Origin of the sequence: Streptomyces fragilis, assembly GCF_003112515.1 — a bacterium.
GTDB classification, from domain to species: Bacteria; Actinomycetota; Actinomycetes; order Streptomycetales; family Streptomycetaceae; genus Streptomyces; species Streptomyces fragilis.
Genome location: NZ_BEVZ01000014.1, coordinates 1 through 56,822 on the forward strand (window position 1 = coordinate 1; position 56,822 = coordinate 56,822).

Sequence of the window (56,822 nt, forward strand, 5' to 3'; positions counted from 1 at the left end):
AGTTCTGAGGCAACGAACAGTTGCCGGCTCAGAGCAGAACTCTCAAACTGAAAAGTGTGCTTGTTCGCTCGAAACCAATAGGGTTTCGGTGGTCATAGCGTGAGGGAAACGCCCGGTTACATTCCGAACCCGGAAGCTAAGCCTCACAGCGCCGATGGTACTGCAGGGGGGACCCTGTGGGAGAGTAGGACGCCGCCGAACAATTTTTTGGAGGACCCTCGGTCCCAGCGTTCAGCTGGGGCTGGGGGTCCTTTTTGTTTTTCCCTTTTTGCTTTGCCGCAGTGCGGGAACCCGACTGCGCGACGATGGTTAGCCGTACCGAAGACTAGGAGTCACCGATGTCCACCAACTCTCCCGACGAGCGCCCCGAGCGCGAGCCACGCCGCCGGGACGGTGGTGACCGCGGAGACCGCGGCGGCTTCCGCAGGGACGACCGAGGCCCGCGCCAGGGGGGCGGCGACCGCGGTGGCTTCGGCCGGCGTGACGACCGCGGCGGCGATCGGGGCGGCTTCCGCCGTGACGACCGTGGTGACCGTGGTGGGTTCGAGCGACGTGACGACCGTGGCCCGCGCCGGGACGACGACCGCGGCGGTTTCCGCGGCCGCGACGACCGCGGCGGAGACCGCGGTGGTTTCCGCCGTGACGACCGCGGTGACCGCGGTGACCGCGGAGGCGAACGCGGCGGGTTCCGTCGCGAGGGTGGTGATCGGCCCGGGTTCCGCCGGGACAGCGGCGACCGTCCGGGCTTCCGCCGCGATGACCGCGGCGGCGACCGTCCGGGCTTCCGCCGCGATGACCGTGGTCCGCGCCGGGACGACGACCGTGGGGGCTTCCGTCGCGACGACCGCGGTGGCGAGCGCCGCGAGTTCGACCGCGGGGGAGACCGTGGCGGCTTCCGTCGTGACGACCGTGGTCCGCGGCGGGACGACGACCGCGGCGGCTTCCGCGGCCGCGACGATCGCGGCGGGGACCGTGGCGGCTTCGGCCGGCGTGACGACCGCGGCGGCGATCGGGGCGGCTTCCGCCGTGACGACCGTGGTGGGTTCGAGCGTCGTGACGACCGTGGTCCGCGCCGGGACGACGACCGGGGCGGCTTCCGCCGCGACGACCGCGGCGGCGAGCGCCGTGAGTTCGACCGCGGGGGAGACCGTGGCGGCTTCCGGCGGGACGACAACCGCGGTGAGCGGCCGCAGCGGAGCGACTTCCGCGGCCGTGACGACCGCGGTGGGGACCGTGGCGGTTTCCGCCGTGACGACCGTGGTGACCGTGGTGGGTTCGAGCGTCGTGACGACCGTGGCCCGCGCCGGGACGACGACCGCGGCGGTTTCCGCGGCCGCGACGACCGCGGCGGCGAGCGCCGCGAGTTCGACCGCGGGGGAGACCGTGGTGGCTTCCGTCGGGATGACCGTCGCGACGATCGCGGTGGGGACCGTGGCGGTTTCCGTCGGGACGACCGTGGTGACCGTGGTGGGTTCGAGCGTCGTGACGACCGTGGCCCGCGCCGGGACGACGACCGCGGCGGCTTCCGCGGCCGCGACGACCGCGGCGGGGACCGTGGTGGCTTCCGTCGGGACGACCGTCGCGACGATCGCGGTGGGGACCGTGGCGGTTTCCGCCGTGACGACCGCGGGGACCGTGGCGGCGACCGCGGCGGGTTCCGTGGTGGGCGCCGGGACGACGACCGCGGTGGGTACCGCGGCCGGGACGACCGTCGCGGTGGCGGCGGCGGTGGCGGGCGTTTCCGCGAGGAGCGGGAGCGTGAGCGGGATCGCGAGCCGATCAAGCGGCTGCCGATCCCCGAGGAGGTCACCGGTGACGAGCTGGACAAGGACGTCAAGCAGGAACTCCAGAGCCTGCCGAAGACGCTCGCCGAGGACGTCGCGCGCAACCTGGTGATGGTCGCCCGGCTGATCGACGAGGACCCCGAGGGCGCCTACGGCTACTCCCGGGTGGCGCTGCGGCTCGCGTCGCGTGTCGCCGCGGTGCGTGAGGCCGCCGGCTTCGCCGCCTACGCGAACCAGAAGTACTCCGAGGCACTGGCCGAGTTCCGTGCCGCCCGCCGGATGACCGGCAACGTGGAACTGTGGCCCGTGATGGCCGACTGCGAGCGCGGCATGGGCCGGCCCGAGAAGGCCCTCGACATGGCCGGTGCCCCCGACGTGCAGAAGCTGGACAAGGCCGGCCAGGTCGAGATGCGTCTGGTCGCCGCCGGCGCCCGCCGTGACATGGGTCAGCTGGACGCGGCGATCGTGACGCTGCAGAGCCCGGAGCTGGCCTCCAGCGCCGTGCACCCGTGGACCGCGCGGCTGCGGTACGCCTACGCGGACGCGCTGCTCGAGGCCGGACGCGAGTCGGAGGCGCGTGAGTGGTTCGCCAAGGCGGTCGAGTCCGACCGTGACGGCAGCACCGACGCCTCGGACCGGCTGGCCGAGCTGGACGGCGTGGAGTTCGTGGACGCGCTGGACGAGGACGCCGCCGACGAGGGCGAGCAGGCGCTCGGTTCCGTCACCGGGGTGCCCGTCGCCGCGGAGGACACGGAGGACGCCGAGGAGCGGGACGAGCGGCGCACCGAGGGTGACCACGAGGAGCGGGACCAGGACGACGACGTCGCGGACGACTTCGGGCTCGAAGAGCACGAGGGCCACGAGGACGACGAGATCGACGAGGACGACGCCGACCACGCGGACCGCGAGGACGTCGACCGGAAGAAGTCCGGGGACGACGACCAGGTCTGACGGCGGGTGACCCTCGGGTCCCCCGGCGCGTGAGGCGGTGAGTGGGAAAGGGCGGGGCCGGAAGGCCCCGCCCTTTCTCGTTTCCCGCTCCGTGTCATTCGCCGACCAGGCGGAGGACCAGCCCCGAGGCCGGCTTCGGCCCGAAGGACGTGGACTTGCGGGGCACGGTGACGCCCTGCTGGGCCAGCTCGCGGACCACGTCCTCGCGCACCGGGTGCAGCAGGACGGCCGTGCCGCCCTCCCGTTGGGCCTTCCGGACGGTGGCCTCCGCGTCGTGGATGTAGGTGATCTGCTCCGGCGAGTCCTCGGGGACCTGCCAGACGTGCTCGAGCAACGCGCAGTGCAGCACGGTGGCGTCCAGCGAGCGCCAGGCGTCGGGCCGCCCGGACGGCACCGTGCGGGCGAGCAGCGCGGCATCGGGGCGGTCGGCCAGGTGGAAGGCGCCGTCGCCGGCGAGCAGGAAGGCGTTGCCTTCGGCGGACGCCGCCGCGAGGTGGTCCAAGGCCTCCGTCAGGGTGACGTCCAGGCGGCGGACGCGGAACAGGCCGGTCAGGGCGGCCAGAGCGTCGGCGACCGGCAGCCGGCGCAGCAGGCGGTGGATGGCGCGGACCCGCAGCGGATAGCGGGCGGTGTCGACCAGGAGCACCAGACCGTGGTCCCACGGGCCGGGGGAGGGCTGCTGGGAGTCACGGAGCCTGAGGTAGGTGGCCCAGCGGTGGTGACCGTCGGCGATGAGGGCCTGCCGGCCGCGCAGGTCGTCCTGGGCCGTTGCCTGCTCGGCGGGGTCGGTGACGGCCCACAGGCGGTGGGCGACCCCGTCCTCGGTCACGGTGGACAGCAGCGGTTCACGGGCCGCGGCCGCCTCGACGACGGCTGCGGCGCCGGACGCCTCGCCGTCGCTCCGGTAGGAGAGCAGCAGCGGTTCGAGGTTGGCGGAGGTCGCCCGCATCAGGGCGGCCCGGTCGGCCACCACATGGGGCATCACGTCCTCGTGGGGGAGGACCACACCTTCGTCGGGGTCGGAGAGGCGGAGGGCGCCGATCAGGCCGCGTTGCAGCGTGCCGTCGACGGCACGCTGCTCGTACACGTAGAGCGCGGGCCGCTCCTCGACGGTCAGCACGCCGTCGTCGAGCCAGCGGCGCAGTGTCGCGGCGGCGCGCGCGTTGCGCTCGTCGGGGTCGAGGGCCTGCGGGAGGATCAGCCGGACGATGTTGTGCGGGTCCAGCGCCTCCAGGTGGTGGAGCCCGTCGGGGCGGACCACCACGTCGTAGGGCGGAGAGGTGACGGCGGCCAGGGAGCGAACCCGGTCGGCGGCGTAGCGCAGGCCGCGGAACGGGCCGAGTTCGAGTCCGCTCTGCCGCCCCTGTTCCCCGTGGTGACCTGCTGTGCTCATTGGAGCATCGTATGTGCGCACCTGGCGTGAGGGATCATCGGGGGAAGAGGGCTGGAGACCCCCAGCGGCGCAGAAGGAGCGATGGACATGAGCCAGACCGTCAGGACCCGGCCCGAGGGCAGCGGCGGGCAGGTGCTGCGCGAGGCCTACGACACGGCCCTGCTCGACCTGGACGGCGTGGTGTACGCGGGCGGGGAGGCCATCGTGCACGCGGTGGACTCGCTGGCCGTCGCGCGGGACGCGGGCATGCGGCTCGCCTACGTCACCAACAACGCGCTGCGGACGCCCGACACGGTGGCCGGGCACCTGACGGAGCTGGGCATACCGACCGAGGCCGGTGAGGTGATCACCTCGGCGCAGGCGGTGTCCCGGCTGGTCGCCGAGGCGCTGCCGCAGGGCTCGCGGGTGCTGGTGGTCGGCGGCGAGGGTCTGCGGGTGGCGCTGCGGGAACGCGGCCTGGTGCCGGTCGAGTCGGCGGACGACGACCCGGCCGCCGTGGTCCAGGGCTACGGCGGACCCGAGATGGCCTGGGGGCGGTTCGCGGAGGCCTGTTACGCCATCGCGCGCGGTCTGCCGTGGTTCGCGTCCAACACCGATCTGACGGTGCCGACGGCGCGGGGCATCGCGCCCGGGAACGGGGCGGCGGTCGAGGTGGTGCGGCTGGCCACGGGCGCCGAGCCGAGGGTGGCGGGCAAGCCGCTGCCGCCGATGCACCGGGAGACCGTGCTGCGGACCGGCGCGCGGCGGCCGCTGGTCGTCGGGGACCGTCTGGACACCGACATCGAGGGCGCCTTCAACGGAGACGTGGACTCGCTGCTGGTGCTCACCGGGGTCACCGACGGGGCCCGGCTGCTGGCGGCGGTGCCGGAGCACCGGCCCACCTACGTCGACGCCGACCTGCGGGGGCTGCTGGCGCCGCAGCCGGAGGTGACGCCCGAGGGCGACGGTTTCCGGTGCGGCGGCTGGACGGCGACGGCCGGTCCGCGGGAGCTGTCGCTGGACGGGGACGGCGAACCGCTGGACGGGCTGCGGGCGCTGTGCGCGGCGGCCTGGACGGCCGGCGGGGCGGACGCCTGCCTTCTCGACACGGGGAAGGCGCTGGCCCGGCTGGGGCTCTGACCGCGGAGGGCGGCCGCCAGGACTCACCGGCCGCGGGCGCGGGGCCACTCGCCGCGGGTGAGGGACCGCGTATGTGGCGACCGCACATACGGGACCGCGGGTGCGGCGACCGCACGTGCCGGACCGCGGGTGCGGGGCCCCTCGCACGGGACCGCTGGTACGGGACCGCGTGTACGGCTGGAGAACGGGGGAGCGGGGCCGCGGGTTGGTTAGGTTAACCTAACCGGGTGTTCACAGACGCTCCCTCCGAGCAGCGCGTCGCGCAGCCGGCCGCCGAGGCCGCACGGCCGCCCCGGCGGCGGCGCTCCGCCGCCAAGGCCGTCGGCCTGGTGGCGGCCCTCGCGCTGCTGGTCGTCGTCGCGATGACGAGCATCGCGGTCGGCGCCAAGCCCTTGGCCATGGGCCAGGTCTGGCACGGCCTCTTCGCGGACACCGGAACCTACGGCGACGTCGTCGTCGGGGAGCGGCTGTCGCGGACCGTGCTGGGGCTGCTGGCGGGCGCCGCGCTGGGCCTGGCCGGAGCGGTGCTCCAGGCGCTCACCCGCAACCCGCTCGCCGATCCCGGCCTGCTCGGCATCAACGCGGGCGCCTCGGCGGCGGTCGTCACGGCCATCACCTTCTTCGGCGTCACCTCGCTCGGCGGCTACGTGTGGTTCGCCTTCGCGGGCGCCATGGTGGTGGGCGCGCTGGTGTGGTTCCTCGGCGGGAGCCGGGGCGCGACGCCGGTCAGGCTGGCGCTGGCGGGCATGGCGATCGCCGCCGCCCTCCAGGGCTACCTGCAGGCGCTGATGATCCTCGACGAGGCGGCGCTGGGCCGGATGCGGTTCTGGACCGTCGGCTCGCTGGGCGCCGCGTCCTGGCAGAGCATCGGGCAGGTGCTGCCGTTCATCGCCGTCGGCACGGTGCTGGCGCTGGCGCTGGCCCGGCCGCTGAACGCGATGGAGATGGGCGACGACACCGCCCGGGCGCTCGGCGCCCACCTCAACCGGACCCGGGCGCTGTCCATGCTGGCGGCCACCCTGCTGTGCGGGGCGGCCACCGCGGCCTGCGGACCGATCGTCTTCGTCGGCCTGATGGTGCCGCACGTGGTGCGCTCCTTCACCGGGCCGGACCTGCGCTGGATCCTGCCCTACGCCACCGTGCTCTCCCCGGTGCTGCTGCTGGGCGCCGACGTGATCGGGCGGGTCGTGGTGCGGCCGTCCGAGCTGCAGGTCGGCATCGTCACGGCGGTCATCGGCGGGCCGCTCTTCATCTTCCTGGTCCGACGGCGGAGGACGGCGCAGCTGTGACAACCCCGAAGGCCTCCTCACGCCCGGCCGCCCCGGCCGGGACCTCGCCGCGCCGCTCCTCGCCCCAGGCGGTGCTGCGGATCGGCGGGCGCGTCTCGCTGCGGATCCGGGTGCGCGCGGTGGCCGTGGTCGCGGTGCTGGCCCTCGTCGCCCTCGCCACGGCGGTGGTGCTGATCGGCACCGGTGACTTCCCGATGTCCTTCACGGACGTGCTGACCGTGCTGTTCGGCTCGGGGCACCCGGCGGACGAGCTGATCGTGCGGGAGCTGCGGCTGCCGCGCGTGCTGGTGGGGCTGCTGGTCGGCGCCGCGCTGGGACTGGCGGGCGCGCTGTTCCAGGCCGTCTCGCGCAACCCGCTGGGCAGCCCGGACATCCTCGGCCTCGGCCAGGGCGCGACGGCGGGCGCGCTGACCATGATCGTGCTGTTCTCCGGCAGCGCCGCCGCGGTGACGGCGGGCGCGCTGGTCGGCGGACTGGTCACCGGCACGGCGATCTACCTGCTCGCCTGGAAGCGCGGCGTGCACGGTTACCGGCTGGTGCTGGTCGGCATCGGCGTCAGCGCGGTGATGACCGCGGTCAACAGCTACCTGATCACCAAGGCCGACATGGTCGACGCCGCGCGGGCGGTGGTGTGGATGACCGGCTCGCTGTCCGGCCGGGACTGGGCCCAGGTGTGGCCGCTGCTGGCGCTGTGCCTGGTGCTGGTGCCGCTGGTGCTGGCCAACGAGCGGGGCCTGCGGATGACGGAGATGGGCGACGACGCGGCCTACGCGCTGGGCGTGCGCGTCGAGCGGGTGCGGCTGGTCCTGCTGGGCTGCGCGGTGCTGCTGGCGTCGGCCGCGACGGCGGCGGCCGGGCCGGTGGCGTTCGTGGCGCTCACCGCGCCGCAGCTCGCGCGGCGGCTGACCCGGACGCCGGGGCCGAACCTGGTGCCCTCCATGACCATGGGCGCGGCGCTGCTGATCGTCGCGGACCTGCTGTCGCAGCGGGCCTTCGGTTCCGACCAGCTGCCGGTCGGCGTGGTCACCGGCGCGCTGGGCGGCCTCTACCTGCTGTGGCTGCTGGTCTCCGAGCGGAAGGCCGGGCGGGTATGAGCGCGCGACCCGACGGCGCCGACGGCGCCGCAACGACGGGCATCGAGGACATGTTGAAGAGGAGCACCGGCGCCGTGGGCAACCGACTGTCGGCCGAGAACGTCACCCTCGCCTACGAGCAGCGGGTCATCGCGCGGGAGCTGTCGGTGGAGATCCCCGACAACTCCTTCACGGTGATCGTCGGCCCCAACGCCTGCGGGAAGTCGACGCTGCTGCGGGCGCTGTCGCGGATGCTGCGGCCGAGCGAGGGGCGGGTGCTGCTGGACGGGCAGGTCATCCAGTCGCTGCCGGCGAAGAAGGTGGCGCGGACACTGGGGCTGCTGCCGCAGTCGTCGGTCGCCCCGGACGGCATCACGGTCGCCGACCTGGTGGCCCGCGGCCGCTACCCGCACCAGGGGCTGCTGCGGCAGTGGTCCCCCGAGGACGAGCGGGTCGTCCGGGAGTCCATGGAGCGCACCGGCGTCGCCGAGCTGGGGGACCGGTACGTCGACGAGCTGTCCGGGGGACAGCGGCAGCGGGTGTGGATCGCGATGGCGCTCGCCCAGGAGACGCCGCTGCTGCTGCTGGACGAGCCGACGACGTACCTGGACATCCAGCACCAGCTCGACGTGCTGGACCTGTGCGCGGAGCTGCACGAGGAGCACGGGCGGACGCTGGTGGCCGTCCTGCACGACCTCAACCACGCGGCGCGGTACGCGACCCACCTGATCGCGCTGCGGGACGGCGAAGTGGTGGCCGAGGGCGCGCCGGGGGACGTGGTGACGGCGGAGCTGGTGGAGCGGGTCTTCGGGATCCGGTGCCAGGTGATCCCGGACCCGGAGACGGGCACCCCCCTGGTCGTCCCCGCGGCACGCAAGGCCCGGGCGGCGTCCCTCTAGAGGAGGGTGCGCAGGTGCAGCAGGTCGCGGAGGGGGGCTTCGAGCGTGAGGCGGCCGGTGGCCCAGGCGCGGGGGAAGGGGAGGGCGCCGGCGACCAGGGCGAGGAGGTCGTCGCCGGTGGTGGACAGACGGATGCGGGCCGGCTCCGGCGGCCGCCCCCGCACGGTGTCCAGCACCTCGAGCCGTCCCCCCGTCAGCCGCCCGGTGAAGGTGACGTCCAGATCGGTGACCCGGCAGCTCACGCTCCGCTCGGCCGTCGCCGCCTCCCGCACCCGGTCCGGCGCGGACGCCAGGCGCCCGGCGAGCTCCTCCAGTGCCGCACGGCACTCCTCGATCGTGGCCATCGCGACAGACGGTACCCCCGCTCCACGCGGTAGCGTCGTGCCATGAGCGACACACCACCCGAACCGGCGGCCGAGGAGGCCGAAGGGGCGCGGGAGCAGGCCGACGACCCGGCCGCCCCCGCCCCGCTCGGGGTGCCCCGCACGCCCACCGGCGACGCCCGGGTCGACACCGCGCTGGAGCGGCTCGCCGACGCCGACCACCTCGCCGCCGACGGCCACCTCGAGGTGTACGAGGATGTACACCGGGCGCTGCGCGAGGCGCTCACCGCGCTGGACAACCCCATCGCGTCGATGCCGCACGACAACAGGAGCTGAACCGAACGTGGCAGGAGTGGCACGCCGCCGTCTCGACGCCGAGCTGGTGCGCAGGAAGCTGGCCCGCTCGCGGGAGCACGCGAGCCAGCTGATCGCCGCCGGGCGGGTCACCGTCGGCAAGGCCGTGGCGACCAAGCCCGCCACCCAGGTGGAGACCGCGGCGGCGATCGTGGTCGCGCAGGACGACAGCGACCCCGAGTACGTCTCGCGGGGCGGCCACAAACTGGCCGGCGCGCTGGAGGCGTTCGTGCCGAAGGGCCTGAAGGTCGAGGGGCGGCGGGCGCTGGACGCCGGCGCCTCCACCGGCGGGTTCACCGACGTGCTGCTGCGCGCCGGCGCGGCCCACGTGGTGGCCGTCGACGTCGGCTACGGGCAGCTCGCCTGGTCGCTGCAGAGCGACGACCGGGTGACGGTGAAGGACCGCACCAACGTCCGGGAGCTGACCCTGGAACAGATCGACGGCGTACCCGTCGACCTGGTCGTCGGCGACCTGTCGTTCATCCCGCTCGGCCTGGTGCTGCCCGCCCTGGTGCGGTGCACGGCGCCCGGCGCGGATCTGGTGCTGATGGTCAAGCCGCAGTTCGAGGTGGGCAAGGACCGCCTCGGCAGCGGAGGCGTGGTGCGCAGCCCGGAGCTGCGCGCCGAGGCGGTGCGGGAGGTCGCGCGGAGGGCGGGCGAGCTGGGGCTCGGCGTCCTGGGCGTGACCGCCAGCCCGCTGCCCGGACCGTCCGGGAACGTCGAGTACTTCCTGTGGCTGCGTGCCGGGGCTCCCGCCCTGGACCCGGCCGACGTCGAACGCGCAGTGGCGGAGGGGCCGCGTTGAGCGAATGCAGAACGGACGGGCAGGACCGCACGGTCTTCCTGCTCGCCCACACGGGGCGTCCCGCGGCCATCCGCAGCGCCGAACTGGTGGTGCGCGGACTGCTCGACGCCGGGCTCGGCGTGCGGGTGCTGGAGTCCGAGGCGCACGACCTGCCGCTGCCGGACAGCGTGCAGCTGGTCGCCGAGGCCACGCCCGACTGCCTGGACGGGTGCGAACTGCTGGTCGTCCTCGGCGGCGACGGCACCCTGCTGCGCGGCGCGGAGTTCGCCCGCGCCTCCGGGGTGCCGATGCTGGGCGTCAACCTGGGCCGGGTCGGCTTCCTCGCCGAGGCCGAGCGGGACGCGCTTGACCAGGTCGTGGAGCGGGTGGTCGCCCGCGACTACGAGGTCGAGGAGCGGATGACGGTCGACGTGGAGGTGCACCGCAACGGCAGCGTCGTCCACACCGACTGGGCGCTCAACGAGGCCGCCGTGCAGAAGGTCTCCGCGGAGAAGCTCCTCGAGGTCGTCCTGGAGATCGACGGACGGCCGGTGACCGGCTTCGGCTGCGACGGCATCATCTGCGCCACGCCCACCGGATCGACCGCCTACGCCTTCTCGGCCGGCGGGCCGGTGGTGTGGCCCGAGGTCGAGGCGCTGCTGATGGTGCCGATCAGCGCGCACGCGCTGTTCGCCAAGCCGCTGGTCACCTCGCCGGACTCGGTGCTGGTGGTGGAGGTGCTGCCGCACATCCCGCCCGGCGTGCTGTGGTGCGACGGGCGGCGCACGGTCGAACTGCCGCCCGGGGCACGGGTGGAGGTCCGCCGGGGTGCCGTGCCGGTGCGGCTGGCGCGGCTGCACCACGCCTCGTTCACCGACCGGCTGGTCGCCAAGTTCGCCCTCCCCGTCTCCGGCTGGCGCGGCGCGCCGCACTAGGTGTCGTCACCGGCGGGGAACACCCCGGCGAGGAGTGCGCGCAGGGGCTCCCAGAGGGCCGGCGGGGCGGCCAGGACGTCGCCGCTCGGGGGCCAGGTTCCCGGTGTCGGGCCCGCCAGGTCGCCGACCGTCCCGCCGGCCCGCTGGACCAGCAGCGCGCCCGCCGCGCAGTCCCACGGCTGCAGACCCGGCGCCCACAGAGCGTCCGCGCGGCCGGTGGCGACCTGTGCGAGGGCGGACGCCGCACTGCCCCCGCGGCGGAGGTCCCGCACCCGCGGCAGCAGGACGTCCACCACGGCGCCCGCCCAGCGGCGCTGAGCGGGCCGGCCGAGGTTGAGTTCCACCAGGGAGCGGGTGAGGTCGTCGTGGCGCAGCGCGGCGGCCGGGGCGCCGTCCGCCGTGGTGCCCGCGCCCGCCCGGGCCCAGGTCAGGTGGCCGAGCGCCGGCTCGGCCACCACGCCCGCGAGCAGCCGGCCGTCCCCGGGGTCGGCGGCCGCGACGCTGACCGCCCAGTCGGGACGCCCGTAGAGGTAGTTGGTGGTTCCGTCGATCGGGTCGACGATCCACCGGACCCCGCCGTGGCCCGGGCTGATGCCGGCCTCCTCACCGAGGACGGCGTCGTCCGGGCGACGCTCCGTCAGGAAGGAGCGGATGACCTGTTCGGTGCTCCGGTCGGCCTGGCTGACCAGGTCGTCGGGAGCCGCCTTCTCCTCGACGAGCAGCCGGTGCGCGCGGCCGCGCCAGGAGACGGCTTCCCGGGCGCCCGCGCGGCAGGCGTCGCGAGCGAGGTCGAGCAGGCCGTCGAGGTCCACGGTCGCGGTCATCCGGGCCCACCCGCGTTCTTGCGGACGGCCTCCCAGGTGGCCTCGCCGATCACCAGGCGGCAGACCGGGGCGAGGGCGGCGGCCGTCGCGGTGCGCAGGCGCCGCGACAGCGCGCCCATGGTGCTGAGGGAGCGGCTGCTGAAGCTGAGGTGGGCGGCCATCAGGGCCAGCCAGGGCAGCAGGGCGGCCACCGGCCGGGGCTGCGCGGTCGCCAGGAGTGCGAGCAGTAGCACGGTGGCCCCGGCCGCGACGACGACGGGGCGCCGCCCCGGGGCGAGGATCACCGCCGCGGTTCCCGCCGCGCCCAGCCCGGCCGCGAGGGCGGCCGTTCCCGGCGAGGGGTGCGGCGCGGTCAGCAGGACTCCCGTCAGGCCCGCGGCGGCGCCCGCCGTCAGCAGCGCCGCGTTCCACGGTGCGGTCGGCGGGGTGCGCCCGCGCAGGGGCGCCCACTCGGCGGGAGCGGCCGTCGGGCGGGGCATGCGGGGCGGCAGCCAGCGCGTCAGTGCCAGCAGGTGCTCGCGGCCCTGGTCGGCCCGCGCGGTCCAGCGGAGCCGGCCGTGGTCGGAGGTGGCGAACGCCAGGCTCTCCGTCACCCACCGGCTGGTGACGAAGGCGGTCCCGAAGGCCCACAGTGCCAGGCCGGCGAAGACCGCGAGAGCCGGACGCCGGCCGAGGTCGACGGCCAGCGCCAGGCCGGTCATGCCGCGCACGACGTACCCGGCCCCCACGACCAGCCACAGCGCGACCACCGTCGGCCGCACCGGCGGAGGGAACGCGTCGCCGCTGCCGGAGCCCCGTGCGCGCAGGGCCTCGTAGACGACCGCCACGCCGAGGACCGCGCCGGTCACCGCGAGGAGGAATCCGCCCAGCCGCAGCCCCGGCAGGGCCAGGGCCAGGACCGCGACGGCCACCAGGCGGGCCACCGCGACGGCGGAGCTGGCGGCGACGTGGGCGCGGGCCCGGTCCATCGGGCCCGGCAGGCGGCCGCGGTCCCGCCGGGAGGGGTGCCGCTGGTCGGCGGCGAAGCCGCGTATGTCGTTCCACTGGTAGCGGGCGGGATAGACGAGCAGCTCCAGAGCCCCCCAGACGACCAGGGCCCGCGCCAGCGTCCACCCCGTCACGTCGGCTCCGGCGACGACGGCCAGGGCGAAGGTGAAGGGCATCAGCAGTCCCTTGACCGCGTCCTTGGGGCGGGGCATCGCCAGGTAGCCGGGCATGGAGCGTGGGCGGGCGGCAGGCGGCTCACCGTTCGAGGGCGCGGGCGAGGGCGCGGGCGCGGGGGACGGGCCGGCGTTCACGGGCGCGGGCGCCCGCCGCGCGACCGGCCGGGGCCGCGGCCCGAACGGCGACGTCGTGACCCCGCGTACGCGCTCCCGGCCGCTCACGTGGCCACCCGGGAGGTGTCCCCGGCGAGGTCGGCGGTGACCTCGTCCCAGCTCCGCCGCACCCAGGCGGCCCCGGCGTCGCGCAGCTGCCCGGCCCTCTCGTCCTGTTCGGCGGGCGGGACGAACTGCACCAGGCCCGCGGTGGTGACGCCCGCCGCCACCGCCGACGCCGCTCCGGTGGCCGAGTCCTCCACGGCGAGTGCCTGGTGGGGCGTCAGCCCGAGCCGGGTGAGGGCGAAGCGGTAGATCGCCGGGTCGGGCTTGCTGGTCGGCTCCGGCAGGCTGTCCTCCGCGCTGAAGCGGCACTCCGCCGGAAGCAGGCGGTCCAGGCCGCTGGCGCCGAAGCACGCGGCGAGCCGCGTCAGGGCGCTGGAGCTCACCACGGCCAGCCGGTAGCGGGCGCGGAGCGCCGACAGCGCCGCGAGCACGTCCGGGCGCGGGGTGAGCACCTGGCCGAGGTGGGCCGTGACCTCGGTCTTCTCGCGTTCCACCCACTCCTCCAGACGGTCGGGGCCCAGGTGGACGCCCTGGCGTTCGGCGAGCATGCGGGCCGTGGACCGGAAGTTCTTGCCGGTGGTGGTGCGCCGCAAGGTCTCGGGGGACAGGTCCCCCGTCAGGCCGAAACTGCGCGCGAAGTCCCGGGTGACGACCGCCGAGGCGTCGAAGGCCGGTTCCTCCGAGGGGAACAGGGTGCCGTCCGCGTCGAGCAGCAGCGTCGTGACACGGGTCAGGTCCGGGATGCTCATGGGTCTCCTGCGGTCGGGTGTGGGGGCGGCCGGTCAGGCGCCGGGCGGGGGCGGGGAGGCGAGCGCGGACCGCAGGCTCCGGCGGCTGCCGAAGGCGCCGGCCAGCGACCGGTGGATGACGGTCACGTCCTCGTCGTCGGCGGCCAGGTCGCCGAACACGTCGGTGAAGGCAAGCAACGGGCCCGGATCGTCCCCGCCCCGCAGGGCCGCGTCCCGCAACTCCTCGGCACGGACGTCCTGGACGTCGATCGGCCGCCCGTCGAGGTCCACCGCGCGCAGGTAGCGCATCCACGCGGCGACGGCGAAGTCCAGTCGTGCGCGGGCGGAGTCCCGGGCGTGTGCGTCGTGCAGCGACGGCAGCAGGTAGTCCGGCACCTTGGTGGAGCCCCGGCGGCACAGCCGGGCCAGCGGATCCCCGATGCTGGGATTGCTCAGGCGCTCCAGCACCGTGCCGCAGTACTCCGCGGGGTTCATGCCGGGGACGTCCGGCGGGAGCAGGGGGGCGATCTCCTCGCGCATCAGCCGCTCGACGAAATCGGCCACGGCCGGGTCGCCCATCGCCTCGTCGGTGCTCTCGTGGCCGGCCAGCCGGCCGACGTAGCCCAAGGCGCAGTGCACGCCGTTGAGGAGCCGGCTCTTGATCAGCTTGTACGGGGCGACGTCGTCCACGAACAGGGCTCCGACGCGGTTCAGCGGCGGCCGGTCGTTGCAGAAGTCGTCCTCGATCACCCACTGGGTGAACGGTTCGGTGATCACCGGCCAGCGGTCGCCGACCCGGAAGTCGTCCTCGACCTCGTCCCGGTCCTCCGGGGTGGTCGCCGGCGTGATGCGGTCGACCATGCTGCCGGGGAAGGAGATCCGCTCCCCGATCCACCGGGCCAGTGCGGGATCGCGCCGTCCGGCCAGGGCCAGCACCGCGTCCCGGGTGGCGGCCGCGCTGTCGGGGAGGTTGTCGCACGACAGCACGGTGAACGGGGCCCGGCGGGCCCGCCGGCGTGCGTCCAGCGCGTCGACGACCAGCCCGAACACCGAGGCGTCCGCCTCCTCCGGGTCGTCCGGGAGGACGTAGCCGTTGGCGGTGATCGTCAGGGTCACCAGCCGTATGCGCGGATCGGCCAGGCGCTCCGCCACGTCCCGCCGGTGCTCCGTCAGCAGCAGGTACTCGACCACGCACCCGATGACCTTGGCCGCGCTGTCGTCGGCGGTGCCGCGCTGGACGACGGTGAAGAGGTTGTCCTGCGCGTCGAGGACCTGCCCCATCTCCGGCCGGCTCATCCCGACGCCGATCACGCCCCACCGGGTGAAACCCAGCTCGGCCAGCTCGTCGAAGTAGACCGCCTGGTGCGCGCGGTGGAAGCCGCCGACCCCGAAGTGGACGACGGCCGGTTCGAGCTCCGTGCGGTCGTAGCCCGGGGTGCGCAGCTCGTGACGGTGCGGAGCGTCGAGGCTGCGGTCGTTCAGGACCGGGACGGGTGGTGCCGGTTCCGACATCGCGATCCTCCGTGGTGCGCCTCGGGTAGCCCTGCTTCTCACGTGTTCGGCCCGCCGTGCAGGCGGGACGTGGTCCGCGTTTCCAGCGCGCGGTGTCCGGAAACGGTCATTGGGGGAAATTCCATGACACATGCACTGCGTGGGGCGGTCCGCCGCGGGAGACACGCCTGGGCGACGGGGGCGGCGTCGCGATCACGGCCCGGGACCTCGTAAGGTCGGGGGCGTGTTGGAGGAGATGCGGATACGGTCGCTCGGAGTCATCGACGACGCGGTGGTCGAGCTGTCCCCCGGTTTCACCGCCGTCACGGGCGAGACCGGCGCGGGCAAGACGATGGTCGTCACCAGCCTCGGTCTGCTGCTCGGCGGACGCGCCGATCCCGCCCTGGTGCGGATCGGCGCGAAGAACGCGGTGGTCGAGGGCCGGATCGCGCTGCCTGCCGGCGCGCCCGTGGTCACCCGGGCCGAGGAGGCCGGCGCCGAGCTCGACGACGGCGCCCTGCTGATCAGCCGCACGGTCTCCGCCGAGGGCCGCTCGCGCGCCCACCTGGGCGGACGCGGTGTGCCCGTCGGGCTCCTCGCGGAGCTGGCCGACGAACTGGTCGCGGTGCACGGGCAGACCGACCAGCAGGGCCTGCTCAAGCAGAACCGCCAGCGCCAGGCGCTGGACCGGTACGCGGGCGGAGCGGTGGCCGGCCCGCTGGAGAAGTACACGGACGCCTACCGGCGGCTGCGGACGGTCTCCGCCGAACTGGAGGAGATCACCACCCGGGCCCGCGAGCGCGCCCAGGAGGCCGACCTGCTCCGGTACGGCCTGCAGGAGATCAACGCCGTCGAGCCGCGGCCGGGCGAGGACACCGAGCTGGCCGCCGAGGCGCAGCGGCTCGGGCACGCCGAGGCGCTGGCGCAGGCCGCCACCGTGGCGCACACCGCCCTGGCCGGCGACCCGGAGGACCCCGAGGGCATCGACGCCGGCTCCCTCGTCTCGGGCGCCCAGCGCGCCCTGGAGGCGGTCCGCTCGCACGACCCGTCGCTGGCCGCGCTGGCCGACCGGGTCGGCGAGATCGGCATCCTGCTCGCCGACGTCTCCGGCGAACTCGCCGGGTACGCCGGGAACCTGGACGCCGACCCGCGCCGGCTCGCCGCCGTGGAGGAGCGCCGGGCCGCGCTGACCGCGCTGACGCGCAAGTACGGCGAGGACGTCGCCGCCGTGCTGGCCTGGGCGGAGCAGTCCGCCGCCCGGCTCACCGAGCTCGAGGGCGACGACGACCGGGTGGGCGAGCTCACCGCCGAGCGCGACGCGCTGCGCGCCGAGCTCGGCACGCTGGCGCAGCAGCTCACCGACGCGCGCACCGAGGCCGCCGAGCGGTTCGCGGCCGCCGTCACCGAGGAGCTGGCCTCGCTGGCCATGCCGCACGCGCGCGTCTCGTTCTCCGTCCGGCAGACCGAGGACCCCGAGGGCGTCGAGGTCGGCGGCCGCACCGTCGCCTACGGGCCGGCCGGCGTCGACGAGGTCGAGCTGCTGCTCGCCCCGCACCCCGGCGCGCCGCCGCGGCCGATCGCCAAGGGGGCGTCCGGCGGTGAGCTGTCGCGGGTGATGCTCGCCGTCGAGGTGGTCTTCGCCGGCACCGACCCCGTCCCGACCTACCTGTTCGACGAGGTCGACGCGGGCGTCGGAGGCAAGGCCGCGGTCGAGATCGGCCGCCGCCTCGCCCGGCTGGCGCGGACGGCGCAGGTCGTCGTCGTCACCCACCTGCCGCAGGTGGCCGCGTTCGCTGACCGGCAGCTGCTGGTGGAGAAGACCAACGACGGGTCGGTCACCCGCTCGGGCGTGAAGGTGCTCGAGGGGGAGGACCGGATCCGTGAGCTGTCGCGGATGATGGCGGGCCAGGAGGACTCCGAGACGGCCCGGGCCCACGCCGAGGAACTGCTGGAGTCGGCGGCGGCGGCGCGCGCCGAGCTCTGAGCCGGGCGGGTCCCGCGGCGGCCCCCGGGCGGGACCTCGCCGCGGGCCCTCGGCGAGCGCGTCGCCCCGCCCGGCAGAGCGCCCGCGCCGCCCTCCGCGAATCCCGCCCCATCGGCTGGTCCCGCCCCGTCGGGGGGTCCGGCCCGATCGGGCGGTGGAGCCTCGTCGGGCGGTCGGGCCCCGATCGCAGGGCGCGGCCTCGGCGGCGGATCCGGCCCAGCCCGGACGGCGCGGCCTCGGCGGCGGGGCCGGCCTCGATCGGGCGGTACGGCTTCGTCGGCGGGTCTGGGCCCCGATCGCCACGGCGCGGTCTCGGCGGCGGGTCGGGCTCTGATCGGACGGTGCGGCGTCGGCGGTGGGTCGGGTCCCGCACGGACGGGGCGACCTCGACGGCGGATCCGGCACCGATCCGACGGCGCAGCCTCGGCGGCGGGTCCGGGCTTCGATTGGGCGGTGCGGTGTCGTCAAGCGGGTCGGGCCCCGAACGGACGATGCGGTCTCGGCGGCGGGTCGGGCTCTGCTCGCACGGTGTGGCGTCGGCGGTGGGTCGGGTCCCGATCGGACGGCGCGGCCTCGACGGCGGATCCGGCACCGATCCGACGGCGCAGCCTCGGCGGCGGATCCGGCACCGATCCGACGGTGCAGCCTCGGCGGCGGGTCCGGGCTTCGATTGGGCGGTGTGGTCTCGTCAAGCGGGTGGGGACCCGAACGGACGATGCGGTCTCGGCGGCGGGTCGGGCTCTGCTCGCACGGTGTGGCGTCGGCGGTGGGGCGGGTCCCGATCGGACGGCGCGGCCTCGACGGCGGATCCGGCACCGATCCGACGGCGCAGCCTCGGCGGCGGATCCGGCACCGATCCGACGGTGCAGCCTCGGCGGCGGGTCCGGGCTTCGATTGGGCGGTGCGGTCTCGTCAAGCGGGTCGAGCCCCGATCGCACGGCGCGGTCTTGGGGGCAGGGCCGGCTCTGCTCGCACGGCGCGGCCTCGGTGGCGGATCCGGTCCCGATCGGGCAGTGCCGTCTCAGCGGCGGGTCCGGCCCCGATCGGGCGGTGCGGGCTCGGTGGCGGGCCGCCCGGAACGGTGGCGGGGCGGGGCAGCCGGCCCATGCGGCTGGGCCGTGCGGGTGGAGCCGGTCGGCGGGCCGTCCGGGCTCTGGCATCCTAGGCGGCGACCGAACGAGCACGGCCGGGCGGCGGGGGACCCTCGCGGGCCCGCCGCCCGGCCGCCGCACCCGGTGACCGACCGCACGAAGACCGCACGACGCTCGACCAGGAGCCCAGGCGCCCGTGACCCTTGTGAGCACCCCCGCCCCCGCCGGCCTCAGGCCGCTGCGCACCGTCCAGGTGACCGGCGGCAGCGCGGCCGGAAGCACCCACGTGCGGTCGCTGACCGCCGGCCTGGTCGCCAGGGGCGTGCGGGTGACGGTGTGCGCCCCCAGCGAGACCGAACACACCTACGGGTTCACCGCCGTCGGAGCGCGGCACGTGCCGATCCCGCGCAGCAGCGACCCCGCCTCGGTGGCCGCGCTGCGCATCGCGTGCGCCGACGCCGACCTGGTGCACGCGCACGGACTGCACGCCTCGTTCCGCACGGTGCTCGCGCTGGGCGGCCGGCGCACGCCCCTGGTGGTGACCTGGCACAACCGTGCCCGGGCCGAGGGCGCGGCGCGGGCAGCCGTGCTGAAGATGCTGGAGCGGCGGGTGGCGCGGGCGGCCGCGGTGGTCCTCGGCACCTCCTCCGGCCTGGTGGACCGGGCCCGGCGGCGGGGCGCCCGGGACGCGCGGCTGTCGGCGGCGGGCCTGCCGCGCGCCCTGCCGGCGGGCGGCGCGCGGCCCGCCGGGGGAGAACGCGGGGACGGCCCCGACGGCGACCGGCGGGCGAAGCTGCGGGCCGAACTCGGCGCGCTGGGGCGGCCTCTGGTCCTCACGGTGGGCGCGCTGGAGGAGGGCCGCGGGCACCGGCTGCTGCTGGACGCCGCGCGGCGGTGGCGGGGCGAGGGCGACGGCCCGCTGGTCGTGGTGTGCGGGGAAGGCTCGCTGCGCGGGGAACTGCAGCAGCGGATCGAGCGGGAAGGGCTGCCGGTCCGGCTGCTGGGGTGGCGGCACGACCTGGCGTCGCTGCTGACGGCGGCGGACGTGGCGGTGGTGCCGGACTGCGTGGAGGGCCGCTCGCTGCTCGCGCAGGAGGCGCTGCACGCGGGGGTTCCGCTGGTCGCGGCGGACCTGCCGGGGATGGCCGAACTGGTCGGTGACGGCGCGGAACTGGTACCGGAGGGCGACGCCGGCGCCCTCGCCGGGAAGGTCTCCGCGGTCCTGGCCGACCAGGCGTGGCGCGAGGAACTGGTGCGGCGGGGCCTCCTGCAGGCCGCGGCGTGGCCCACGGAGGACGAGACGGTCGCCCAGGTCCTCAGCGTCTACGACGAGCTCACCCAGCCCCTGCCGCTCGGCTGACCGGACTGTCCGTCCCCAGGGCTACGGTGCCGTCCATGACCGACGACCGGACCTTCCCCGAGGCGCTGGCGGCCGTGAGCCGGGTCGCCTTCCCCTACGACGACGGGCGTGGCATCGACTACGAGCCGTACGGCGACTTCCTGTCCGCCGAGGAGACCACGCAGTGGTTCCGTGCCTGGACGGGCAACGACGACGTGGACGGTGACATGTTCCGCGTCTTCGGGCAGCAGGGCGCGGGCGGGCTCGTGGCGCTGTGGCTGGTGAGGGAGGGGGGGGCCACCGGCCGGGCAGCCGGTGGTGTACCTGGGGTCGGAGGGGGAGACGGTGCATCTCGCCCGCGACCTGGACGACTTCCTGTGGCTGCTGGCGCAGGGGACGGGCCCGACGGACGTCGCCCACGGGGCGGGGCGGCGGACGGGGAGCGGGCGGTCCGGCCGCACCCGGGCATGACGGCGGTGGCGCAACGGTTCGCGGCCGGGAGGAGGCGGGCCCCGGAGGCGATCCTCCGCGACGCCGCCGAGGGCGTGCCCGACCTCGAGGAAACCGTCCTCGCCCTCTGCCGCTGAGACGTCCCCGCGGCGCCCGCCGGCGGTGTCGCGGCGCCAGGGGGCGGGCCCGGCCGGGTGGCGCGGGCCCGCCCGGGCGGGGTCAGCCGCCGTAGGCGCCGGAGGCGGTGAGGCGGAGGGCGGTGTCGATGAGGGGCACGTGACTGAAGGCCTGGGGGAAGTTGCCGACCTGACGCTGGTGCTTGGAGTCCCACTCCTCCGCCAGCAACCCCAGGTCGTTGCGGAGGGACAGCAGCTTCTCGAACAGCTGCCGCGCCTCCTCGACCCGCCCGATCATCGCCAGGTCGTCCGCCATCCAGAAGGAGCAGGCCAGGAACGCCCCCTCGTCGCCCGCCAGGCCGTCCACGTTGTCCTCACCCGGATGGGTGGGGTAGCGCAGGATGAAGCCGTCCGGCGTCGACAGCTCCCGCTGGATCGCCTCGATCGTGCCGATGACCCGCTTGTCGTCCGGCGGCAGGAAACCGACCTGCGGGATCAGCAGCAGCGACGCGTCCAGCTCCTGGGAGCCGTACGACTGGGTGAAGGTGTTGCGCTCCGGGTCGTAGCCCTTCTCGCAGACGTCCCGGTGGATGTCGTCGCGCAGCTCCCGCCACCGCTCCAGCGGGCCCTCCGCGTCGCCGGACTCGACCAGCTTGATGGTGCGGTCCACCGCCACCCAGGCCATGACCTTGGAGTGCACGAAGTGGCGGCGCGGGCCGCGCACCTCCCAGATGCCCTCGTCCGGCTGGTTCCAGTGGTTCTCCAGGTAGCTGATCAGCTTCAGCTGGAGCTGCGAGGCGTAGTCGTTGCGCGACAGGCCGGTCATGTGCGCCAGGTGCAGCGCCTCGATGGTCTCGCCGTAGACGTCCAGCTGCAGCTGGTGGGCCGCGCCGTTGCCGACCCGGACCGGGGCGGAGTTCTCGTAGCCCGGCAGCCAGTCCAGCTCCGCCTCGCCGAGCTCGCGCTCGCCGGCGATGCCGTACATGATCTGCAGGTTCTCCGGGTCGCCCGCGACCGCCCGCAGCAACCACTCGCGCCAGGCGCGGGCCTCCTCGCGGTAGCCGGTGCGCAGCAGCGAGGACAGGGTGATCGCCGCGTCGCGCAGCCACGTGTAGCGGTAGTCCCAGTTGCGGACGCCGCCGATCTCCTCGGGCAGCGAGGTGGTCGGCGCGGCGACGATGCCGCCCGTGGGGGCGTAGGTGAGCGCCTTCAGCGTGATCAGCGAACGGATCACGGCCTCCCGGTAGGGGCCGTGGTACGTGCACAGGGCGACCCACTCGCGCCAGAAGTCGTCGGTCGCCGCCAGCGCCTGCTCGGGCTCCGGCAGCGGCGGCGGCTCCTTGTGCGAGGGCTGCCAGGACAGCGTGAAGCCGAACCGGTCGCCCTCCGAGACGTCGAAGTCGGTGTAGGTGGTGAGGTCCTGGCCGAAGGTGGTCAGGTCGTCCTCCTCGCCGGCCGCCTCGAGCACGTCGGTGTCGAACCAGACGGAGTCCGGGCCGGCGACGCCGACCAGGCGCCCGTTGCGGCGGTGCACCCACGGCACGATGCGGCCGTAGGAGAACCGCATCCGCAGCGCCGAGCGCATCGGGACCCGGCCCGAGACGCCCTCCACGATCCGGATGACCTGCGGGGCCCCGTCACGCGGCGGCATGAAATCGGTCACCCGGACGGTGCCCTGTGGGGTGTCCCACTCCGACTCCAGGACCAGGGAGTCGCCCCGGTAGCGGCGGCGGGTGGCCGCGGGCGCCCCGGCCTCCGGCGCGTGGGCGGGCCCGACGCGCCAGAACCCGTGATCCTCGGTGCCCAGCAGGCCGGCGAAGATGGCCTGAGAGTCGAAGCGGGGCAGGCACAGCCAGTCCACCGTGCCGTCCCGGCAGACCAGGGCGGCGGTCTGCATGTCTCCGATGAGTGCGTAGTCCTCGATACGCCCGGCCACGTGCAACTCCAGTCGAACGGCCACATCGTCCCGGCAGGGACGGTCGCTCTCTTGCGGTCAAGTCAAAGGGGGAGTGAAGCGGAAAGAATCTGTAGTTCGCTTGAGTGTGAGCTGACGCTCCCGTATGTCCGGTGTATCCGGGGACACGGCCTGTGACACGGGCTTGGGTGGTGCCGTCTTGCCCGGCCGGGCGGTCAGCGAGTGTCCGAGCAGGATACGACGCATGATGATGATCCGCGCGACGCTCGGGGCAACAAAGGTGATCCGAACGGGTGGGCGGCCGGTGACGCCGGGAAGCCGCAGGTCACGGCGGTGGCCCGGGTGCGCGGACGCCTTCGGTCCCGCGCGCTGATACCCTGGTAGCCCGTGGACCGGTGGGAGAAAAACCCCGGCACCGCAGCGACGGCCCCCCCGGCGAAACCGGGTCGGCAAGCCGCTCCGCAACCCCAAGACACCGCCACCACGGGAGCCCCCCTTTGGCCATGCCCGCTGCTTTTCGAAACAGCAACGCCACGACGACCAAGCACATCTTCGTCACCGGGGGTGTCGCCTCCTCGCTCGGGAAGGGCCTGACGGCTTCGAGCCTCGGCATGCTGCTGAAGGCCCGCGGACTGCGTGTCGTCATGCAGAAGCTCGACCCCTACCTGAACGTCGACCCGGGCACGATGAACCCGTTCCAGCACGGTGAGGTGTTCGTCACCAACGACGGCGCCGAGACCGACCTGGACATCGGCCACTACGAGCGCTTCCTCGACCGCGACCTCGACGGCTCGGCCAACGTCACCACCGGCCAGGTCTACTCGACGGTCATCGCCAAGGAACGCCGGGGCGAGTACCTGGGCGACACCGTCCAGGTCATCCCGCACATCACCAACGAGATCAGGCACCGCATCCGCCGCATGGCGACGGACGAGGTCGACGTCGTGATCACCGAGGTGGGCGGCACGGTCGGCGACATCGAGTCGCTGCCCTTCCTGGAGACGGTCCGCCAGGTCCGCCACGAGGTCGGCCGCGACAACGTCTTCGTGGTGCACATCTCGCTGCTGCCGTACATCGGCCCCTCCGGCGAGCTGAAGACCAAGCCCACCCAGCACTCGGTGGCCGCGCTGCGCAACATCGGCGTGCAGCCGGACGCCATCGTGCTGCGCTGCGACCGCGAGGTCCCCACCGCCATCAAGCGCAAGATCTCGCTGATGTGCGACGTCGACGAGGACGCCGTGGTGGCCTGCCCGGACGCCCGGTCCATCTACGACATCCCCAAGACGATCCACGGCGAGGGCCTGGACGCCTACGCGGTGCGCAGGCTCGACCTGCCGTTCCGCGACGTCGACTGGACCACCTGGGACGACCTGCTGGACCGCGTCCACAACCCCGACCACGAGATCACCCTGGCGCTCGTCGGCAAGTACATCGACCTGCCCGACGCCTACCTGTCGGTGACCGAGGCGCTGCGCGCCGGCGGCTTCGCCCACAAGGCCCGCGTCAAGATCAAGTGGGTCACCTCCGACGACTGCCGGACCCCGGCCGGCGCCGCCGAGCAGCTCGGCGACGTCGACGGCATCTGCATCCCCGGCGGCTTCGGCGACCGCGGCGTCTCCGGCAAGGTCGGCGCCATCCAGTACGCCCGCGAGAACCGCATCCCGCTGCTCGGCCTCTGCCTGGGCCTGCAGTGCATCGTGATCGAGGCCGCCCGCAACCTGGCCGGCATCGCCGACGCCAACTCCACCGAGTTCGACCCGGCGACCGCCCACCCGGTGATCTCCACCATGGCCGAGCAGATGGACATCGTCTCCGGCGAGGGCGACATGGGCGGCACCATGCGCCTGGGCATGTACCCGGCCAAGCTGGCCGAGGGTTCCGTCGTGCGCGAGGTGTACGACGAGAAGGAGTACGTCGAGGAGCGCCACCGTCACCGCTACGAGGTGAACAACGCCTACCGTGCGGAGCTCGAGAAGAAGACGGGCATCGTCTTCTCCGGCACCTCCCCGGACGGCAAGCTCGTCGAGTACGTGGAGTACCCGCGCGAGGTGCACCCCTACCTGGTGGCCACCCAGGCCCACCCGGAGCTGCGCTCCCGCCCGACCCGCCCGCACCCGCTGTTCGCCGGCCTGGTGAAGGCCGCGGTCGACCGTCAGCAGCGGACCGGCGCCTACGCCGGCTGATCACCGGCGCTCGCGGTGATCGTTGCGGCGACCGGGTGACGATACGGTGGCCGGGGTACGCGCCCTTCGGGGAGCGTGCCCCGGCTTCGGCGTTTTCGCGCGCTGTTTCCCAGGTGTCGAGTAGTGGTGAGTAGTGGTGGAGAGGACTGGCCCGATGACCGACCAGGTGATCAAGGACGCCCCGGAGGAGTGGGAGATCCGCTCGTCGAGCACCCCGTTCACGGGCAAGAAGACCTCCGTGCGGACCGACGAGGTGGTGATGCCGGGCGGAGCGGTGGTCGGCCGCGACTACCAGGTGCACCCCGGCTCGGTGGCCGTGCTGGCGCTGGACGAGCAGGACCGCGCGGTGGTGCTGCGCCAGTACCGGCACCCGGTGCGCCAGAAGCTGTGGGAGATCCCGGCCGGCCTGCTGGACGTGCCCGGTGAGAACCCGCTGCACGCCGCCCAGCGCGAGCTGTACGAGGAGGCGCACGTCAAGGCCGAGGACTGGCGGGTCCTCGCCGACGTCTACACCACCCCCGGCGGCTGCGACGAGGCGGTGCGCATCTTCCTGGCGCGCGGACTCTCCGACGCCGAGGGCGACCGCTTCGAGGTCGAGGACGAGGAGTCCGACATGGAGCTCGCCCGGGTCCCGGTCGCGGACCTGGTGCGCGGCGTGCTGGCGGGGGAGCTGCACAACAACTGCCTGGTGGTCGGCGTGCTGTCGCTGGTCGCGGCGCGCGCCGGCGACGGGCTGGAGGCGCTGCGGCCCGCCGAGGCGCCGTGGCCCGCCCGGCCGTTCGAGGCGTAGGTCCCTCGCGGGATCACGGACGTCTCAGGCGGGGCGCGGCCGGTTCGGGCGAACGGGCCGCGCCCCGCGTCCGGTCGGGGGACCGGGCCCGTGTGGTCCCCCGTTGCGCCGCCGCCGTGTGAACTACGCTCGTGCAAGGCCCCGCGGACGGGGTGGCGCGCGCGTGCATGACGGGAGTGTGGCCCGTGACCGACCAGGCGGTGGACACCGGCAGCCAGGCGTCGACGGACACGGCGCGACGGCCCTCCGGAGAGCCGTCCGCGCAGCCACCGGCCCCCGCCCCGGCGCCGCGCACCCCGCCGGGCAGGACGGAGCGGGAGGCCCGGCCGGCGCCCCCCTCGGCTTTCGTGGGACGGACCCGGGAGCTCAAGGAGCTGCTGGGGGACATCGAACGGGCCGGCCTCAACACCATCGCCGGCCGCAAGGCCCCGCGCGCCCGCGTCCTGCTCGTCGCGGGCCGGCCCGGCTCCGGCCGCAGCGACCTCGCCGAGGAACTGGTCCGCCGGGTCGCCGGCCGCTACCCCGACGGGGTCCTGCGGGCCAGGCTCACCGAGCCCGGCGGCCGCCCCGTCCCCGCGGGCCGAGTCGCCCGCCGCCTCCTCGAAGCGCTCCCCGCCCCGGCGACCGCCCCCGCCGCGGCCGTGAGGTCCGCGCCCCGCGACGCCGCTCCCGCGGCTGAGGCACGCGCGACGGCGGCCGCCGGGGTCGCGCCCGGGGCGGAGGACGACGAGCTGACCGCCGCGCTGCGGCAGGCGCTGGCCGGACGGAAGGTCCTGCTGCTCCTCGACGACGCCGCCGACGCCGAACAGGTCGACGAACTGGTCCCCGACTCCCCGGACTGCCTGGTGGTCGCCGTCGCCCGGGGACCCCTCACCGGGATCCCCGACGTGCGGCCCTGCGTCGTCGGCGGCCTGGACACCCGCTCCGCCGTCGACCTGCTCACCCGCCGGGCCGGCGAGGTCCGGGTCACCGTCGACCCCTGCTCCGCGCAGCAGCTCGCCGAGGAGTGCCACGGCGAGCCCGCGACCCTGCTGCTCGCGGGCGGCTGGCTCGCCGAGCGCCCCAAGGTCGCCGTCGCCGACCTGGTGGCCCAGCTGCGCGCCGACCCGGCGGCCGGTCCGCTGGAGCGCATGCTCGGACTGGTCCACGACGGTCTGCCCGCGGCGGCCGCCCGGATGCTGCGGCTGCTGTCCCTCGCCCCCGCCGGGGTGGTCGACCCGCACACCGCCTCCGCCCTGGCCGGCTGCTCCCCGCAGACCGCGACCGAGACCCTGGACCGGTTCCACCGGCTCGCGCTCCTGCGGCAGGTGCCCGCGGCCGGCCTGCTCTACGAGGTCCCCGGCTGCCTGCACCCCCTGCTCGCCGCCCTCGCCGAGCGCCTGGACCGCCCCGCGGAGCTGCGGCTGGCCCGCGCCCGCACGCTGGAGCGCACGGTCCGGCTGCTGCACGCCTGCCGCGTCGCGGCCGGGACCGGCGAGGAAGCCCGGGTCCGGCAGCAGGCGCTGCCGCGGGCCCTGCGCTTCCCCGGCCCCCAGGACGCCGCCGCCTGGCTCGCCGAACGCCGCGACGTGCTCCTGGCCGCCGCCCGGACGGCCGCCGGCGACGGGGAGCTGGACACCCTGGCCCGCCGCCTGATGTCCCAGCTGGTGCGCGCCCTGGTCGCGCACGTCGGCGACGACGGGGCGGCCGCCGACCTGTACACGGTCCACCAGCTGATGCTGGACGTCGCACGGCGGCGCGGACTCGCCCGCGAGGAGGCCGCCGCCCTGCTCAACCTCGCCGACCTGGACGCCCGCACCGGACGCGCCGCCGAGGCGCTGACCGGCTACCGGGCCGCCCTGGACGCCGGACGCCGGGCGCAGGACCCGTACGCCGTCGGCCGCGCCATGGAGTCGATCGGCGGCGCCCACCAGGAGCTCGGCGACCTCGACCGGGCCGCCGACTGGTACGGCCGCGCCCTCGCCGAACGCCTCGCCCGCGACCAGCGCGCCGAGGCGGCCCGGCTCTACGGCCGCATCGCCACCGCCCACGCCCGCGCCGGCCGGCACGAGGAGGCGCTGCGTCACCGGCGGGCCGCCGTCACCGAGCACCGGCGCGGCGAGGACCTGCCGGCCTGCGCGCGCGCCCTGGGCGAGCTGGCCCGCGCCCAGGAGCACACCGGGCGCTTCGCGGAGTCCCTGCGCACCTTCCGCGAGGCGATCGCCTGGGCCCGTCGCGCCGAGGACGGGCGGCTGGAGGCGGGACTGCACCTGGCGCTGGCCGGCGTCCTGGAGCGCCTGGGCGACCCGTCCGCCGCCCGGCTGCACCGGCGGAGCGCGGAGCGCATGCTGGAGGAGGAGCCCTCCGGCGGGCCCGGCTGACCCGGTACGCACGGGTCGTCCCGGATCGTCTTCCCGGCCCCTACGAAATCAGTGGCGTATCCCTCGGGTAACGCTGGCTTTACAAGGCTAGACAGCGGGAAATCCTTCATTAGACTGGCAATGTCGCCGGTTCTCCGGCGTGTATCCCGGTGTGCTCACATGTGACCGGTATATCCGTGCATGCCCTGGCAGTACCCCGCCGCCGCATGTGCTCCCCATGCCCCCCGACTGCAAGGACCGTGATCGACGTGAAGGTCGGCATCCCCCGCGAGGTCAAGAACAACGAGTTCCGCGTGGCCATCACCCCGCCGGGTGTCCACGAACTGGTGCGCAACGGCCACGAGGTCGTCGTCGAGCGGAACGCCGGCCTCGGCTCGTCGATCACCGACGAGGAGTACGTCGCCGCCGGCGCCCTGATCCTGGAGACGGCCGACGAGGTCTGGGCCGCGGCCGACATGATCCTCAAAGTCAAGGAGCCCATCGCCGAGGAGTACCACCGCCTCCGCAAGGACCAGGTCCTCTTCACCTACCTGCACCTCGCCGCCGACCGCCCGGGCACCGAGGCGCTGGTCAACTCCGGCACCACGGCCATCGCCTACGAGACCGTCGAGGTCGACCGCACCCTGCCGCTGCTCGCCCCGATGTCCGAGGTGGCCGGCCGGCTCGCCCCGCAGGTCGGCGCCTACCAGCTGATGCGCGCCAACGGCGGCCGGGGCGTGCTCCCCGGCGGCGTCCCGGGCGTCGCCCCCGCCAAGGCCGTCGTGCTCGGCGGCGGCGTCTCCGGCTGGAACGCCACCCAGATCGCCATCGGCATGGGCTTCCACGTCACGCTGCTCGACCTGAACATCAACAAGCTGCGCGAGGCGGACAAGGTCTTCGGGACCAAGGTGACGACCGTCGTCTCCAACTCCTTCGAGATCGAGAAGGCGCTGGTCGAGGCCGACCTGGTCGTCGGCGCGGTGCTGATCCCCGGCGCCAAGGCCCCCAAGCTGGTCAGCAACGAGCTGGTCTCGCGCATGAAGCCCGGAAGTGTCCTTGTCGACATCGCCATCGACCAGGGCGGCTGCTTCGAGGACTCCCGTCCCACCACGCACGCCGAGCCGACCTTCGCGGTGCACAACTCCGTGTTCTACTGCGTCGCCAACATGCCCGGCGCGGTGCCGAACACCTCCACCTACGCGCTGACCAACGCGACGCTCCCCTACGTCGTCCAGCTCGCCAACCGCGGCTGGGTCGAGGCGCTGCGCCGCGACCAAGCGCTCGCCAAGGGCCTCAACGTCCACGACGGCCAGGTCGTGTACCGCGAGGTCGCCGAGGCGCACGGCATGCAGCACGTCGCCCTGGAGAGCGTGCTCGGCTGAACCCGCCGTAAACGTGGGTGAGTCGACATTCCGACAAGACGAGACGGTCACCACCCCGTCAACCGGTGGGTCAACACCGCGAAACCGGCCGGACCTTGGGCTTCCAGGTCCGGCCGGTGGCGTGTCCACGGGCGGTTGACCGGCAGGTGAGCGGCCCGGGCAGTCAACTCGACGTCGGATTTCGGTCGTTGTGCGCCCGGGTGGAGCGCGCGGTGCGACGCGCGTACGCCCTTGACAACAGGCATGTCCGACAAGGACACGGGAGGCCGGGTCCGGTGGATTGTGTTGCTGCGAACGGCCGACACGCCATAGAGTCGCCCATCGTCGGCATGGTGCCACGCTGACCTGTCTAGAAGTTTCCTGGTCACCAAGGAGGTAAGACGACTTGTGAATGAGTCGACATTTACTCCCGGGGGTGGTCAACCAGGAACGCCTGCGCCGGGCACCGGACCCGCCGGAATCGAGGCTGTCGGCTCCGTCGCGGTCCGTACCTCCGCAGTCCACCAGAGCCAGGACCCCCAACTGGCTCCGACAGCACACCAGAGCATGGATGCCCATCACGTGAACGCCAGGACCGGCGACGCAAGTGGCGCGCCCCACTTCGCCGAATACGACGAACTGCCCGACGGTCACTTCTACGACCCCGACGCCGAATACGAGCCCGACCCCGAGTACGCGGCCACCCTCGCGCCCGACGCCGCGCGTCAGCGCCGCGAGCGCATCGGCCCGACCGGGCGTCCCCTGCCGTACTTCCCGATCCCCGGGCCGCTGGCCGACCACGGCCCGGCGAAGATCATCGCGATGTGCAACCAGAAGGGCGGCGTCGGCAAGACGACGTCCACCATCAACCTGGGCGCGGCCCTGGCCGAATACGGCCGGCGCGTCCTGCTGGTCGACTTCGACCCCCAGGGCGCGCTCTCGGTGGGCCTCGGCGTCAACCCGATGGAGCTCGACCTCACCGTCTACAACCTGCTCATGGAGCGGGGCATGGCGGCGGACGACGTGCTGCTCAAGACGGCGGTCCCCAACATGGACCTGCTGCCGAGCAACATCGACCTCTCCGCGGCCGAGGTCCAGCTGGTCTCCGAGGTCGCCCGCGAGTCGACGCTGCAGCGCGCCCTCAAGCCGCTGATGTCCGAGTACGACTACATCGTGATCGACTGTCAGCCCTCGCTGGGTCTGCTGACGGTCAACGCCCTGACGGCGGCGCACAAGGTCATCGTGCCGCTGGAGTGCGAGTTCTTCGCGCTGCGCGGTGTGGCGCTGCTGACCGAGACCATCGAGAAGGTCCAGGAGCGGCTCAACCCGGAGCTCGAGCTCGACGGCATCCTCGCCACGATGTACGACTCCCGCACGGTGCACAGCCGCGAGGTGCTCGCGCGCGTGGTCGAGGCGTTCGACGACCACGTGTACCACACGGTGATCGGGCGGACCGTCCGGTTCCCGGAGACCACGGTGGCCGGCGAGCCGATCACCACCTACGCGTCCAACTCCGTCGGCGCCGCCGCCTACCGCCAGCTCGCCAGGGAGGTGCTCGCCCGGTGTCACGCCGAGTGAGTCTGCCCGGAGCCGACGAGCTGTTCCGCACCACCGGGGGCTCCGGCCTCCAGTCCTCCTCACCGCGCCGCCAGGCCACCGCCGAGCGGCCGGAGCCGCGGGTGCCGTCCCCGGCCGGCGAGGACGACCCCGCCGTCGCGCGGGACGGCGCCGAGGGCCCGCCGCCCTCGGTGCCCGCGCAGGGCGGTGACGCGCAGGGCGCCGAGCACGCCGTCGCGGACACGGCGGGCGGCGAACCCGGCGAGACGCACAGCAGGGCGGGCGGCACCGACGGCGCCGCCGCCGCGGCCACGGGGATCGCCCCGCGCCGCCGGGGGCGCCCCGCGCGCCGGCCCAGCGGGCGGGAGCGGCACGACGAGAAGATCACGGTGTACGTCTCGGCCGAGGAACTGATGGACCTCGAGCACGCCCGTCTCGTCCTGCGCGGCGAGCACGGGCTGGCCGTCGACCGCGGGCGCATCGTCCGCGAGGCGGTCGCGGTGGTCCTGGCCGACCTGGAGTCCCGGGGGGACGCGAGCATCCTGGTGCGGCGGCTGCGCGGACGGTAGAGGTAGCCTGCCACGGCCATGACCTCGAACGTCCCCGCCCGCAGACGCCCCCTCGGCCGCGGCCCCGGCCACCCCCCGGCCCCGGCCCCGGCCACCCCGGCGCCCGCCCCGGACGACGCCCCCGAGCCCTCCACGGCCCCACCCGCGCCCGCCGACGCCCCCGAGCCCACCGCCGCGCCCGCGCCCGCCGACGCCCCCGAGCTCACCGCCGTGCCTGCGGCCGACAGTGCCGTCGAGGCCCTCGCCGGGCCCGCCGCCGCGCCCGGCAAGGCCGCAGGGCGGACTGCCGCGCCGCCGCGTGAGGACGCGGAGTCTCCCGCCGCCCCGCTGTCGCGTGACGGGTCCGCGCCCGCCCCCGAGGACGACGCCGAACCCGGCACCGCCCCGCCGCCCCACCCGCCCGCGCGCACCCCGTCGGCCGCGGGCCCGGACCCGTCACCCGCCGACGACGGCGTCCCCGCGGCGGACCCGGACACGTTCACCGTGCGGCTCACGAACTTCGAGGGCCCCTTCGACCTCCTGCTGCAGCTGATCTCCCGGCACAAGCTGGACGTCACCGAGGTGGCGCTGTCCCAGGTGACCGACGAGTTCATGGCCCACATCCGCGCCCGCGGCGACGACTGGGACTTGGACCGCACCACCGAGTTCCTGGTCGTCGCGGCCACCCTGCTGGACCTCAAGGCGGCCCGGCTGCTCCCCGCCGCGGAGGTGGAGGACGAGGCCGACCTCGCCCTCCTGGAGGCCCGTGACCTGCTCTTCGCCCGGCTGCTCCAGTACCGCGCGTACAAGCAGATCGCCGACATCCTCAGCGCCCGCCTGGAGGACGAGGCCCGCCGCCACCCCCGCACCGTGGGCCTGGAGCCGCACCACGCCGAGCTGCTGCCCGACGTGGTCCTCAGCATCGGCCCCGAGGGCTTCGCCCGGCTCGCCGTCAAGGCGATGCAGCCCAGGCCCGCGCCGCAGGTGTACGTCGACCACATCCACGCCCCGCTGGTGAGCGTGCGCGAGCAGGCCGCCGTCGTGATGAGCCGGCTGCGCGAACTGGGCGAGGCCACCTTCCGCACCCTGGTGGAGGACACCGACGACACCCTCACCGTCGTCGCCCGTTTCCTGGCGCTGCTGGAGCTCTACCGGGAGAAGGCGGTCGCCCTGGAACAGGAGGCCGCCCTCGGCGAGCTGCTGGTCCGCTGGACCGGCGACGAGGACGGCCCCCGGCCGGTCGTCACCGACGAGTTCGACCGCCCGGCCGCCGACACGACGAAGGAGGAGCGCCGATGAGCGCCGTCGAGCCCCCAGCCGCACCGGACGACGCCGTCGCGGGCCTCGACCTCAAGCCCGCCCTGGAGGCCGTGCTGATGGTCGTCGACGAGCCGGCGGCCGAGGAGCACCTCGCCAAGGTGCTCCGGCGTCCCCGCCGCGCGATCGCCGACGCCCTGCGCGAACTCGCCGACGAGTACACCGTGCAGGGCCGCGGCTTCGAGCTGCGCAAGGTCGCCGGCGGCTGGCGGTTCTACACCCGGCCCGAGTACTCCGCCGCCGTCGAGGCCCTCGTCCTGGACGGGCGGACCGCCCGCCTCACCCAGGCCGCGCTGGAGACCCTCGCGGTCGTCGCCTACCGGCAGCCGGTCAGCCGCTCGCGGGTGTCCGCGGTGCGCGGAGTGAACTGCGACGGCGTCATGCGCACCCTCCTCCAGAGGGGTCTGGTCGAGGAGGCGGGCACGGAACCCGAAACAGGTGCGATCCTGTACAGGACGACGAACTACTTCCTGGAGCGGATGGGCCTGCGCGGTCTGGACGAGCTCCCCGAGCTCGCGCCCTTCGTCCCGGAGGCGGAGACGATCGAGGCCGAGAGCCAGGAGGGGGTTCCGTCGTTCGACCCGGACGCACCCGATGCGCCGGGAGCAGACGACGCAGACGACCAGACGGAATTTTGATGCGAAGCAGCGGCAGCGGCAAGAGCGGCGGGCGCGGGAACTACCGCGGCGCCGGCAACGACAGGGACCAGAAGCAGGGGCAGGGCCGCCCCCGCAAGCCCCGCCCCGAGGAGCGCCGCTACGACGTGGGTCCCGGGGCGACCAAGGACGGCCCGAAGGCCGGCCGCGGCGGCGCGTCCGGCGCGCGCGGCGCGAAGTCGGGCGGCGGCCGGGGCGGGCGCACCCAGCCCGCCACCTCCCGCGAGTACGACGCGCGGATCGAGGAGCGCAACCGGGAGCGGTACGCGGGCAAGAAGGACGTCAAGCTGCCCAAGACCTTCCCCGGCGCCGAGCAGGAGGGCGAGCGCCTGCAGAAGGTGCTGGCCCGCGCCGGCTACGGCTCCCGCCGTGCCTGCGAGGAGCTGATCGAGCAGGCGCGCGTCGAGGTCAACGGCGAGATCGTCCTCGAGCAGGGCAAGCGGGTCGACCCGGAGAAGGACGAGGTCAAGGTCGACGGCCTGACCGTGGCCACGCAGTCCTACCAGTTCTTCTCGCTGAACAAGCCGGCCGGCGTGGTCTCCACGATGGAGGACCCCGAGGGCCGCCAGTGCCTGGGCGACTACGTCACCAACCGGGAGACCCGCCTCTTCCACGTGGGGCGCCTCGACACCGAGACCGAGGGCGTCATCCTGCTCACCAACCACGGCGAGCTGGCCCACCGGCTGACCCACCCGAAGTACGGCGTGAAGAAGACCTACCTCGCGCACATCATCGGCCCCATCCCGCGCGACCTGGGCAAGCAGCTCAAGGACGGCATCCAGCTCGAGGACGGCTACGCCCGCGCCGACCACTTCCGCGTGGTCGAGCAGACCGGCAAGCACTACATGGTCGAGGTGACCCTCCACGAGGGCCGCAAGCACATCGTGCGCCGCATGCTGGCCGAGGCCGGCTTCCCGGTGGAGAGCCTGGTGCGCACCGCCTTCGGCCCGATCACCCTGGGCGACCAGAAGTCGGGCTGGCTGCGGCGGCTGTCCAACACCGAGGTCGGCATGCTGATGCGTGAGGTCGACCTCTAGAAAATCCTTGTGCCGTGGAACGAACCCCCTTATCGTCAGGTTGACGCATAAGGGGGTTCCTTCATGACCACGACCAAGAACGCCGCCACCGGGACGATGATCGGCCTCGCCCTCGGGGACGCGCTCGGCTTCCCGACCGAATTCCGCAGCGTGCCGGGCATCCTGGCGGACTTCGGGCCGTGGCGGGAGATGGAGCTGCCCAAGCCGGCGATCGTCACCGACGACACCCAGATGACGCTCGCCCTCGGCCGGGGGCTGCGCACGGCCATGGAGCGGGGAGCGCTCGGGCCGGAGCGGATGGAGCGGCCGGTGCGCGAGGAGTTCGTCGCGTGGAACCGCTCCCCGGAGAACAACCGGGCGCCGGGACGGACCTGCGTCACCGCCTGCGAACTGCTGGCGGCGGAGGGGCACGCCTGGCAGGACGCCAGCCAGATCCACTCCAAGGGGTGCGGGGCCAACATGCGGGTCGCGCCGGTGGCACTGGTCCCCGGGCTCACCGACGAGGAGCGGGCCGGCGCGGCGCAGCTGCAGTCCGCCCTCACCCACGGCCACCCGACGGCGCTGGCCGCCTCCGACCTCACTGCCCACGCGGTACGGCTGCTCGCCCAGGGCGCGGACCCCACGGCCCTGGTGGGGCTGCTGCGCTCCTACGCGCTCGACAACCGGGACGTCTACCACGAGCGGTGGCTGGGCGACCTGTGGCTGCGGTCGCAGGACCCCACGCCGGCCGGCTTCATCCGGCGGGGCTGGGACGACTGCCTGGACGCCCTGGACCGCCTGCGGGCCGCGGTCGGCTCCGTCTCGCCGGAGACCGACCCGTGCCTGGCGACGGGGGAGGGGTGGATCGCCGAGGAGGCGATGACGACGGGGCTGCTGTGCTTCCTCCTCTTCCCCGACCAGCCCCTGACCGCGCTGCGGCGGGCCGCCTGCACGGCGGGGGACTCGGACTCCATCGCCTGCCTCGCCGGAGCCTTCGCCGGGGCACACCTGGGGGCCGGCGCGTGGCCCGCGGAGTGGGCGGAGCGGATCGAGTACCGCGAGGAACTGCTCTCCCTCGCCGCCCTCTGGGACGCCTGACGACCCCGCCCCGGCGGCACGGGGCGTCTCGGGGGGCGGGCGCCGGCGCCATGGGGGGAGCCGGGGTGGATAGGGTGGGCGGCGTCGGAATGGGAAGAGCGCGAGGAGCAGCACCGTGAGGACCGCCCTGGTGATCGGCGCAGGCCTGATCGGGACATCGGCGGCGCTCTCGCTGACCTCCCGCGGCGTCACCGTCCACCTGGACGACCACGACCTGGACCGCGCCCGCACCGCCGCCTCCCTGGGCGCCGGCACCGACGCCGCCCCCGACGGCCCCGTCGACCTGGTGATCGTCGCCGTGCCCCCGGCCCACGTCGCCCGCGCCGTCGCCGACGCCATGGTCCGCGGCCTGGGCCGCGCCTACCTGGACGTGGCCAGCGTCAAGGGCGGCCCCCGCCGTGAGCTGGAGGCGCTGCTGCGGGGCACCGGACAGGACCTCGCCGCCTACCTCGGCACCCACCCGATGGCCGGCAAGGAGAAGTCCGGCCCCCTCGCCGCCACCGGCGACCTCTTCGAGGGCCGCCCCTGGGTGCTCACCCCCACCCGCGACACCGACACCGAGGCGCTGAACCTCGCCCTCGAGCTGGTCTCGTTCTGCCGCGCCGTGCCGATCGTGATGGACGCGGACGCCCACGACCGCGCCGTCGCCCTCGTCTCGCACATGCCGCACCTGGTGTCCAGCATGGTCGCCGCCCGCCTGGAGAACGCCGAGGAGGCCGCCGTGCGGCTCTGCGGCCCCGGCATCCGGGACGTGACGAGGATCGCCGCCTCCGACCCGCGGATGTGGATCGACATCCTCTCCGCCAACCCCGGCCCGGTCGCCGACCTGCTCGCCGAGGTCTCCGCCGACCTCGACGAGACGGTCCGCGCCCTGCGCGCCCTGCAGTCCGAGGACGAGACCGCCCGCAAGGAGGGCGTGGGCGGCGTCGAGGACGTGCTGCGCCGCGGCAACGCCGGGCAGACCCGGGTCCCCGGCAAGCACGGCAGCGCCCCGCGCGTCTACGAGGCCGTGGTGGTCCTCATCACCGACCAGCCCGGCCAGCTCGCCCGGATCTTCGCCGACGCGGAGCGGGCCGGCGTCAACATCGAGGACGTGCGGATCGAGCACGCCACCGGCCAGCAGGCGGGCCACGTGCAGCTGATGGTGGAGCCGCAGGGCGTCTCCCAGCTCACCCAGGCGCTCCGCGAGCGCGGCTGGGCCGTCCGGACCTGAGCCGGCCCACGACCGGCCCCGAACCGGTCCTGGGCCGCGCGGGAGGCGGCCGGCCGAGCCGCGGAGCAGGTCACCCGTAAGGATGAGCCCGATCGGCCGGTAACCTTGTCGGGGGCGCGTTCGCGCCCGGCCCCTACAGCTCCGCCTCAGGAAGGTGTCCGCCACCGTGGAAAGCGCCGCCCGTACCGCACCGGCAGTGATCGTCGCCATCGACGGCCCCTCCGGCACGGGCAAGTCGAGCACGTCCAAGGCCGTCGCCGCCCAGCTCGGCCTCAGCTACCTGGACACCGGCGCCCAGTACCGGGCGATCACCTGGTGGATGGTGACCAACGAGATCGACGTCGCCGACCCCGCCGCCGTCGCCGCGGCCGCCTCCAAGCCGGAGATCGTCTCGGGCACCGACCCGCTGAACCCGACCATCCACGTCGACGGCACCGACGTGGCCGGCCCGATCCGCACCCAGGAGGTCACCTCCCAGGTGTCGGCGGTCTCGGCCGTGCCCGAGGTGCGCACCCGGATCACCGAGCTGCAGCGCTCCATCGCCGCCTCCGCCGAGCGGGGCATCGTCGTCGAGGGCCGCGACATCGGCACCACCGTGCTGCCCGACGCCGACCTCAAGATCTTCCTGACCGCCTCCCCGGAGGCCCGCGCGGCCCGCCGCAGCGGCGAGATCAAGGGCTCCGACGTCGCCGCGACCCGCGAGGCCCTGCTCAAGCGGGACGCCGCCGACTCCGGCCGCAAGACCTCCCCGCTGGCCAAGGCCGACGACGCCGTAGAGGTGGACACCACCGAGCTGACCCTCGCCCAGGTCATCGAGTGCGTGGTCACCCTGGTCGAGGAGAAGCGAGCCACGAAGTGAGCCAGGAGACCGGCAGGAGCGGCCGGACCGCCGGGTCCGCCGCACCGTCGCCGCGCGGGGCCGAGGTCGGCCGCCGCATCGGCGTCGGGCTGATGAACGGCCTGTGGCGCCCGCGCGTGCTGGGCGCCGGCAAGGTGCCGCCCACCGGGGCAGCCATCCTCGCCGTGAACCACAGCCACCTGCTCGACGGTCCCATGGTCATGGGCGTCTCCCCGCGGCCGACGCACTTCCTGATCAAGAAGGAGGCGTTCGTCGGCCCGCTGGACCCGTTCCTGCGCGGCATCGGGCAGGTCGCGGTCGACCGGTCCGGCACCGACCGCAAGGCGGTCACCGACGCGCTCGGCGTACTCGCCGCCGGCGGCGTGCTCGGCATCTTCCCCGAGGGCACCCGCGGCGAGGGCGACTTCACCTCGCTGCGGGCCGGCCTCGCCTACTTCGCGGTCCGCAGCGGCGCCCCGGTCGTGCCGGTCGCGGTGCTGGGCAGCGCGGAGAAGCGCGGACGCCTCATATCCGGGCTGCCCCCGCTGCGCCACCGCGTCGACGTCGTCTTCGGCGACCCGTTCGACGCGGGCGACCGTTCGGGGCGGCGCACCCGCGCGGCGCTCGACGAGGCGACCGTCCGCATCCAGGAGCGGCTGGCCGCACACCTGGAAAAGGCCAGGCGTCTCACCGGGCGCCGGGTCACACTTGAGTAGTGGCACAGCCCCGCGCGGGCGAGCCACCGACCATTCGATGAGCAACGAGGTACCGACTTCATGAACGACCAGATCCAGCCCGACGGCTCGGCCGAGCACGAGCACGGGGCGCTTGGCGACGCCGAGTACGCGGCGTTCATGGAGCTCGCCGCGGAAGAGGGCTTCGACGTCGAGGAGGTCGAGGGCGCGATCGACGCGGCCGGACACGGCCCGCTCCCCGTCCTCGCCGTCGTCGGCCGCCCCAACGTCGGCAAGTCCACGCTGGTGAACCGCATCATCGGCCGCCGCGAGGCGGTCGTCGAGGACAAGCCCGGCGTCACCCGCGACCGCGTCACCTACGAGGCCGAGTGGGCCGGCCGCCGCTTCAAGGTGGTCGACACCGGCGGCTGGGAGCAGGACGTCCTGGGCATCGACGCCTCCGTCGCCGCCCAGGCCGAGTACGCCATCGAGGCCGCCGACGCGGTGGTCTTCGTGGTCGACGCCAAGGTCGGCGCCACCGACACCGACGAGGCCGTCGTCCGCCTGCTCCGCAAGGCCGGCAAGCCCGTCGTGCTCTGCGCCAACAAGGTCGACGGCCCCAGCGGCGAGGCCGACGCCTCCTACCTGTGGAGCCTGGGCCTCGGCGAGCCCCACCCCGTCTCCGCCCTCCACGGCCGCGGCACCGGCGACATGCTCGACGCCGTGCTGGAGGCGCTCCCCGAGGCGCCCGAGCAGGCCTTCGGCGGCGTCGTCGGCGGCCCCCGCCGCATCGCCCTGATCGGCCGCCCCAACGTCGGCAAGTCCTCCCTGCTCAACAAGGTGGCGGGCGAGGAGCGCGTCGTCGTCAACGAGCTCGCCGGCACCACCCGCGACCCGGTCGACGAACTCATCGAGCTGGGCGGCGTGACCTGGAAGTTCGTCGACACGGCGGGCATCCGCAAGCGCGTCCACCTCCAGCAGGGCGCCGACTACTACGCCTCGCTGCGCACTGCCGCCGCCGTCGAGAAGGCGGAGGTCGCGGTCATCCTGATCGACGCCTCCGAGTCCATCTCGGTGCAGGACCAGCGGATCGTCACCATGGCCGTCGACGCCGGCCGCGCCGTGGTGCTCGCCTTCAACAAGTGGGACACCCTCGACGAGGAGCGCCGCTACTACCTCGAGCGCGAGATCGAGACCGAGCTCGGCCAGGTCGCCTGGGCCCCGCGGGTCAACGTCTCCGCCCGGACCGGCCGCCACATGGAGAAGCTGGTCCCCGCCATCGAGACCGCGCTGGCCGGCTGGGAGACCCGCGTTCCGACCGGCCGTCTCAACGCCTTCCTCGGCGAACTGGTGGCCGCTCACCCCCACCCCGTCCGGGGCGGCAAGCAGCCGCGCATCCTCTTCGGCACCCAGGCCGGCACCAAGCCGCCGCGGTTCGTGCTCTTCGCCTCCGGCTTCATCGAGGCCGGCTACCGCCGGTTCATCGAGCGCCGGCTGCGCGAGGAGTTCGGCTTCGAGGGCACCCCGATCCACATGTCGGTCCGGGTCCGCGAGAAGCGGGGCACCAAGAAGAAGTGACCGCGTGACCAGCACGTGAGAACGCCCGAAGGGCGGCTCCCCTCAGGGGGAGCCGCCCTTCGCGTCGTCCGCGGTGACCCGCCGGGCGCTCACTCGGCCGCGCGGGGGGCCGGGGGCAGGGCCGCCTGCGGGGCCTTGTGCCGCCCCGACGGCCCGCCCGGCGGCCCGGGCCGCCAGGAGACCTCGACGGAACCCGTGGGGTCCGGCGAGGCCTGGGAGGGCTGGGAGGGCTCCGGCGGGTGAGGCGCCTGCCCGGCGTCGGGACGCGCCCCGCCGTGAGCCAGCCTGCCGACCCGCTGCCAGGGGGAGGGGGCCGGCGGCTCCGTGGTGTGCCGCGCCGCGTAGGCGCTCGAGGCGTAGCCGCCCGTGAAGCCGCCGCCACCGCCGTGCCCGTACCGCCACGGACCGCCGAAGGCGAGGCGCTCCTCGCCGCTGCGGTCGCCCGGCAGGGTACGGAAGGACTTCACGTACTCCGCGTACAGGGCGTCGTAGATCGGCGTCGACGACGGGCTGTACGCGGCATGCGCCGGGCGGGCGGAAGGGATGGAGGGGAAAGGCTGACGTCGGGATACCTCGTAAGCGTGCACGTAACGACAAACGACCCCGCAGCCCAACGGATGCGGGCAACACGGGGAATTCGCAGGTCACCCGGGGGAGTGAAGCTCCACTCGAGCGCGTGCGCGACCGGGCCCCGCGCGCTCCGCGCACGCCGGGCGGGTCACGCCCGGGCGCACGAGGCCCGCGCCACGGACCTCAGATGCCCGCCAGGGGGAGCGCCGCACCCACCAGGACGCCGTTGGACGCCGCACGGTCCAGGGCGCCGCGCAGCAGGTCCTCACGCGGCTGACGGCCGATCGAGCCGACCGGGGCGGCGAACATCAGCACCTGCTGGTTCTTGTTGGCCGCCGTGCGCCAGCCGTCGGTGGCCTGCAGCGGGCGGTGCGCCTGCCACCAGGCGACCGGGGCGCCGCCGCCCACGCCCGGCTGCAGCACCGCGTGCAGCTGACCCATGGCGAGCAGCACCGACCAGCCGTGCAGCACCGGCGGGACCTGGTTGAGGTCCGCCACCGGCTGGAAGCCCTGCTCGGTCAGCAGCGGCAGGAACTCGTCGCCCGGGCCGGTGTTGCCCGGGCGGGCGATGGCCGAGGTGGGCTCGACCACGATCGCGGCGTGCAGTTCGCCGTTGATCAGCACCAGCCCGCTGGTCACCCCCAGCACAGCCTGCTCCGGCGCGGCCTGCGCGGCCCCGGCGTCGACGGTCGGCGGGGCGGCCGACGCCTGCTCGGGCACGCCCCCGGCCTGGCGTACGGCGCCCTGCAGCTGCTCGTCGGTCACCCGCACCACCTGGGAGGGCAGGCAGCCGGCGTGCGCGAAGGCGAGCACGGCGGTCTCGTCGCCGACGAACAGGACGGTGCTGGTGTGCTCCTGGCCGGTGTCGCCGGGCGTGCGGCAGGAGGTGCAGTCGTAACTGCCGGGGGCGTTGTCTCCGGCAAGCAGCCGGTCGGCCTCTTCGTCACCGATCTCGGCGCGTACGTCGTCGCTGACATCGAGCATGCGCGGCACGGGTGGCTCCCTCGGGAAGGACATGGGTGGACGGAAGCGGGCCGGGCATCCCGGCTCGCTCTGGGAACAACGGACCGCGCGGGGCGGGGGTAACGGCCGACGGCGAACGGGAATCCGAATCCGGGGCCGGAACGCCGCGCCCGCACGGGCCGCGGGCGGCGCGCGCCGCCCGCGGCCGGACGGTGGGCGGAAGGTGGGCCGAAGGGGTGGACGCGGCGGGCGCAGGCGCGGCGCGGCCGGGTACGCCGGGCGCCGGGCCCTAGCCTCGGCCGGTGCCCCGTGTGTCGATCATGAGAAGGTCGCGGCCCGTCCGGACGGCCGCCTCCTCGGCCCTCCTCGCCCTTGCGGCCTCCCTGGCCTCCTGCACGCCGTCCCCCGGCCCCGAGGGCGCGCCCGGTCCGCCGGCGCGGGCCCCGAGGCCCTGTCCGCCGGACCGCTGGCCCTGGGAGTGCGTCGCCGACTGCGAGAGCGGCGGCCGCTGGCACGTCAACACGGGCAACGGCTTCTACGGCGGCCTGCAGTTCAAGCACTCCACCTGGGTGGCCTTCGGCGGCGGCGCCTACGCGGCCCGGGCGGACCTGGCCACCAAGCGGCAGCAGATCCTGGTCGCCGAGAAGGTGCTCGCCTCGCAGGGCTGGGGCGCCTGGCCGGTCTGCTCGGCGCGGTACGGGCTCAAGGGACGGATGCACGTCGTGAAGCGCGGCGAGACGCTGGCCGCGGTGGCCAGGAAGTACCGGGTGGCCGGCGGCTGGCGGACCCTGTACCGGCTCAACCGCTCACTGCTCGGCGCGGACCCGGCCCGGCTGATCGCGGGGACCTTCCTGAAGCTGCCGGGGGACGCCGAGCCCAAGGCGGCCGGTGAGCTGTTCGGGCCGCCGCTGGAGGAGACGTGAGCTGATTTCCGGCCATTTCCCCACCTTCCGCGGGCGGGCGCGGCAATGGCGCCGGAGCTAATTCGGGCGGTGGTCCGCGCCCATTCCGAGGCCCCGGGACAGGGAAGTCCCGAAAGGTGCGGAAATGGATATCGGCGCAGTTCCGGATACCTGTGCGGATCGCTCGAACGGGTGACGCGGCAGGGCCGGTGGCCGAGGGCCGATCCGTGACAGAAGTGTGACAGGGGGAGCTTTGCCGGCGATCTTCGCGCCGGGGTTTCCCGGGGGACGGGCACCGCCTAGCGTGGCGGTCATGGCAACGATTCCCACCCCGGGCGAAGAGCCCCAGGACCCCACCGACGCCTACGTCGGCATGGACGCCGAGGAGGCCGGAAGCCGGGCCCGCGAGCGCGGCTGGCAGACGGTCCGCACGCTGCCGCCGGGCGCGATCATCACGCTGGAGTACCGCGTCGGCCGGCTGAACCTCGAGGTCGACGGGGGGCGGGTGATCCGCTGCTGGAAGGGCTGACGCGCGACCGGAGGGGTCTTCAGGCGACCGGGCGGGCCGAGGACGGCTTGGGGCGGCCCGTGGCGTCCGTGTGCGCCGAGGCCGGACGGCGGCCGCCTCCCGGCGTGGTCGACGGGCCCCGCTCGGGACGCGCCCCGTGCGGCCCGGAGGACAGCAGGAACGGGCCCCGGCGCGCATGGCCCGCGTCGGCGCCCAGGGGGGCGGTGCGGCGCAACGGCGCGGCCAGACCGGAGGGACCGGCCACCGGGGCGGAAGGGGCCCGGTCCTTGCCGAAGCGGCGGGCGAGCCGCGTCCACACCGCGTCGCGCAGGCCGAGGATCCACCGCTCGGCACGGGCGCCCAGAGGCTCGAAGAGGGGCAGCGCCAGCAGGATCAGCAGGCCGGCCACCCAGCCGAGCAGCACGTCGCTCAGCCAGTGGGTGCCGAGGTAGACGGTGGTCAGGCCGACGCCCAGGGACATCACCGCGGAGAGCGCGGACAGCCAGCGCCGGGCCCGCGGGCTCGAGGCCAGGTAGGCGAGGATGCCCCAGGTCACCACCGCGTTCGCGGTGTGGCCGCTGGGGAAGATGTCCCCGCCGAGCCACATCTCGTTGGAGCCTATGGTCGTGGCGTAGTGCGGCCCCAGCCGGCCCATGCCGATCTTCGCGGCGCCGACCGTGACGTTCAGGAGCAGCAGCGAGATGGCGAGGGTGATCAGCGGGCGCAGGGTGTGCTGGCGCCAGGAGCGCCAGCCCAGCCAGGCCGCCACCATCACCGCCGTCGGCCCGCGCTGGCCCAGGACGACGTAGTAGTCCAGCCACGCGTGGATCTCGGGCCACTGCTGGTAGGGCCGGAAGAACATGACCCGCCAGTCCAGGCGGACCAGCCACGAGGTGGTGATCACGGCCCAGACGATGGCGGCGTAGGCGGCCAGGCAGGCGGCGACGAGTGCGTACCGGTGACGGCTCATCCGGGGCATGCCGAGCTGGACCGGCCGCTCGGGCTCCCGGTCCAGACGCGCGAACACCCGGTCCAGACGGGTGAGGCTTCGTTCGGTACGCACCCAATCGACGTTACAGCGAGTGAGGGCGCGACCCGAACGGATCAAGGTGTTTGTGATGACCATGTGATGTGGGGTAGCTCTCACGCGGCCACTTGTCCGGGAATTCACCGCGGCGACGATTCCCGCTCACCGCAGGGGGAATTGAGCGTTCATTCCGGGGAAACAGGTGGGGTTCGCATTTGTTTTCCCGTCGCCGCGACGTGGCGGAATTCACGGCGGTCCCGAGCCGGTCAGCCAGAGGCCTCCGTAGACCGCCGAGGCCGCCGCCGCGAGCCCCAGGAGCGCGGCCGTCAGGGCCGGGCGGGCCCGGGCGGCGGCCCCGGCGACCGGGAGCAGCAGGGGGAAGGCGGGCACCAGCAGCCGGGGCTTGGAGCCGAAGTAGCTGGACGCGCCGAAGGCCAGCAGCGTCACCAGGAAGCCGTGGACCAGCAGCGGGAGCGGCAGCCGGGCGCGCACCCCCGCCAGCAGGAGCCACCCCACCAGCCCCACCCCCGCGATCAGCGCGAGCCCGGCCAGGGCGCCGGGGAGGGAGTCGAACAGGTCCGCCACGAAGCGGGCGAAGGCGACGCCCCCGTCGAAGCCGTTGCGCCAGCCGGCCTGGACGTCCAGGTACCCGAAGAGGCCCTCTCCGGTGCGCCGGCCGACCCACAGGACGTAGCCGGCGGCACCCAGGGGAGCCAGCAGCATTCCGAGGGCGCGCGACCAGTTGCCCGCGCCCTCACGTGAGAGGTCGAGCCCGGCGCGCACGGCGTGAAGGTCGCGCGCCCCGTCCGGTGCGCCGTCCGCGGCGGCCGCGCTCCGGTCCCGCACGAAGGAGGCAACGGCTCCGGCCCACACCGCGGCGGCCACCGCCAGGCCGACCGGCCGGGTCAGTCCCGCCGCGAGCGCCAGGGCCCCCGCGAGCGTCCAGCGTCCGGTGAGCACCGCGTACAGCGACCAGGCGGCCAGCGCGGTGAACAGCGACTCGCTGTACGCCATCGACTGCACGATCCCGACCGGCAGGGCGCCCCAGAGCACCGCCGCGCACACCCCGGCCCGCCGGCCCAGCACCAGGTCCGTGACGGCGAAGATCCCCCAGGCGGCCGCGAGCGAGGCCACCAGGCTCACCAGGAGACCGGCCTCGCCGTACGAGAGCGGGCTCACCGCCGCGACGCCCCGCTCCAGCCACGGCAGCAGCGGGAAGAAGGCGAGATCGGCGTGCACGTCGCCGCCGGGCAGCCGGACCGTGTAGCCGTAGCCCGACTCCGCGATCCGGGCGTACCAGATCGCGTCCCAGCGCGCGGTGAGCCGCACCAGGGGATCGACGTCCCGCGCGGCGGCCCACACCGCCAGCCCCACCAGACCCAGCAGACGGACGGCGGCGTATCCGGCGAGGGCGGGCGCTGCCCGGCGCAGCGCCGTGGCCGCCCCGACGCCACGGGCCCGCCCGGCCGCCGGACGCGCGGCAGGCGTGTCGAGATCGGTCACGGGCACGATTATCGGCGGCGCCCGGCCCCCCGTCCGGCCGTTGCCCCCACCGGGTCCGGGCAGTGGCGCACACCACAGCCGGCCTGTCCCGGGGTGAGAGCTCCACCACGTGCCACCGGCGTGAACTCGCGTACTCTGGCGAATCACTCGTCTTCGTCGAGCGGGCCGGTCGAGCGGCCTCGGGGGCCGCCGGACGCGAGCAATTCTGGGAGGTACGCACATGTCCGGGACGACCGTGTCCGGCGCGAAGGCCACAAGGCACCGCGCCCGCCGGGCGGCCGGGGCCGGCGCCAACCGCTGGATCGTCCTCGTCGTCCTCTGCGTCAGCCTGCTGCTCGTCGCCGTGGACGCCACCGTGCTCCACGTCGCGGTGCCCGCGGTCACCGAGGACCTCCGGCCGTCCGCCACCCAGCTGTTGTGGACCGTCGACGTCTATCCCCTCGTCTGCGCCTCGCTGTTGATCCTCTTCGGCACCCTGGGCGACCGGGTGGGACGACGGCGGGTCCTGCTGCTGGGCTACGCCCTCTTCGGCATCGCCTCGGGCGTGGCCGCCTGCGCGGACAACGCCCAGGTGCTCATCGCGGCGCGGGCGTTGCTCGGTGTGGGCGGCGCGATGATCATGCCCGCCACGCTGTCGTTGCTCCGTCAGGTCTTCCCCGACCGGCGCGAGCGGGCGCTGGCCATCGGCATCTGGAGCGCGGTCGCGGCCGTGGGCGCGGCGGTCGGACCGCTGCTGGGCGGCTTCCTGCTCGAGCGTTTCTGGTGGGGCTCGGTCTTCCTGATCAACATCCCGTTGATGCTGGTCGCGTTGCCGGTCGGACGGTTGCTGCTGCCGGAGTCCCGGGGCCGCCGCGAGGGGCCCTGGGACGTGACCGGCGCGCTGACCGCCGCGGTCGGCCTCTTCGCGGCGGTCTACGGCGTCAAGCGGCTGGGCGGCGGCATCGCGCCGCTGTCGCCGCTGACCTGGGGCCCGCTGCTCGCGGGCGCCCTGCTCCTGGTGCTGTTCGTGCGGCGCCAGCGGAGGCGTGAGCACCCGCTGATCGACATGCGGCTGTTCGCGCGGCCGGCCTTCGGCACCTCCATCGGCTGCATCGTGCTCGCCATGCTGGCGCTGGTGGGCCTGGAACTCATCGCGGCGCAGTACCTCCAGCTGGTGCTGGGGCTGTCCCCGCTGGAGACCGGTCTGCGGATGCTGCCGCTGACCCTGGCCGCCATGGCGGCCGGTCTCGCCGGGGCGCGGCTGCTGCGCAGGCTCGGTCCGCGGGTCATGGTGGCGGCCGGCTTCGTGCTCACCGCGGGCGCGGTGCTGACGCTCCTGCCGATGGGCACCCAGGACAACCCGGCGCTGCTGCTGTGCGGTTTCGTGCTGCTCGGGCTCGGGCTGGAGACCACGCTCTTCGGCGCCTACGAGTCGATGCTCAGCGAGGCCCCAGAGCGCGAGGCCGGAGGCGCCGCGGCGATCGGCGAGACCTCCTACCAGCTCGGCGCGGGCCTGGGCATCGCCCTGCTGGGCAGCGTGATGAACGCGTCCTACGGACCCGGCGTCTCCTCGGTGCCCGGGGTGCCGGGGCACGCCTCCGCGGCGGCGGGCCACTCCATCGGGGAGGCATACGAGGTCGCGGGCGGCCTGGGCGGCGTCGCGGGGCAGACCCTGTGGACCGCCGCCAGGGAGGCGTTCGTGCACGGGCTGCACGTGACCCTGCTGGTCAGCGCCGGACTGCTGCTGCTGGGCGCGCTGGCGGCGCTGCGCCTGCCGCGGGAGATGCGCGAGGAGCCGCCCATGGACGGTGCCGCGGAGGACGCGGACGGAGGCGCCGAGAACGCGGACGCCGGGGAGGACGCGGCCGAGGCCGCCGGGAGGGCGGACGGTGCGGAGGCCGGGGGCGGACAGGGGCCGGAGGCCACCGTGCCGGAGCCCCGGGAGAAGAAGGAGCCGTCGTCGCGGCAACCGCGCGTCTCCGCCTGAGAGCCGCGAGGGCGCGGGTCCGCCGGGGCACACGAGGGCCGTGACGGCCGCGATCCGGCGCCCGGAGGCACCCGGGGAGGCACCCGGGCGGGGAGGACGGTACCGGGCGGGGCGCTCACCGGGTCCCGGTGAGCGGCCCCGCCTCAGCTCTGGTTGAAGAAGGCGTCCCGGGCGCCCGGGGCGGTCTCACCGCTGACGATCTCGGTGTGGGCCGGCGTGAGCAGGAAGACCCGGTTGGCGACCCGCTCGATGGATCCGCGCAGGCCGAAGATCAGACCCGCCGCGAAGTCCACCACGCGCTTGGCGTCCGCGGCGTCCATCGCCGTGAGGTTCATGACCACGGGGACGCCGTCACGGAAGAGCTCGCCGATGGCCCGGGCGTCCCGGAAGCTGTCGGGGGTGACGGTGCCGATCCTGCGGCCTCTGTCCTCGGCCGGCTCGGCCGCGATCTTGACCCGCGGGTCGGTGACCCAGGCGTCCTCGGACTCCGGGCCCTCGGCGTAGTCGTCGTCTTCGTAGTAGCGCTCGTCATCGCTGTCGTCGACGAGGCCAAGCCAGGCACTCGCCTTGCGCACCGATCCCATGGACGCCTCCTCTCGCTGCGGTCTCTCTCTCGCTATCCGCAATCCCTATCGTCGTCCATGAGTCGGACAACGTGCCAAGTGGACGGACACCGCGCAGGGGGTTTGTGACGGTACCGGTGCGCGGTGGATACGTACAGACTCCGTGTATCCCAAGGGACTTGCCCTACACGATTGGTGATTGGGAGTGAAATAATATTCTTCGCGGCGAACGAGTGAGATGTGGTGCCTCCGGGTGAACCACCTACCCCCTTACGATCTCGGAAGTCGCCCGTAGATACAGGGGGCGCAAGGAGACCCGCGCCACGGGGGCCGCGGGCATCTGAGGGGGAGTCACGATGTTCGGAATGGTGCGGCCCTGCCGTCACCGGCTCGGGGAGCGCCTCGCCGCGGAGTGGACGGCGCACCTGTGCGGGCTGTGCCTGGCCCTGCGCGGCGAGCAAGGCCAGTTCGCCCGCGTGGTGACGAACTACGACGGCCTGCTGATATCCGTGCTGACGGAGGCTCAGGCGGAGCGGGTTGGGACCGGACGCCGCACCGCAGGGCCCTGCCCGCTGCGCGGGATGCGCACCGCCTCGGTGGCCAGGGGCGAGGGGGCCAGGCTCGCCGCCGCCGTCTCGCTGGTGCTCGCCTCGGCCAAGGTCCGCGACCACATGGCCGACGGCGACGGGCTGCTGGCCCGCCGTCCGGTGGCCCTCGCCGCCCGCCGGGTCGCCGCCAACTGGACGGCCGCGGGCGCGCGCACCGCCACCACCGTCGGCTTCGACACCGCCGTCCTCCTGGACGCCGTGGACCGGCAGGCCGGGCTGGAACGCCTGGCCGGACCCGGCACCCCGATCCTGACCGTCACCGAGCCCACCGAGACGGCCACCGCCGCTGCCTTCGCGCACACCGCCGTGCTGGCCGGACGCCCCGCCAACGCGGCGCCGCTCGCCGAGGCCGGCCGGCTCTTCGGCCGCCTGGCCCACCTCCTCGACGCGGTCGAGGACCAGGCGGCCGACGCGGCCTCGGGCGCCTGGAACCCGCTCACCGCCACCGGGACCTCGCGCGAGGACGCCCGCCGCCTGGCCGAGGACGCGGTGCGCGGTGTGCGGCTCGCCCTGCGCGACGCCGAGTTCACCGACGGCCGCCTCGTCCACCGGCTGCTCGCCCATGAGCTGGAACGTTCGGTCGACCGCACCTTCGGCACCCCCTCCTGCGCGCACACCGCCGCCGGCCACGCCGTCGAGGGGTACGGGCCGCCGCGACCGCCCCACGGCCCGGGCCCGCAGGCGCCGCAGGGTCCGTACGCGCCGCCGGGACCGCAGGGCCCCCACGGACCCGGCAGTCCGGCCGGCGGACAGCCGCCGCACCGGCCGGGCCGCGGGTTCTGGGCGGGCTGCGCGGCCGCCGTCGGGCTGCTCTGCACCTGCCAGGTCTGCTGCGCCGACGAGTTCGAGGGCCCGTGGTCGCGCCGGCGCCGGGAGGGCTGGTGCGGCCAGTGCGACGGCAGTTGCTGCGACTGCGGATGCAACTGCTGCGGCTGCTGCGGGGGAGACGGCGACGGCGGCGGGTGCGACTGCTGCGACTGCGGCTGCAACTGCTGAGCGGCGGCGGCACGGTGGCACCGAGGTGACGCTGCGTCATCTCCGTGATGACCGGGGTGGGCACCGGGCCTCCGCGGCCACCTGCGCTTCGGGGGGCGGAGGCGTCCACGATGGGATAAAAACCCCGCCGGTCCGGTAACCCAGGGCCACCGGTGTCGTTGGGTCGGAGGCAGAACCATTTCTCTTCCTCCGACCAACTCGCCTCCCCCTTAAGGCACCTCAGTGGACGCAGTCACACCGACATCGGCCGCCGCGCGTCTGCGCGCCGCCCGCGGCGGGACGGGCCGGAAGGCCCCCCGCTCCCTTCGCACCAGGCTTCTCAGGGTCCTGATTCTGGCTCTCGCCGTCCTGCTGGCCCTCCTCGGCACCGCGGCGGCCGAGCGGATCGCGACCTTCCGGGACGCCTCCGCCACGGCGGACAACGCCCGCCTGGAGATCACCCTGCAGGGGCTGGTCCACGAGCTGCAGAAGGAACGCAGTCTCACCGCCGGGCACCTGGGCGGCGTGCGGGAGTTCAGGGACCGGCTGCCCGCGCAGCGCAAGGCCACCGACACGGCGCGCGCCGTGCTCGACCAGGCACTGCGGGGGCACTCGGACGAGCGGCGCGCGGACGCGGTCCGCGAGGCCCTCGGCCGGCTCGGCGCGCTGGGCGGCATCCGTGCGAAGGCCGACCGGCGGAGCGTCCACGTCCAGGAGGCGTTCGCCTACTTCACGTCCACCATCGGCGCGCTCGACCGGCTCGACCTCGGCCTCGACGAGGTGCGCGACCACACCCTCTACGACGCGGGCCGGGCGCTGCGGTTCCTTGGTGACGCCAAGGAGCTCGCGGGCCAGGAGCGGGCGCTGCTGCTCGGGGCGGTGACCGCCGGCCGGTTCCACGGCGACGACCACGGCCGCTTCCTGGAGATCAGGGCCGGCCGCCTCGCGTCGCTGGCCGCCTTCCCCTCGGTGGCCTCCTCCGCGCAGGAGCGCCGGCTGGACGCCGCGCTGAGCACGCCCGACGCCCGGCGCAGCCAGTGGTACGAGCGCCGTGCGGTGCGCGGCGGCGGCCTGCTCGACGCCGCTGAGATCCCGCCCACCGCCTGGTGGAGCACCACCACCTCCACCATCGACGGCCTGCGCGAGGTGCAGGTCTCGCTCGGCCACGACGTGGAGAGCCGGGCCTCCGACCTGGAGAGCGACGCCGGCGAGGACCTGGTGCTGTTCGGTCTGCTGGCGCTGGTGACCGTCGCGGCGCTCGGCGCGCTCGCCCTCGACTGCGTCCGCACCGTCTCCGGCCCGCTCGCCGATCTCGCCCAGCAGGCCCGCGAGGTGGCCGGGAAGCGACTGCCGCTGGCGGTCGCCGCGATCCAGAACAGCAACCTGCGCGAGGCGCCCGAGCCGCCCGAGCCGCTGCGCGTGCCGCCGAAGGCCGGCGTCGAGGTGCTGGAGATGGCCGAGGCCTTCGACCGGGTCCAGCGGGCCGCCTTCGACCTCGCCACCGAGCAGGCCGTGCTGCGCCGCAACGCGACCGAGTCGCTGGTCAGCCTGGGCCGCCGCAACCAGAACCTGGTCCGCCGCCAGCTGAGCTTCATCAACAAGCTGGAGCACGAGGACGCCGACCCGGCGACGTTGGCCAACCTCTTCGAGCTCGACCACCTGGCCACCCGGATGCGGCGCAACGCGGAGAGCCTGCTGGTGCTGGCCGGAGAGTCCAGCCCGCGCCCGTGGTCCACGCCGCTGCCGGTCACCGACGTGCTGCGCGCGGCGCTCTCCGAGGTCGAGGAGTACCGCCGGGTGGTGCTGCGGCGCATCGAGCCGGCCGGGGTGTCCGGCTCGGTGGTGGCGGAGATCGCCCACCTGCTGGCCGAACTGGTCGAGAACGCGCTGAACTTCTCGCCCCCGGAGTCGGAGGTCGAGATCGAGGGCCGGCGCACCAGCGCGGGCTACCTGATCGCCATCGTCGACCACGGACTCGGCATGGACGCCCAGGCGCTCGCCGAGGCCAACGTGCGGCTCTCCGGGCGGGCCAGCTTCATGGCCGACCCGGGCCGCTTCCTGGGCCACTTCGTGGTCGGCGCGCTGGCCCGCAAGTGCGGGATCGAGGTGCGGGTGGGCGAGGCCCCGACGGCCGGGGTGGTCGCCCGGGTGCTGCTGCCCGCCGCGCTGCTCGCCGAGCCGAAGAGCCCGGCGGGCACGCCGGACGACGACGTGGTGGTGGACGGCCGGCTGGACCAGAAGGCCGTCCTGCCCGCGCCGCGCGCCGCGGCGGCGGCCCCCGCTCCGGGCGGGAGCACCAACCTGGTGCCGGTCACCGCGGACGGCCGGCCCGCGGACGGCCGCCCCGCGCCCCAGGCGGCCCGGCCGCCCCGGCACGCGCGCCCGCAGATCGCGGCACCCCCGGCCGCGGGCCCGGGGGAGCGGCGGGCCGAACCAGCCCGCGGCGCGGACGCCGCCCGCACCCGCAACGGCCTGGTCAAGCGCCCCCGGCGCAGTGCCATCGGCGCCGCGGTCGACGAGACGGACCGGGCCGGCGCCCGGCCGCTGCCTCCGGCGCCGGAGCGGGAGCGCACCCCGGAGCAGGTCTCCGGGATGCTCTCCTCCCTGCGCAGCGCCCACCTGCGGGGCGGGATCAGCGTGCAGAAGGAGAAGGAGAGGGACATGGACCGCGGCACGGGTGCCGACGCCTGGGCGCCGAAGGATGCCGTGGCTGACGAGGGCGAGGCGAAGTGACCACTGTTCCCACCCAGAACGCCGCTCCTGCCCCCCAGGACTCGCAGACCTTCAACTGGCTGCTGGCGGCCTTCGTCCGCAACACCGACGGTGTGCGGGACGCGGTCGCGGTCTCCTCGGACGGCCTGCTGATCGCGGTCTCCGACGGACTGGGCCGGACCGAGGCCGACCACCTGGCGGCCATCGTGTCGGGGCTGTCCAGCCTGGCGCGCAGCGCCTCGCGGCGGTACGGCTTCGACGGGGTGAAGCTCATCATGATCGAGATGGGGCGGGGCTTCCTGCTGGTCTCGGCGATCCGGGACGGCAGCTGTCTCGGGGTGCTCGCCGACAGCAGCGGCGAACTCGGCCTGGTCGGCTACGAGATGGCAGTGCTCGCGGAACGGGCGGGTGACCTGCTCACGCCGGCCCTGATCGCCGATCTCCGCCAGTCGCTGCCCCGGTGAACGGCACGCCCATGGAAGAGGACAACAGCTTCGTCAGACCGTTCATCATCACCGGTGGACGGGTGGAGCCCACGCAGAGCGACCTGCGGCTGGAGACCCTGGTGGTCGCCGTCCGCCCGCCGGACGAGTCGCTGACGTTCGAACGGAAGCGGGTCGCCGCGGTGTGCGCGAGCCCGACGACGGTGGCCGAGGTGGCGCACCGGGTGGGCGTCCCGCTGGGGGTCGCCAAGGTGCTGATCTCCGACCTGGTCGCCGTCGGGCACCTCGCCTGCCGCCAACCCGCGGAGCTCTCGCTCCACACGCTGGAAAGGATCAGGGACCATGTCCGGGCGCTCTGACAAGATGGTGCCGCTGGCCGTCAAGATCGTGGTGAGCGGAGGACTCGGGGTCGGCAAGACCACGTTCATCGGCGCCATCTCCGAGATCGAGCCGCTGGACACCGAGGCCGCGATCACCCAGGTCTCGGTGGGCGTCGACTCCCTGGACGGGGTGGAGTCCAAGACCACCACCACCGTGGCGCTCGACTTCGGCCGGATCACGCTGAACCCGGCGATCTCCCTCTACCTGTTCGGGACGCCCGGCCAGGACCGGTTCTCCTTCCTCTGGGACGACCTGGTGGAGGGGGCGCTCGGCACCGTGGTGCTGGTCGACACCCGCCGGATCGAGGACTGCTTCCCGGCGCTGGACTACTTCGAGGCCCAGCGCGCCCCGTTCGTGCTGGCGGTCAACCACTTCCCCGGGGCCCGCCGGTTCGAGCTGGACGAGGTGCGTGAGGCGCTGGGGCTGGGCGACGACGTGCCGGTGGTGGACTGCGACGCCCGGGACCGCCGTTCGGTGCGGGACGTCCTGGTGGTGCTGATGGACCGGGTCATCCGGGAGCGCACCGCGGGGCGGGAGCGTTCCGCCGCCCTGGTGTGACGCGCGGGGCGGGTGAGGCGTGACGACCGCCGGCCGTCGTCCCGGACGTTCCGGGACGACGGCCGGTCCTGCGGGGGCCGCGGTGTGAAGTCCCTGTGCCGATGTGCGGGGGAAAACGGCTTCCCTACCGAACGGACGGTCGTGTTCCGGCCAGGGGCGAATGGGACCTTGAGTGAGGAGGGGGAACAGGCGAACGCCCGTTGCTGCATCCGCAGGGTTTCGCTGAGCTGTGGGTCTGTCGCCCCGTCCGGCGGGGAATGCGCTTGGCGACGCCGTCCTCGTCGGGCGACCGAAAGGCACCCTTGCGCCGCTCGGTCGCGCGGCCGAATACTCCCTGCAGCGCTTGTCAGGAACACGGCGTGTCCGCCACCCCGGGCGCCCCTGTCCCCGACTGCGCCTCACGGGCCCGCGCCCCCCACAAGCGGGCCCCCGACTTCCCAAGTGGAGGAACGACCAGTGAGGATCAAGCGCACCACCCCCAGCAACGGCGTCACGAGACGAACCCGTCTGCTCGCCGTGGCCACCGGCCTGGTGGCAGCCGCCGCGATCGCGGTGCCGTCCGCCAGCGCCGACGAGGTGACGACCTTCAGCTCCGGCGAACTCACCGCGGCCGGCGACGCCGTCCTGGAGGCCGACGTCCCGGGCACCGCGTGGGCGGTCGACGCCAAGACCAACCGGGTGGTCGTCACCGTCGACAGCACGGTGTCCCAGGCGGAGATCAGCAAGATCAAGGCGGAGGCCGGCGACAGGGCCGACGCGCTGACCATCAAGCGGACCGCGGGCAAGTTCCAGAAGTACATCTCCGGCGGTGACGCCATCTACTCGGGGTCGGGCCGCTGCTCGCTGGGCTTCAACGTCCAGGACAGCGCCGGCAACTACTACTTCCTGACCGCCGGCCACTGCACCGAGGGCGCGGGCACCTGGTACTCGAACTCGGGACGCACCACGGTCCTCGGCTCCACCGCCGGCACCAGCTTCCCGACCAACGACTACGGCATCGTCCGGTACACCAACTCCTCGGTGACCAAGTCGGGCAGCGTGGGCAGCGTGGACATCAAGAGCGCGGCGACGCCCAGCGTCGGCACCACCGTCACGCGCCGGGGCTCGACCACGGGCATCCACAGCGGCCGGGTCACCGCGCTGAACGCCACCGTGAACTACGGAGGCGGCGACGTCGTCTACGGCATGATCCAGACCACGGTCTGCGCCGAGCCCGGCGACTCCGGCGGCCCGCTGTACTCCACCAGCGGCATCGCCTACGGTCTGACCTCCGGCGGCAGCGGCAACTGCTCCAGCGGCGGCACGACCTTCTTCCAGCCGGTCGTCGAGGCCCTGAACGCGTACGGGGTCAAGGTCTTCTGACCGGCCGCACCTCCGCATCACCCTCCTCCTGGGGAACCCCCCGCACGCCCGGCGTGCGGGGGGTTCCCGCTGTTCGGGGCGGGGACGGGGCGGGGGTGACGGGTGTCTCCCGGGTCGCCCGGAGTTGCGAAAGTGGTCTATGGTGGAGACGTAGGTGAACGTTTGTTCGATAGGCGGTTCGACAGGTAGGCCGGGAGGTGCGCATGCCGGGTTTCCCGCACCTGCACACCGCCTCCGGCTTCTCCGTGCGCCACGGCGCCTCGCACCCCGAGCGGCTGGCCGAGCGGGCCGGTGAGCGGGGCCTGGGGGAGCTCGCCCTCACCGACCGGGACACCGTGGCCGGAGCCGTCCGGTTCGCCAAGGCCTGCGCCAAGGAGGGCGTCCGCCCGCTGTTCGGCGTGGACCTCGCGGTGGCGCCGCCGGCCGGGGCGGCACGGGGCGGCCGGTCGCCGGAGCGGCGCCGGACACCGGTGCGCGGTGGTGCCTTCGTCGACGAGTCAGCCCCCCGGGCGACCTTCCTGGCCCGGGACGGGGCCCGCGGCTGGGCCGGCGTGTGCGCCCTGATCACCGCCGCCCACGCGGGCGGCGGCGCCCCGCTGCTGCCCGCCGAGGCGCTGTACGCCGAGGGGGTGACCGTCCTGCTGGGGCCCGACTCCGACGTGGGCCGCGCCCTGTCCGCCGGGCGCCCCGACCTGGCCGCCCCCCTGCTCGCCGCCTGGCGCGAGCGGTACGGGGACGCGCTGCGGCTGGAGACCGTCTGGCACGGCCGCCAGGGCACCGGGCACGGCTCGCTGCGGCTGGCCGCCCGCACCCTCGCGCTCGCCGCCGAGCAGGGCGTGCGCCCGGTACTCACCAACGCCGTCCGCTACGCCGACCCCGGCATGGGCCCGGTCGCCGACGTGCTGGACTCCGCCCGCCGCCTGGTCCCCGTCGACCCGGCCCGGGGACTGGACTCGGGCCAGGCGTGGCTCAAGGACGCCGACGCCATGCGGGAGGCCGCCGAGCGGGTCGCCGAGGCCGCCGGGCTCGGCCCGCGCGCCGCAGGGCGGCTGCTCGAGCACACCCGGACCACCGCCGAGGAGTGCCGGGTCGACCCCGGGGAGCACCTGGGCATCGGCAGCGTCCACTTCCCCGAGCCGCACCTGGTCGGCGCCGGGCGGCGCACCGCGCAGCGGGTGCTGGCCTCGCGGGCGGCTGCCGGGATGGTGCTGCGCGGCTACGACCGGCGGCGCGAGTACTGGGAGCGGATGCACCACGAGCTGGACATCATCGCCCACCACGGCTTCGCCACCTACTTCCTCACCGTCGCCCAGGTCGTCGACGACGTCCGGGAGATGGGCATCCGGGTCGCCGCGCGCGGCTCCGGCGCCGGCTCCCTGGTCAACCACCTGCTGGGAATCGCCTCCGCCGACCCGGTCGAGCACGGGCTGCTGATGGAACGCTTCCTGTCCAAGCGCCGGGCGGTGCTGCCGGACATCGACGTCGACGTGGAGTCCGCCCGCCGGCTGGAGGTGTACCGGAAGATCTTCGACCGCTTCGGCGGCGAGCGGGTGGCCACCGTCGCCATGCCCGAGACCTACCGGGTGCGGCACGCGGTCCGCGACGTCGGGGCGGCGCTCGCCATGGACCCGGCGGAGATCGACCGGATCGCCAAGTCCTTCCCGCACATCCGCGCCCGCGACGCCCGCGCCGCCCTGGAGGAGCTGCCCGAGCTGAAGGAGCTGGCGAAGGGGCCGAAGGGGGCGGGCGGGCGCTACGACAGGATGTGGGACCTCGTGGAGGCGCTGGACGCGCTGCCCCGCGGGGTCGCCATGCACCCGTGCGGAGTGCTGCTCTCCGACGCCACGCTGCTCGGGCGCACCCCGGTGGTGCCCACCAGCGGGGAGGGCTTCCCGATGGCCCAGTTCGACAAGGACGACGTCGAGGACCTGGGCCTGCTCAAGCTGGACGTGCTCGGGGTGCGGATGCAGTCGGCGATGGCGCACGCGGTGGCCGAGGTGGAGCGGGCGTCCGGCGAGCGGATCGACCTGGACGCGGTGCCCGAGGGCGACCCGGAGACGTACCGGCTGATCAGGTCGACCGAGACGCTGGGCTGCTTCCAGATCGAGTCACCCGGCCAGCGCGACCTGGTCGGACGGCTCCAGCCGGAGACCTTCCACGACCTGGTCGTCGACATCTCGCTGTTCCGGCCCGGACCGGTCGCCGCCGACATGGTGCGGCCGTTCATCGAGCGCCGCCACGGCCGCAGCCCCGCCCGCTACCCGCACCCGGACCTGGAGCCCGCGCTGCGCGGCACCTACGGCGTGGTGGTCTTCCACGAGCAGCTGATCGACATCGTGGCCGTCATGACGGGCTGCGGCCGGGGCGAGGCCGACCGGGTGCGGCGCGG

At 74.5% G+C, this 56,822-nt stretch carries 47 protein-coding genes and 1 rRNA gene; 36 read left to right on the plus strand and 12 right to left on the minus strand.

Annotated features, from left to right (window positions below):
* The first annotated feature begins 84 nt into the window (after window positions 1–84).
* Both rrf and Sfr03f_RS30880 read left to right on the plus strand, forming a co-directional pair.
* Window positions 85–201 (plus strand): 5S ribosomal RNA (gene rrf / locus Sfr03f_RS29535).
* Window positions 202–1,787: 1,586 nt separating this feature from the next.
* Entirely contained in the window at window positions 1,788–2,735 is a 948-nt protein-coding gene (locus Sfr03f_RS30880; protein WP_245967837.1) for a tetratricopeptide repeat protein, read from the plus strand.
* Window positions 2,736–2,829: 94 nt separating this feature from the next.
* On the opposite strand, the gene Sfr03f_RS29550 is transcribed toward Sfr03f_RS30880, so the two are convergent.
* A complete protein-coding gene (locus Sfr03f_RS29550; RefSeq protein WP_108957294.1) occupies window positions 2,830–4,128 on the minus strand; it encodes a DUF1015 family protein in 1,299 nt (432 codons plus the stop codon).
* Between the two features lie 87 nt (window positions 4,129–4,215).
* On the opposite strand from Sfr03f_RS29550, the gene Sfr03f_RS29555 reads away from it, so the two are divergent.
* From Sfr03f_RS29555 to Sfr03f_RS29570, 4 genes are all read left to right on the plus strand, one after another.
* Window positions 4,216–5,247: an HAD hydrolase-like protein gene (locus Sfr03f_RS29555; RefSeq protein ID WP_108957330.1), complete on the plus strand. Its 1,032-nt coding sequence runs from the start codon at window positions 4,216–4,218 to the stop codon at window positions 5,245–5,247.
* Window positions 5,248–5,474: 227 nt separating this feature from the next.
* Window positions 5,475–6,536, plus strand: coding sequence for a FecCD family ABC transporter permease (locus tag Sfr03f_RS29560; RefSeq protein WP_108957295.1), 1,062 nt, complete (start codon window positions 5,475–5,477; stop codon window positions 6,534–6,536).
* A 71-nt stretch (window positions 6,537–6,607) separates the two neighbouring features.
* On the plus strand, window positions 6,608–7,630 hold the full coding sequence (locus Sfr03f_RS29565) for a FecCD family ABC transporter permease (RefSeq protein WP_108957331.1): 1,023 nt from the start codon (window positions 6,608–6,610) through the stop codon (window positions 7,628–7,630).
* 50 nt (window positions 7,631–7,680) lie between these two features.
* Window positions 7,681–8,508 (plus strand): ABC transporter ATP-binding protein, encoded by an 828-nt coding sequence (locus Sfr03f_RS29570; protein ID WP_108957332.1) that lies wholly within the window; start codon window positions 7,681–7,683, stop codon window positions 8,506–8,508.
* On the opposite strand, the gene Sfr03f_RS29575 is transcribed toward Sfr03f_RS29570, so the two are convergent.
* A complete protein-coding gene (locus Sfr03f_RS29575) occupies window positions 8,505–8,852 on the minus strand; it encodes a sterol-binding protein (protein ID WP_108957296.1) in 348 nt (115 codons plus the stop codon). The two genes, Sfr03f_RS29570 and Sfr03f_RS29575, sit on opposite strands and share 4 nt — an antisense overlap.
* Window positions 8,853–8,894: 42 nt before the next feature.
* Between Sfr03f_RS29575 and Sfr03f_RS29580 the strand changes: the two genes are divergently transcribed.
* Genes Sfr03f_RS29580 through Sfr03f_RS29590 form a run of 3 tightly spaced genes read left to right on the plus strand, consistent with a single transcriptional unit; the run spans window position 8,895 to window position 10,904 of the window.
* On the plus strand, window positions 8,895–9,167 hold the full coding sequence (locus Sfr03f_RS29580; RefSeq protein ID WP_108957297.1) for a hypothetical protein: 273 nt from the start codon (window positions 8,895–8,897) through the stop codon (window positions 9,165–9,167).
* A gap of 7 nt (window positions 9,168–9,174) precedes the next feature.
* Window positions 9,175–9,990: a TlyA family RNA methyltransferase gene (locus tag Sfr03f_RS29585; protein WP_108957298.1), complete on the plus strand. Its 816-nt coding sequence runs from the start codon at window positions 9,175–9,177 to the stop codon at window positions 9,988–9,990.
* Window positions 9,987–10,904 carry an NAD kinase gene (locus Sfr03f_RS29590; RefSeq protein ID WP_108957299.1) on the plus strand — a complete coding sequence of 306 codons (918 nt, stop codon included), beginning with the start codon at window positions 9,987–9,989 and terminating at the stop codon, window positions 10,902–10,904. Before Sfr03f_RS29585 ends, Sfr03f_RS29590 begins: the two co-directional genes overlap by 4 nt.
* On the opposite strand, the gene Sfr03f_RS29595 is transcribed toward Sfr03f_RS29590, so the two are convergent.
* The 4 genes from Sfr03f_RS29595 to Sfr03f_RS29610 all read right to left on the minus strand — a co-directional run bounded on the left by Sfr03f_RS29595 (window position 10,901) and on the right by Sfr03f_RS29610 (window position 15,350).
* Window positions 10,901–11,728: an inositol monophosphatase family protein gene (locus tag Sfr03f_RS29595; RefSeq protein ID WP_108957300.1), complete on the minus strand. Its 828-nt coding sequence runs from the start codon at window positions 11,726–11,728 to the stop codon at window positions 10,901–10,903. The genes Sfr03f_RS29590 and Sfr03f_RS29595 overlap by 4 nt on opposite strands.
* Complete coding sequence (locus tag Sfr03f_RS29600) at window positions 11,725–12,945, minus strand: hypothetical protein (protein WP_108957301.1); 1,221 nt, start codon at window positions 12,943–12,945, stop codon at window positions 11,725–11,727. The genes Sfr03f_RS29595 and Sfr03f_RS29600 overlap by 4 nt, the downstream gene beginning before the upstream one ends.
* Window positions 12,946–13,109: 164 nt before the next feature.
* Window positions 13,110–13,859, minus strand: a complete 750-nt coding sequence (locus tag Sfr03f_RS29605) for an HAD family hydrolase (protein ID WP_108957302.1) — start codon at window positions 13,857–13,859, stop codon at window positions 13,110–13,112.
* Window positions 13,860–13,892: 33 nt separating this feature from the next.
* Window positions 13,893–15,350 carry a mannitol dehydrogenase family protein gene (locus tag Sfr03f_RS29610; protein WP_108957303.1) on the minus strand — a complete coding sequence of 486 codons (1,458 nt, stop codon included), beginning with the start codon at window positions 15,348–15,350 and terminating at the stop codon, window positions 13,893–13,895.
* A gap of 235 nt (window positions 15,351–15,585) precedes the next feature.
* Here Sfr03f_RS29610 and recN point away from each other — a divergent pair, with 235 nt between their 5' ends.
* The 3 genes from recN (at window position 15,586) to Sfr03f_RS29625 (ending at window position 20,330) form a co-directional block, all read left to right on the plus strand.
* On the plus strand, window positions 15,586–17,313 hold the full coding sequence (recN, locus tag Sfr03f_RS29615; protein WP_108957304.1) for a DNA repair protein RecN: 1,728 nt from the start codon (window positions 15,586–15,588) through the stop codon (window positions 17,311–17,313).
* Between the two features lie 1,287 nt (window positions 17,314–18,600).
* Entirely contained in the window at window positions 18,601–19,764 is a 1,164-nt protein-coding gene (locus tag Sfr03f_RS29620; RefSeq protein WP_108957305.1) for a glycosyltransferase family 4 protein, read from the plus strand.
* A gap of 35 nt (window positions 19,765–19,799) precedes the next feature.
* A complete protein-coding gene (locus Sfr03f_RS29625) occupies window positions 19,800–20,330 on the plus strand; it encodes an SMI1/KNR4 family protein (protein ID WP_245967836.1) in 531 nt (176 codons plus the stop codon).
* An 82-nt stretch (window positions 20,331–20,412) separates the two neighbouring features.
* On the opposite strand, the gene Sfr03f_RS29630 is transcribed toward Sfr03f_RS29625, so the two are convergent.
* Complete coding sequence (locus tag Sfr03f_RS29630) at window positions 20,413–22,245, minus strand: glycoside hydrolase family 15 protein (protein ID WP_108957306.1); 1,833 nt, start codon at window positions 22,243–22,245, stop codon at window positions 20,413–20,415.
* Window positions 22,246–22,727: 482 nt separating this feature from the next.
* Between Sfr03f_RS29630 and pyrG the strand changes: the two genes are divergently transcribed.
* The 14 genes from pyrG (at window position 22,728) to der (ending at window position 39,392) form a co-directional block, all read left to right on the plus strand.
* On the plus strand, window positions 22,728–24,407 hold the full coding sequence (pyrG, locus tag Sfr03f_RS29635; RefSeq protein ID WP_108957307.1) for a CTP synthase: 1,680 nt from the start codon (window positions 22,728–22,730) through the stop codon (window positions 24,405–24,407).
* 154 nt (window positions 24,408–24,561) lie between these two features.
* The gene (locus Sfr03f_RS29640; RefSeq protein ID WP_108957308.1) at window positions 24,562–25,197 is read left to right on the plus strand and encodes an NUDIX domain-containing protein; all 636 of its coding nucleotides are present in this window, start codon (window positions 24,562–24,564) and stop codon (window positions 25,195–25,197) included.
* 185 nt (window positions 25,198–25,382) lie between these two features.
* On the plus strand, window positions 25,383–27,557 hold the full coding sequence (locus Sfr03f_RS29645) for a tetratricopeptide repeat protein (protein ID WP_372514427.1): 2,175 nt from the start codon (window positions 25,383–25,385) through the stop codon (window positions 27,555–27,557).
* A gap of 248 nt (window positions 27,558–27,805) precedes the next feature.
* On the plus strand, window positions 27,806–28,918 hold the full coding sequence (gene ald / locus Sfr03f_RS29650; RefSeq protein WP_159105763.1) for an alanine dehydrogenase: 1,113 nt from the start codon (window positions 27,806–27,808) through the stop codon (window positions 28,916–28,918).
* A gap of 387 nt (window positions 28,919–29,305) precedes the next feature.
* Window positions 29,306–30,475, plus strand: a complete 1,170-nt coding sequence (locus Sfr03f_RS29655) for a ParA family protein (protein ID WP_108957311.1) — start codon at window positions 29,306–29,308, stop codon at window positions 30,473–30,475.
* The gene (locus tag Sfr03f_RS29660; RefSeq protein ID WP_170145189.1) at window positions 30,460–31,023 is read left to right on the plus strand and encodes a hypothetical protein; all 564 of its coding nucleotides are present in this window, start codon (window positions 30,460–30,462) and stop codon (window positions 31,021–31,023) included. The genes Sfr03f_RS29655 and Sfr03f_RS29660 overlap by 16 nt, the downstream gene beginning before the upstream one ends.
* Before the next feature lie 18 nt (window positions 31,024–31,041).
* A complete protein-coding gene (locus Sfr03f_RS29665) occupies window positions 31,042–32,301 on the plus strand; it encodes a segregation and condensation protein A (protein WP_108957313.1) in 1,260 nt (419 codons plus the stop codon).
* Window positions 32,298–32,957 (plus strand): SMC-Scp complex subunit ScpB, encoded by a 660-nt coding sequence (scpB, locus tag Sfr03f_RS29670; RefSeq protein WP_108957314.1) that lies wholly within the window; start codon window positions 32,298–32,300, stop codon window positions 32,955–32,957. The genes Sfr03f_RS29665 and scpB overlap by 4 nt, the downstream gene beginning before the upstream one ends.
* Window positions 32,957–34,012 carry a pseudouridine synthase gene (locus Sfr03f_RS29675; protein ID WP_108957315.1) on the plus strand — a complete coding sequence of 352 codons (1,056 nt, stop codon included), beginning with the start codon at window positions 32,957–32,959 and terminating at the stop codon, window positions 34,010–34,012. Before scpB ends, Sfr03f_RS29675 begins: the two co-directional genes overlap by 1 nt.
* A gap of 63 nt (window positions 34,013–34,075) precedes the next feature.
* Window positions 34,076–35,089, plus strand: a complete 1,014-nt coding sequence (locus tag Sfr03f_RS29680; RefSeq protein WP_108957316.1) for an ADP-ribosylglycohydrolase family protein — start codon at window positions 34,076–34,078, stop codon at window positions 35,087–35,089.
* Between the two features lie 115 nt (window positions 35,090–35,204).
* On the plus strand, window positions 35,205–36,302 hold the full coding sequence (locus Sfr03f_RS29685; protein ID WP_108957317.1) for a prephenate dehydrogenase: 1,098 nt from the start codon (window positions 35,205–35,207) through the stop codon (window positions 36,300–36,302).
* 166 nt (window positions 36,303–36,468) lie between these two features.
* Window positions 36,469–37,161, plus strand: coding sequence for a (d)CMP kinase (gene cmk, locus Sfr03f_RS29690; RefSeq protein ID WP_108957333.1), 693 nt, complete (start codon window positions 36,469–36,471; stop codon window positions 37,159–37,161).
* On the plus strand, window positions 37,119–37,856 hold the full coding sequence (locus tag Sfr03f_RS29695; RefSeq protein ID WP_435841959.1) for a lysophospholipid acyltransferase family protein: 738 nt from the start codon (window positions 37,119–37,121) through the stop codon (window positions 37,854–37,856). The genes cmk and Sfr03f_RS29695 overlap by 43 nt, the downstream gene beginning before the upstream one ends.
* Before the next feature lie 60 nt (window positions 37,857–37,916).
* Window positions 37,917–39,392 (plus strand): ribosome biogenesis GTPase Der, encoded by a 1,476-nt coding sequence (gene der, locus Sfr03f_RS29700; protein ID WP_108957318.1) that lies wholly within the window; start codon window positions 37,917–37,919, stop codon window positions 39,390–39,392.
* 89 nt (window positions 39,393–39,481) lie between these two features.
* On the opposite strand, the gene Sfr03f_RS29705 is transcribed toward der, so the two are convergent.
* Both Sfr03f_RS29705 and Sfr03f_RS29710 read right to left on the minus strand, forming a co-directional pair.
* Window positions 39,482–39,859 carry a hypothetical protein gene (locus Sfr03f_RS29705; RefSeq protein WP_308216789.1) on the minus strand — a complete coding sequence of 126 codons (378 nt, stop codon included), beginning with the start codon at window positions 39,857–39,859 and terminating at the stop codon, window positions 39,482–39,484.
* A gap of 286 nt (window positions 39,860–40,145) precedes the next feature.
* Window positions 40,146–40,955, minus strand: a complete 810-nt coding sequence (locus tag Sfr03f_RS29710) for a DUF8842 C-terminal domain-containing protein (RefSeq protein ID WP_108957320.1) — start codon at window positions 40,953–40,955, stop codon at window positions 40,146–40,148.
* Between the two features lie 290 nt (window positions 40,956–41,245).
* Here Sfr03f_RS29710 and Sfr03f_RS29715 point away from each other — a divergent pair, with 290 nt between their 5' ends.
* Both Sfr03f_RS29715 and Sfr03f_RS29720 read left to right on the plus strand, forming a co-directional pair.
* The gene (locus tag Sfr03f_RS29715; RefSeq protein WP_108957335.1) at window positions 41,246–41,848 is read left to right on the plus strand and encodes a LysM peptidoglycan-binding domain-containing protein; all 603 of its coding nucleotides are present in this window, start codon (window positions 41,246–41,248) and stop codon (window positions 41,846–41,848) included.
* A gap of 292 nt (window positions 41,849–42,140) precedes the next feature.
* A complete protein-coding gene (locus tag Sfr03f_RS29720; protein ID WP_108957336.1) occupies window positions 42,141–42,356 on the plus strand; it encodes an I78 family peptidase inhibitor in 216 nt (71 codons plus the stop codon).
* Window positions 42,357–42,375: 19 nt separating this feature from the next.
* Here Sfr03f_RS29720 and Sfr03f_RS29725 read toward each other — a convergent pair whose 3' ends face one another.
* Window positions 42,376–43,398, minus strand: coding sequence for a phosphatase PAP2 family protein (locus Sfr03f_RS29725; protein WP_108957321.1), 1,023 nt, complete (start codon window positions 43,396–43,398; stop codon window positions 42,376–42,378).
* Window positions 43,399–43,608: 210 nt separating this feature from the next.
* On the minus strand, window positions 43,609–44,865 hold the full coding sequence (locus tag Sfr03f_RS29730; protein ID WP_108957337.1) for a putative hexosyltransferase: 1,257 nt from the start codon (window positions 44,863–44,865) through the stop codon (window positions 43,609–43,611).
* A gap of 220 nt (window positions 44,866–45,085) precedes the next feature.
* Here Sfr03f_RS29730 and Sfr03f_RS29735 point away from each other — a divergent pair, with 220 nt between their 5' ends.
* Window positions 45,086–46,831: an MFS transporter gene (locus Sfr03f_RS29735; RefSeq protein WP_108957322.1), complete on the plus strand. Its 1,746-nt coding sequence runs from the start codon at window positions 45,086–45,088 to the stop codon at window positions 46,829–46,831.
* Between the two features lie 143 nt (window positions 46,832–46,974).
* Here Sfr03f_RS29735 and Sfr03f_RS29740 read toward each other — a convergent pair whose 3' ends face one another.
* Window positions 46,975–47,415 carry a cell division protein SepF gene (locus Sfr03f_RS29740; RefSeq protein ID WP_108957323.1) on the minus strand — a complete coding sequence of 147 codons (441 nt, stop codon included), beginning with the start codon at window positions 47,413–47,415 and terminating at the stop codon, window positions 46,975–46,977.
* 335 nt (window positions 47,416–47,750) lie between these two features.
* On the opposite strand from Sfr03f_RS29740, the gene Sfr03f_RS29745 reads away from it, so the two are divergent.
* From Sfr03f_RS29745 to Sfr03f_RS29775, 7 genes are all read left to right on the plus strand, one after another.
* A complete protein-coding gene (locus Sfr03f_RS29745; RefSeq protein ID WP_108957324.1) occupies window positions 47,751–48,998 on the plus strand; it encodes a DUF5685 family protein in 1,248 nt (415 codons plus the stop codon).
* Window positions 48,999–49,220: 222 nt separating this feature from the next.
* A complete protein-coding gene (locus Sfr03f_RS31575; RefSeq protein ID WP_281262853.1) occupies window positions 49,221–51,710 on the plus strand; it encodes a sensor histidine kinase in 2,490 nt (829 codons plus the stop codon).
* Window positions 51,707–52,153, plus strand: coding sequence for a roadblock/LC7 domain-containing protein (locus Sfr03f_RS29755; protein WP_108957325.1), 447 nt, complete (start codon window positions 51,707–51,709; stop codon window positions 52,151–52,153). The genes Sfr03f_RS31575 and Sfr03f_RS29755 overlap by 4 nt, the downstream gene beginning before the upstream one ends.
* 11 nt (window positions 52,154–52,164) lie before the next feature.
* Window positions 52,165–52,491 carry a DUF742 domain-containing protein gene (locus Sfr03f_RS29760; protein WP_108957326.1) on the plus strand — a complete coding sequence of 109 codons (327 nt, stop codon included), beginning with the start codon at window positions 52,165–52,167 and terminating at the stop codon, window positions 52,489–52,491.
* Entirely contained in the window at window positions 52,475–53,071 is a 597-nt protein-coding gene (locus Sfr03f_RS29765) for a GTP-binding protein (protein ID WP_108957327.1), read from the plus strand. Before Sfr03f_RS29760 ends, Sfr03f_RS29765 begins: the two co-directional genes overlap by 17 nt.
* Window positions 53,072–53,527: 456 nt before the next feature.
* A complete protein-coding gene (locus Sfr03f_RS29770; protein WP_108957328.1) occupies window positions 53,528–54,433 on the plus strand; it encodes a S1 family peptidase in 906 nt (301 codons plus the stop codon).
* Window positions 54,434–54,636: 203 nt separating this feature from the next.
* The coding region (locus tag Sfr03f_RS29775) for a PHP domain-containing protein (RefSeq protein ID WP_159105762.1) at window positions 54,637–56,822 on the plus strand (2,186 nt) is incomplete at its 3' end.

Excerpts from the sequence above, each read along its gene's own strand:
- Sfr03f_RS29550 (WP_108957294.1), bottom strand. The coding sequence starts at position 4,128 with ATGAGCACAGCAGGTCACCACGGGGAACAGGGGCGGCAGAGCGGACTC.
- Sfr03f_RS29555 (WP_108957330.1), top strand. The coding sequence starts at position 4,216 with ATGAGCCAGACCGTCAGGACCCGGCCCGAGGGCAGCGGCGGGCAGGTG.
- Sfr03f_RS29570 (WP_108957332.1), top strand. The coding sequence starts at position 7,681 with ATGTTGAAGAGGAGCACCGGCGCCGTGGGCAACCGACTGTCGGCCGAG.
- Sfr03f_RS29575 (WP_108957296.1), bottom strand. The coding sequence starts at position 8,852 with ATGGCCACGATCGAGGAGTGCCGTGCGGCACTGGAGGAGCTCGCCGGG.
- Sfr03f_RS29580 (WP_108957297.1), top strand. The coding sequence starts at position 8,895 with ATGAGCGACACACCACCCGAACCGGCGGCCGAGGAGGCCGAAGGGGCG.
- Sfr03f_RS29595 (WP_108957300.1), bottom strand. The coding sequence starts at position 11,728 with ATGACCGCGACCGTGGACCTCGACGGCCTGCTCGACCTCGCTCGCGAC.
- Sfr03f_RS29600 (WP_108957301.1), bottom strand. The coding sequence starts at position 12,945 with ATGCCCGGCTACCTGGCGATGCCCCGCCCCAAGGACGCGGTCAAGGGA.
- Sfr03f_RS29605 (WP_108957302.1), bottom strand. The coding sequence starts at position 13,859 with ATGAGCATCCCGGACCTGACCCGTGTCACGACGCTGCTGCTCGACGCG.
- Sfr03f_RS29610 (WP_108957303.1), bottom strand. The coding sequence starts at position 15,350 with ATGTCGGAACCGGCACCACCCGTCCCGGTCCTGAACGACCGCAGCCTC.
- recN (WP_108957304.1), top strand. The coding sequence starts at position 15,586 with ATGCGGATACGGTCGCTCGGAGTCATCGACGACGCGGTGGTCGAGCTG.
- Sfr03f_RS29625 (WP_245967836.1), top strand. The coding sequence starts at position 19,800 with ATGACCGACGACCGGACCTTCCCCGAGGCGCTGGCGGCCGTGAGCCGG.
- pyrG (WP_108957307.1), top strand. The coding sequence starts at position 22,728 with ATGCCCGCTGCTTTTCGAAACAGCAACGCCACGACGACCAAGCACATC.
- Sfr03f_RS29640 (WP_108957308.1), top strand. The coding sequence starts at position 24,562 with ATGACCGACCAGGTGATCAAGGACGCCCCGGAGGAGTGGGAGATCCGC.
- Sfr03f_RS29665 (WP_108957313.1), top strand. The coding sequence starts at position 31,042 with ATGACCTCGAACGTCCCCGCCCGCAGACGCCCCCTCGGCCGCGGCCCC.
- scpB (WP_108957314.1), top strand. The coding sequence starts at position 32,298 with ATGAGCGCCGTCGAGCCCCCAGCCGCACCGGACGACGCCGTCGCGGGC.
- Sfr03f_RS29675 (WP_108957315.1), top strand. The coding sequence starts at position 32,957 with ATGCGAAGCAGCGGCAGCGGCAAGAGCGGCGGGCGCGGGAACTACCGC.
- Sfr03f_RS29680 (WP_108957316.1), top strand. The coding sequence starts at position 34,076 with ATGACCACGACCAAGAACGCCGCCACCGGGACGATGATCGGCCTCGCC.
- der (WP_108957318.1), top strand. The coding sequence starts at position 37,917 with ATGAACGACCAGATCCAGCCCGACGGCTCGGCCGAGCACGAGCACGGG.
- Sfr03f_RS29715 (WP_108957335.1), top strand. The coding sequence starts at position 41,246 with ATGAGAAGGTCGCGGCCCGTCCGGACGGCCGCCTCCTCGGCCCTCCTC.
- Sfr03f_RS29720 (WP_108957336.1), top strand. The coding sequence starts at position 42,141 with ATGGCAACGATTCCCACCCCGGGCGAAGAGCCCCAGGACCCCACCGAC.
- Sfr03f_RS29735 (WP_108957322.1), top strand. The coding sequence starts at position 45,086 with ATGTCCGGGACGACCGTGTCCGGCGCGAAGGCCACAAGGCACCGCGCC.
- Sfr03f_RS29740 (WP_108957323.1), bottom strand. The coding sequence starts at position 47,415 with ATGGGATCGGTGCGCAAGGCGAGTGCCTGGCTTGGCCTCGTCGACGAC.
- Sfr03f_RS29745 (WP_108957324.1), top strand. The coding sequence starts at position 47,751 with ATGTTCGGAATGGTGCGGCCCTGCCGTCACCGGCTCGGGGAGCGCCTC.
- Sfr03f_RS29760 (WP_108957326.1), top strand. The coding sequence starts at position 52,165 with ATGGAAGAGGACAACAGCTTCGTCAGACCGTTCATCATCACCGGTGGA.
- Sfr03f_RS29765 (WP_108957327.1), top strand. The coding sequence starts at position 52,475 with ATGTCCGGGCGCTCTGACAAGATGGTGCCGCTGGCCGTCAAGATCGTG.